The following is a 56853-nucleotide window of genomic DNA, read 5'->3' as shown; positions in this document are numbered from 1 at the left end:
CCACCCTTGCGCATACCAGCTCCTTGAGCCATGGATCATCCATTATCGCTCCCACTTGGCCCGTCTTCCGCAAGCCAATAGTTTGGATACACAATTTTAAATTCAAGGCAAGTTGACGGCTCATTTGTTCAGGCAAGCCAAGAGATGTCCACGATGCCACTGGTTGTAATTAATGGAGAAATTGATTTGCCAATGTTTTATTCGAACATTCGCGTCAGCCACAACCTAGACTGGCAACCCGGCGCAGCGCCCCGCACCGCCACCGACCTGGCGGTCACGGTGGCTGAATGGCCGGCCACGATCGACAAATGCACACGGAAAGATTCTCGACTGGCAGAACGATCGATTTGGCAATCAGAGGAGCAAAGCGATGAGCAGAGTGTTCATTTCATACCGCCGCTCGGACAGTGCTCAAGCTGCCACCCGATTGTGCAGGCATATTGGAATGCGCTTTGGTCATGACCTCGTGTTCCAGGATGTGGAAGATATCAAGCCGGGATGCAACTGGCTGGAGAGCATCCGCCAGGAACTTGCATCCTGCGAAGTATTTTTGGTTGTCATTGGCCCGCATTGGCTGGTTGATGCTGATGGCCGGCATCGCCTGGCCGACAAGGAGGATGTGCTTCGCTGGGAGGTCTGCGAAGCGTTGCATCGACATGCCACCGTCTTGCCGGTGTTGGTGGACGACGCCCATATGCCGTCGTCCCAGTGCTTGCCTGATGAATTGAAAAGTTTCGCTCTCCAGCAGGCCATGATTCTTCCGCCCAAGCGATGGGCTGCCGGTATTCAACGGTTGATGGAACGCGTGTGCGACCTCATTGTGCCGCGGGCAACTGATATGTCTCTGGAGCAAGCCCAGCAAATGCTGTACGACCTGCAAATGAAGTCCATTGACTCTCTGGAGCATGGCCGTGCCGCTGATGCCCTGGCTTTGGCGCAAAAATCTCAATCCGAGCTCGATCGTGCGCTGCCTCTATATCCGGAAGATGCCATATTGAAAGTGACTCGCGGCTACCTGTACAAAAATGAGGCCATGGCCTTGATGCGGCTCGAACGCCAAGGCGAGGCTGAGACGGCATTAAATCAGGCGGAAAACGTTTTTCGCACCATGCTCGACGAGCGCCCCAAGGATGCAAGCGCGTGGAATGGTCTTGGCAGCGTCGAAGCCGTCCGCGGACATCTTGAGAAAGCTCATGAATATATTGACGAAGCTCTCAAGATCGCGCCGGACTATCCCGCGGCGCTTCAGGATCACGAAATGATCTTGCAGCATTTGGGCCGGGCAAGCTGTCATGCTCCCCATGCAGCGTCGAAGTCTCATCATTGACGCTGCGGTCCGTGCACAGGGCTGTTCATCCTTTCAATCTGGTCTGTCTGGTGATGGTGACGGACCGATATTGACGCCGGCGGACCTGATTGAAATGGATCGATAGCGGCAAATGCCGGAAACGCCAAAGATTCGATGAGAGGCGTCAACCGGCCATAAGCTTGACCTGCCGCAGCAACGCGGCAAGTTCTGGGGCCCTGCCCAAGAATGCCGCGCGCTGCCCATGTCATCATGCCGTGGCATTCTTGCGAGGGAGAAAATGACCCATTCATTCAACGACAACGACGACCACATTTACGACATCCGAAATGCCACCGCCGCGGAGCACGCCGCCGTCAATGCCCTGGCACTGGAGGCCTGGCAGATTTTAAAACCGGGCTACGCTCCTCGAGCGTGGGACGGCATGCTGGCGGCTATCGCCAAAATGTCCGGCCTGGCGGAAAAAGGAGAATTGATCGTCGCCGCCGGACCTGAGCGTATTTTCGGCGCGGTGGCCTATATGCCACCGGGGGCCTCCAATCCCGTCATATTTCCCGAGGGCTGGCCGTCGGTGCGCATGCTGGTGACCCGCCCGGCCTGCCGCCATCGGGGCATCGGCCGGCGCCTGACCGAGGAATGCATCGCCCGCGCCAGGCGGGACGGCGCCGAGTGCATCGGCCTGCACACCAGCCCGGCCATGACGGTGGCGCTGCCGCTGTACCTGCGCATGGGTTTCACCAAGGACCAGGACCTCGACGCGATCGCCGGAGCGCCCTACGCGCGCTACGTGATGCGGCTCTGAAGACACGCGCGGCGCCCGGGCCGGCCGCTCAGGCGCCGCAGCGTGCGCCCGGCCGCCGATGGGCCAGCTTCGCCGCCGCGATGCCCAGCGCGGCCACCAGCAATACCGCCGCGACGCCGAAGGTGGCGCGCAGGCCGGCCGTGAGGGCCTGCGGCGGCGCCGCGCCAAGGTCCAGCGCGCCGGACCCGAACGCGAACACGCTGCCCATCACCGACGCCCCGGTGACCAGCCCCAGGTTGCGCGACAGGTTCAGCAGCCCGGAGATCACGCCGCGCTGCTCCGCGGGCACGTCGTTCATGACCGCGGTGTTGTTGGCCGCCTGGAACAGCGCGTAGCCGGGCGTGAGCATGGCGATGGCGAGCACGTAGCCGGCCACGCCCCAGGCCGCCGGCACCAGGCACAGCGCCACGCAACCGGCCGCCATGCCGAGCAGCCCGGCCATGCTCATGCGCCGGGCCCCCAGGCGGTCCACCAGGCGCCCGGACGGCACGCCGGCCAGGGCGGACAGCACCGGGCCGGCCGACATCACCAGGCCCACGGCGGCGCTCGCCAGGCCGAGCGCGCCGGCCAGGTAGAAGGGCCCGACCACCAGCGTGGCCATCACCACCGCCGACACCAGCACGCTCAGCGCCAGACCCGCGCCCAAGACCGGGTCGCGCAGCCGCGCCAGCCGGACCAGCGGCGACGCCGAACGGGCTTGCACCCACAGGAACAGCGCCAGGCCCAGCGCGGCGCCCAGCAGCAGCGCCGCGTTGAGCAGGCCGAAACGGCCGCGCCCCAGCGTCATCGCCAGCGCGTAGGCGGCCAGCGTCGCGGCCAGCAGCAGCGTGCCGGGAAGGTCGAAGCCGGGACGGTCCTTGTCAGACGCCGGTCGGCTGGCCGGCAGGTACCGCCAGGCGAGCCACAGCGCCGGCAGCCCCAGCGCCGCGCTGAGCAGGAACAAGGCTGGCCAGCCGAAAGCGGCGATCAGCAGTCCGCCCAGCGAGGGGCCGAGCGCCGTGCCGATGGCGGAGGTGGTGCCGAGCAGGCCCATGGCGCGGCCGGCCTGCTTCTTGGGCACCGTCTCGCCCACCAAGGCCATGCCCAGCGCCATCAGCAGCGCCGCGCCCACACCCTGGACGGCGCGGGCCGCAATCAGCAGCGCCAGCGTCGGCGCCGCAGCGCACAGCAGCGACGCCACCGTGAACAGGACCAGGCCGATCAGCAGCAGCCGGCGCCGGCCGAGCAGGTCGCCCAGGCGGCCGGCACCGACGATCAGGGTGGTGTTGGCCAGCAGGTAAGCCAGCACCACCCACTGCACGGCGCCGAAGGAAGCCCCGAAGGCCTGGGTGAAGGTGGGCAGCGCCACGTTGGCGATGCTGGTGCCCAGCGCGGGCAGCAGCATGCACAGCGACAGGCTGGCCAGGGCCCGGCGCACGGAGGGCGCGCCGCACGCGGCGGCAAGGGCCGCCTCGCTCGTTCCTGAAATCCTCGACATGGCTCTTTTCCTTGCGGCAACTCCGGACGCGGAGTCCTCGCAGCAACGGTAGGCGGCGGGCAGCCATGGCGGAAGGCGCAGCATCTGCACTTCATTCGTGCACCAGACGCCATGCCATGGCGGCTACGCTCACCCGACCGATGCCATGTCCAAGCCCGACCTGAACCTGCTCTTCACCCTCGATGTCCTGCTCAGCGAGGGCAGCGTGGCGCGCGCCGCGCGGCGCCTGCAGCTGAGCCCGTCGGCCATGAGCCGCACCCTGGCGCGGCTGCGCGAGACCACGGGCGATCCGCTGCTGGTGCGCGCCGGGCGCGGCCTGGTGCCCTCGCCGCGGGCGCTGGAGCTGCGCGAGCGGGTGCGGCAGATCGTGCAGGACGCCGAGGCGGCGCTGCGCCCGGCGCGCGATCTGGACCTGGGCCGGCTGGAGCGGACATTCACCTTGCGCACCAGCGACGGCTTCGTGGAGACCTTCGGGCCGGCGCTGATCGAGCGCGTGGGCGCGGAGGCGCCCGGCGTGACGCTGCGCTTCGTGCCCAAGCCGGACAAGGACAGCACGCCGCTGCGCGACGGCAGCGTCGATCTGGAAACCGGCGTGCTGGGCAAGGCGACAGGGCCGGAGCTGCGCGCGCAGGCGCTGCTGCGCGACCGCTTCGTCGGCGTGGTGCGCCCGGGCCACCCGCTGGGCGAAGGCGAGGTCAGCCCCGAGCGCTATGCCGCCGGGCGGCACGTCGGCATCGTCCGTCCGGCACCCGGCCTGGGACCGATCGACACGGCCCTGGCGGCCTTGGCGCTACGGCGCAGGATCGCCACCCTGGTCGGCGGCTTCTCGCCCGCGCTGGCGCTGGCCCGCGCCACCGATCTCATCGCCACCGTGCCGGAGCGCCACACGGCCGGGCTGCGTGCCGGGCTGCTGCACTTCCCGCTGCCGCTGGCCTTGCCGGAGATCACGGTGTCGCTGCTGTGGCATCCGCGGCTGGAAGCGGATGCGGCGCACCGCTGGCTGCGCGGGTGCGTGCGGGCGGTGTGCGCGCAAGAAGTGGGCGGGGCGCCACCGCCACCTCAGGGCCGCGCTCGATCCCCCTTGCCGTAGTCGCAGACGCCCTGCGGGAACATGCGCTTGAGCCGCGCCACCGCGGCGGCGTCGGGCTGCCAGGGGGCATAGGTGCCGTCGGCCAGGGCCTGGTCCACGCTCTTGAGCGCGCAGCGGAAGACGCTGCCGTCGAAGGGGGCGCCGGCCACCGTGCGCGAGGTGCCGAACATCGGGAAGGCGCGCGTGCAGGCGCCCGCGGGCTTGTCGTCGAGGATGCCGTTCCAGACCTCGGGGCCCGCGTGCAGGAGCCGGCCCTGGGCGTCGAAGCAGCTGTCCACGGCGCGCGCGGGGCGGTTCTGCGCCACGCTCTTGTCCGGGTTGGCGCGGATGTTGGCCAGCCATTCCTCCATCACCGCCAGCGCCCGCAGGCTCTGGTCCGGCCTGGCCACGCCGGGGCGCGAGTCGGTGAACCAGATCACCAGGTGCTCGGCGCTGCCCAGCGCCTGCCGCACGCGCTGGCGCACCACGAAGCTCTGGCGCACGTTGTGCATGTCCAGCTCGCGCTCCAGGTAGAAGCGGTGGTCGATGGCCGGCAGCGGCATGTGGCCGGTGAACACCGTGCCCGAGGTGTAGGCGGCGCGCATGGCGTTGAGGTTGCCCACGGTGCGCGGCGCCGGCCGGTAGTTGGTCCAGCCCAGGTTCATGTTGCGCCGGCTCCACGGGTCGAACAGCGCCGGGTTCTCCACCGCCATCGCGCCCGTGATGCCGGGCAGCAGCGGATAGCCCTCCTGCACCATCTCCTTGGGCTGCTTCCAGCCGCCGACCTTCCAGTTCAAGTCCAGGAACTCCTGCGGCGTGATCGCGCCCCGCTTCAGGCTCTCCAGCCCGTACTGCACGCCCACGTTGTCCCAGGTGGTGCGCGGCTGGCCCTCCTTGTCCACGCCGTAGATGTTGCGCAGGTTGTCGTAGTGGGTCCACTGCACCGTGTCCATGAGGCCCGGCGGCTCCATGAGCTCGTCGTTGGTGGCGCCGCCGTAGCGCGGGTTCATGAACCAAGCCTGCCGGCCGCGCCAGGAGCGCGAGCATTCGGTGAAGCCGGTGCTCATGCTGGCGCCGGCCAGGCCGATGCGCGGCTTGATGGCGCTCATCCGGTCGGTCGGCCCCGGCTCGCCATTGAGGCCGATCAGCAGCGAGCGCGCCTTGGCCTGCGACCAGCGCGGGTTGTCGCGGTCGGTCACGTCCATGTAGTGCTCCAGCAGCTCGCAGTCGCCGACGTAGAGCATCTGCGTGACGATGTCGGGGTAGCTCTGCGACGGCAGCACCGCGTCCAGGATGCCGGGGTGGTTCTGCGCCAGGAAATACTGCTGCACGGCGCCGCCCGACCCGCCGTAGCCCACGGTGTACAGCGGCAGGCCGTAGCGTTCGATGAAGCGCTCGCGGGTCATGATCGCGGTCTCGGCGGCGACCTGCAGGTTGTACTGGGTGCGGGTGTTGTTGCCGCTGCTGACCACGATGGCATGGCCCTGGCTCAACAACTCCGGCGCCATCGCGCCGTTGGGCATCGAGCCCTGCGTGTGGCCCACCCCCACGCCGCCCTGGAAGTAGTACACGAGGCGCCCGTTCCACAGCCGGGTGTCGGGCCGCGCCGGGTTCTCGCCGAGCGGCGCCAGCATCGCGAAGCTGTAGAGGAAGCGGTTGATGGTGCCGCGCTCCTGGCGCACCACGAAGTCCACCTGGCGGCCGTCGGCCAGGGTGATGGTGCTGATGTCGGCCGGCCGGGAGCCGTTGAGCGGCAGCCGCCGCCAGAGCTCGCCGGTGGAGCGGTACCAGTAGGTGGTGAAGGTCTCGATCGAGCAGTCCTTGCTGTAGCCGATCTTGTCGCCCTTCGCATTGAGCACCGGGAAGCCCGGCGGGCTGGCGGCGTCCACCAGCGGCTGGCGGCCGACCTGGTGGGTGGTGCAGACGAAGGGCTGCTGCTGCGGACCGGAGAACATCGGCCCGGTGATCGGGTAATTGGTGAGCGTGAGCGAGGCCAGCACGACGCGGCGGCCAGCCTGCTTCAGCACCAGCCGGTTGTTGCCCTTGGCCAAGCCGGTGACCACGCCCTCCAGGCGGTCACCGTCGCTGTCGAGCTGCAGCCGCGCCTTGGCGCCGTTGACCCACAGCTCCAGCTGCTCATGCAGGGCGCGCGGCGCGCGCAGCTCGATGCGGGCATCGCCGCCCGACACGTACTGCGCCGGGCTGGACAGCACGCGCAGCGCGAAGCCCTCCTCGGCGAGGCCGGCGCCCGCCTGCTGCCCCGACTCGCGGCTTCCCGCCGCCGGCTCACCCGGCGAGCCCCCACCGCAGGCGGCGACGATCAGGGGCAAGGCAGCCAGGGCGGTGCGCGGTCTCAGGCGGGTCATGCAGCTCCTCCGTCCGTGGTCCCGGAACGCCGCAGCTCCTTGCGCGACACGCCGGCCGGCGCAGGCAAGGTGCCGTCGGAGCGGAGTGTGAGAAGCCGCTCCGGCCCGGGATCGATGCCCACGGATCGTGCCGCCCCCGGCCGCGGGCCGTTTGTGACCTCGTGCGCGCTGTGTATCAAGGCATGCGGAGCGGTCCGGAAAGGCCCCCGGCTGGTGGCCTCCCGCGCCGCAATGGCATGCCGGATGCTGGGCGCGCCTTTTCAGCGCATGCCCGAGGCCGGGGCCCGGGCCGAACCCGGGAGTGCCGGGCGAGCCGCCCGGTTGTGGCGTGGCCGGGCCGCTGGCACCTTCGCCGCCATGAAGTTTTTGCTCTTTAGCCTCGCCACGGGCATCAGGCAGCGGCTCGTGGTGTGGCGCCGGCGTTGGCACCAACGCTCGCAACCTCCTTCCTTCGCACCGGAATGCCGCCGGGTGCGCAAGGCGCGGTACCGCAGCGCCAGGAGTGCAATCACCACGGCCGCGCCGCAGCGGCTCACACCATCGGCGGCACGGGGCGGACACGGCAGCGCCTGAGGCTTCCGTCCAGCCACCCCGGCGCTCCCGGGCGGAAACGGATCACCCGGCGCGCGATGCCAGGAACGCCCGCCAGCCGCCGAACCGCGTGATCTCCTGTGCCCCCGCCACGCCGAGGGGCTCGCAGATGAAACCGGGGACGCGGCTGCCGTCGGCCAGCAGCGTGGTCCCGATGCCCAGCGGCGCCGGGATGCCGGCCACGAAACTGCCGAAATGGCGCGCGGGCAGCTCCCACACCTCCACCTCGATCGCGGCGCCCTCCTCGCCTTCCGACACGCGCACCAGCCCCGGCCGCAGCGGCGGGCCGCCAGCCAGGGCGTAGAAGCGGTATTCGGGCGCGGTGCGGGTGCGCGCCACCAGCCGCGCGCCGCGCTGCGTGAGCTGCCCATTCAGCGGCTGCCCCTCCAGGTGCGCACCGCACACCGCCACCCGCACCTGCCCCGAGGGCACGGCCGGCGCGACCGCCTCGGCCGGCGGCAGCGGCGCGCCGGTGGCGCCCAGCGTCGCGGCCCGGCCCGTGAGCAAGCGCTGCCAGCGCGCCGCCGCGTGCAGCAGCGGCACGTCCTGGTGCGCCGGGGCGAACAGCGTCACGCCGAAAGGCAGCCCGGCCGCGGTGAAACCGGCCGGCACCGCCACGGCGGCGTAGTCCAGCAGGTTCATGAAGTTGGTGTAGAGGCCCAGCTCGGTGTTGCGCTGGATCGGCTCGGCCAGCATCGCGTCGATCGTCGGATGCGTGGGCGCGCTGGGCGTGATCACGGCATCGACCCGCGCCCACACCGCGTCGCACACCCGTTTCAGCTCGCGCAGCCGGTATTGCGCCGCGAAGGCATCGGCCGCCAGCGGTGCCTTGCCGCCCAGGGTGATCTCGCGCGTCACCGGAAACAGCGCTTCCGGCTTGGCCTCGATGAAGGAACGGATGGCCTGGTAGCGCTCCGCCACCCAGGGCCCGCCATAGAGCAGCCGCGCGGTTTCCAGGAAGGGTCCGAAATCGATCTCGACCAGCTCGGCGCCCAGTGACTGCGCATGCGCCAGCGCAGCCTCGAAGGCGTCGGCATAGGCCCGGTCGCCGAAGAACTCGCGCTGATCGGGCCGCGGCACGCCCAACCTGAAGCTGGGAGCGCGGCCAAAGTCGAAGCCATGCGGCTCGGCCGGGCGGGCGTAGGCATCCGCCGGATCGAAAGCCTGGGCCACGGCGAAGATGCGGTGCGCGTCCTCGGCGGTCAAGGCGAACACCGAGATCGTGTCCAGCGTGCGGCAAGCCGGCACCACGCCGCGCGCCGACAGCAGCCCGAGGCTGGGTTTCAGGCCGACGAGGTGGTTGAAGGCGGCCGGCACGCGGCCGGAGCCGGCCGTGTCCGTGCCCAGGCTGAAGGACACCTGCCCCAGCGCCACGCTGACGGCCGAGCCCGAGCTGGAGCCGCCGGAGACGCGCTCCGGGTCGAAGGCGTTGCGGCAAGCGCCATAGGGCGAGCGCGTGCCGTTCAGGCCGGTGGCGAACTGGTCCAGGTTGGTTTTTCCCACCGGGATCGCGCCGGCGTCGACCAGGCGCTGCACCACGAAAGCGGAGTCTCTGGGCACATAGGCGAAGTCCGGGCAGGCCGCCGTGGTCTGTATTCCGGCGAGGTCGATGTTGTCCTTCACCGCGAAGGGAATGCCGTACAGCGGCAGCGTGGCCGGGTCGCGGTCCGCCAGCGCGGCCACGCGCGCCTGCAGCGCCTCGGCTGGCTCGACATGAATCCAGGCGTGATGCGCATCGGAGCCGATGCGGCGCAGCACCTCCGCCATCACCCGGGCCGGCGTCACGGCGCCCGACAGGTAGGCCGCGCGCAGCGTGGCCAGGTCAAAGGAAAGCTCTTGCAGCTTCATGCGGTCACCTCTTGCGTTGCCTCGGCGGCTTCCAGCACCACCACGTCCTGCCCGGCGCTCACCGCGCCGCCCTCGCGGCAATGGAGCCGCCACACGCGCCCGCCGCAGGGCGCCAGCACCTGGAATTCCATCTTCATGGACTCCACCACCAGCAGCGGCTGGCCCTCCTCCACCTCGTCGCCTTCCGCAACGAGCAGTTTCCACACGCTGCCCGGCACGGCGCTGGCAACGGCGCGCGCGCCCGGCGGCAGGTCGCCATCAGGCGTTGCGGCTGCAACTTCAGCTTCGCCCACGTACTCCGCTTGGCCCGCGGCGCGCCAGCGCTCGCGCTCGGCCTCGAAGGCCGCCTGCTGGCGCTGCTTGAAGTCCGCGATGGACGCGGCCTCGCGCTCCAGGAAAGCCCGGTATTCGCCCAGGCTGAAATGCCCCTCCTCGATGCGCAGGCGGTAGCGGCCGGCGGGGAAGTCGCGGCGAATCTTCAGCAGCTCCTCCTGGCTGACCGGAAAGAAGCGCACCTGGTCGAAGAAGCGCAGCAGCCAAGGCTTGCCGGCCTCGAACTCGACGGCGCCCTGGCGCTCGTCGCGCCAGCGGTTCCACATCTGCAGCGTGCGGCCCACGAACTGGTAGCCGCCGGGCCCTTCCATGCCGTAGACGCACATGTAGGCGCCGCCGATGCCCACCGCGTTCTCCGGCGTCCAGGTGCGCGCCGGGTTGTACTTGGTGGTGACGAGGCGGTGCCGCGGGTCCAGCGGCGTGGCCACCGGCGCACCCAGGTAGACGTCGCCCAGCCCCATCACCAGGTAGCTGGCCTCGAAGACGGTGCGGTACACGTCCTCGATGCTTTCCAGCCCGTTGATGCGCCGGATGAACTCGATGTTGCTCGGGCACCAGGGCGCGTCCGGCCGCACCGACTGCATGTACTTCTCGATCGCCAGCTTCGTGGCCGGGTCGTCCCAGGACAACGGCAGCCAGACGGTGCGTGTAGGCACTTCAATTTGGTCCACCGCCGGCAGCGCGTGCTCGGCGGCAATGAGCGCCTTCAACAGCACCGCGCGCGGCAGCCGCTTCGGGTCGAAATGCAGCTGCAGCGAGCGGATGCCGGGCGTCATGTCCACGATGCCGGGCAGCCGGCCCGCGTCGCGCTCGGCCTGCAGCGCCTGCTGCAGGGCGTGCACGCGGAAGCGCAGCTCGATGTCCAGCACCAGCGGGCCGTATTCCAGCAGCAGGTAGCGGTCGCCGGCCTGGCGGATCGCCATCGCCGGCAGCTCGCCCTCGGCCGGCTCGCTGTAGATCACCGGGCTCAGCGCCGCCGCAATCTCCGCCGGCGCCGTGCCCGCCGGCAGCTCCGCCAGCGGTTCAGCGAGGGAATGCACCAGCGCGTCCTGCGCATCCTGCAGCGCCTGGGCCTCCTCCAGGCTGACGCAGCGGAAGCGCAGCTTGTCGCCAGGGCGCAATTGCCCCAGCTTCCAGCGCTCGGCGCCGACCACCACGCCCGGGCAGACGAAGCCGCCCAGGCTGGGGCCGTCCGGGCCGAGGATCACCGGCATGTCGCCGGTGAAATCGATGGCGCCGATGGCATAGGCGTTGTCGTGGATGTTGGAGGGGTGCAAGCCCGCCTCGCCGCCGTCGGGCCGTGCCCACTGTGGCTTGGGGCCGATCAGGCGCACGCCGGTGCGGCTGGAGTTGTAGTGCACCTCCCAGTCGGTGCCGAACACGGCCTCGATGTCCGCGGGCGTGAAGAAGTCCGGCGCGCCATGCGGGCCGTACAGCACGGCGATGTCCCAGTGGCGCGTGAGTGGCGGGCGCAGCGCGGCGGGCAGTGCCGGTGCCGGCGAGCCGGCCACGTCATCTCCCATGTGCAGCATGTCGCCCGCGCGCAGCGTGCGCCCGGCATGGCCGCCGAACTGGCCCAGCGTGAAGGTGGAGCGGCTGCCCAGGTACAGCGGCAGGTCCAGCCCGCCCTGCACCGCCAGGTAGCTGCGCGCGCCGGCGCCCTCGACGGCCCCGAGCTTGAGCACGCTCCCGGCCGGCACGGTGCGCGGCTCGTACAGCGGGAAAGGCTGCCCGTCCAGCGTGGCCGCCATGGGCGCGCCGGTGACGGCCACCAGCGCGTCGGCATGGAAACGCAGCGTCGGGCCGGTGAGCGTGCATTCCAGCGTCGCGGCCTCAGGGGCGTTGCCTACCAGCCGGTTCGCCAGGCGGTGCGCCAGCTCGTCCATGGGGCCGGAGGGCGGCACGCCGATGTCCCAGTAGCCGCTGCGGCCGGGCCAGTCCTGCACGGTGGTCTGCACGCCGGGCTCCAGCACCTCGAAGGCCTGTGGCTTCCAGGCGATGCCGCCCAGCGTGCGCGTCAGCACCCGGCCCTGGACGAAAGTGTCGTCGGCAGCCAGCGCGCGCAGGTAGCGCAGGTTGGTCTCGATGCCGCCCAGCCGCGTCTGCTCCAGCGCGCGCTGCAGCTTCTCGACGGCCTCCTCGCGCGTGCCGCCGGTGACGATCAGCTTGGCGATCATCGGGTCGTAGTGCGGCGGCACCTCGCTGCCGGTCTCGACCCAGGTTTCCACCCGCGCGTCCTCCGGGAAGACGACCTCGGTCAGCAGCCCGGCACAGGGCTGGAAGTTGCGCGCGGGATCTTCCGCGTACAGCCGCACCTGGATGGACGCGCCTTGCGGCTCGGGCGCCATCAGCTCGAAGCGCTCGCCACGCGCGAGCTGCACCATCCAGGCCACCAGGTCCGTGCCCGTGACCTGCTCCGTCACGCCGTGCTCGACCTGCAGCCGCGTGTTCACTTCCAGGAAGTAGAAGGCGCCGGACTGCGCGTCCAGCACGAACTCCACCGTGCCGGCGGAGCGGTAATTGACGGCCTTGCCGAGTCGCACCGCCGCGTCCAGCAGCGCCGGGCGGGTGGCGGGAGCGAGGTGCGGCGCGGGCGTTTCCTCGATCACCTTCTGGTTGCGGCGCTGCGCCGAGCAGTCGCGCTCGCCCAGGGCGACCACGTGGCCTTCGCCGTCGCCGAAAAGCTGCACCTCGATGTGGCGCGCCTGCTCGACGAACTTCTCCAGGAACAGGCCGGCGTCCTTGAAGTTGGCGCGCGCCAGGCGCTCCACCGCCTCCCAGGCCGTATCCAGCTCGGCCTCGCTGCGCACCAGCCGCATGCCGATGCCGCCGCCGCCAGCGGTGCTCTTGAGCATCACGGGGTAGCCGATGCGCGCGGCCTCGCGCCGGGCTTCGGCCGCGTCACTCAGCAGCGCGCTGCCGGGCAGCAGCGGCACGCCGTGGGTTTCGGCCAATTCGCGAGCCGTGTGCTTGAGGCCGAAAGCGCGCATCTGCGCGGCGGTGGGGCCGATGAAGGCGATGCCGGCGTCCTCGCAGGCCTGGGCGAAGCCGGGGTTCTCGGACAGAAAGCCGTAGCCGGGGTGGATGGCGCCGGCGCCGGTTTCGCGCGCAACCGCCAGGATGCGCTCGGCGTCGAGGTAGCTCTGCGCCGCGGGCGCGGGGCCGATGCACACGGCCTGGTCGGCCAGGGCGACATGGCGCGAATCGGCGTCGGCCTCGGAATACACGGCCACGGACTTCAGACCCAGGACACGCAGCGTGCGGATGATGCGGCAGGCGATGGCACCGCGGTTGGCGATCAGGACGGTGTCGAACATGGAAACGGCCTCGTCGGCGCTGGCGGGTCGTCCCGCCGGGGATTCATGTGCGCAGCCGGGTCGTCCCGGCTGGCCGGCACGCTGCGGGTGCCGGGTACGAGGTCTAGCGGGTTAGGCGTTCCAGAGCAGGAAGCGCGCGGGCGTCGGGTTGTAGGCGTTGCACGGGTTGTTGAGCTGCGGGCAGTTGGACACCAGCATCCACAGGTTCATCTCGGCGCGCAGTTCCACGTACTTGCCCGGCGCCGAGACGCCGTCCGCGAACTGCAGGCCGCCTTCGGGCGTGACCGGCACGTTCATGAAGAAGTTGAGGTTGGGCACCAGGTCGCGCTTGCCCAGGCCGATGTCGGCCTGCTGCAAGGCCAGCAGGTAGTTGTCCCTGCAGCTGTGCATGAACTTCTTCTGCAGCGCGTAGCGCACGGTATTGCTCTCCGACGCGCAGGCGCCGCCCAGCGTGTCGTGGCGTCCGCAGGTGTCGGCCACGATGGTCAGCATGGCGCGGCCCTCATTGGAGACCAGCACCGAGTCCGTCGTCAGGTAAATGCCGCCCTGGCGCAGCATGGTGTCGGTGGCGCTGTAGTGCTCGGCCGGGTCGTCGCGGTTGTAGAAGATCACGTCCACGGCCTGGTTGCCTTCCAGGTCCACGATGCGCAGCGTCTGCCCCTTCTCGATCGCAAGCAGGTAGGGCTCGCCCGCGGGCAGCGTGTGGTCGTGCACGGCGTGGGCCGGGTCCAGGGGGCTCTCGCGCAGGCGGATGGCGGTGGCGGAAGTCATGGCTCTTTGCTCCCTCACAGGTACATCAGATCAGCGTTGTGCATCGCACGCGCGCACTCCGGGCGGAAGCGGCGGCAATGGTCATCCGCGGGCGCCGGGCCGGAGCGCCAGGCTGCCAGCCCCACCTTCTTCGGCGCATACGCGGGCGACGGGTCCAGCGGATGCGGCGCGGTGCTGAAGGCGATCAGCGTGTCCATGTCGAAGCGCACTTCCACTTCCGCCCCGGCCGGCGCGTGGTCGGGCACATAGTGAAAGCGGCCCTCCTCGTCCACGCGGACCTTGGAAAAGAAGTTCACCGGCGCGATCAGGTCGCGCTTGGAGAGACCATGCTTGCCGATCTCGATCAGCAGCCCGTCCTTGCCGCTGCGGTACATGGCGTTGCGGTGGATCTGGAACGGTTGCGTGCCGTACTTGCCTGCCAGCCGCCCGGCGTCCAGCAGCGCGCCCAGCGGGTCGTGCCAGCCCAGGCTGTCGCGGGTGATGGAGGCCAGCGCGCGGCCCATGTCGCTCATCAGCACGTGGCCGCGCGTGTAGTGCGCGGTGTGCTGGGCCTTGAGCGAGTCGGGCATGTTGTAGCGCTCCAGCTTCTCGCGCGCCGAGTACAGGACGAGGCTGAAGTTGGCGCCGGCTTCGAGCGCGACCATGCGCAGCCGGCTGCCGCGCGGCATCACGGCCGACCAGTGGCCGCCGCCGGGCACGATCTCGCTCCACATCACGCGCGCGGGGTCGAGGTCCGCGGCGAAGCGGCGCCAGTGCGGGATGGCATCCACCGGCTCGGCCAGCGGGGGGTTGTCCAGGGTGTCGTTCCAGGCTTCCATGGATGAGGCTCCTTGAGTCGTCACAGGCCGGCGCCGTCGGGCGACGCGCTGAGCTTCTGCAGCAGTTCGAGATCGGTGCGCATGCCGGAGGTGTCGCGGATGCGGTCGAGGATGGTTCGCTTGAGGCCCAGGAACGCGGGCGAGAGCTTCATGTCCTGGCTGCGGCGCGCGGGCAGCGGCACCTCGTGGATGCTGTCGATGCGCCCGGGCCGGGGCGCCATCAGCACCACGCGGTGGCCCAGGTAGATCGCCTCCCCCACGTCGTGCGTGACGAAGACGACGGTGCTCTTCTCCTGGCGGTGCACATGGGCGATGAGGTCGTGCATCACCTCGCGCGTCTGCGCGTCCAGCGCGCCGAAGGGTTCGTCCATCAGCACGATGGGCGGGCGGCTCATCAGCGCGCGGGCAATCGCCACGCGCTGCTGCATGCCGCCGCTGAGCTGGTTCGGGTACGCCTTGGCGACGCTGGTCAGGCCCATCAGCTGCAGCAGCGCATCGGCGCGGCCGGAAGCCGCCTCCACGTCGGCGCTGGTGCGGTCCTTCGTATGCGCCTTGAGCTGGCGCGTGAAGCGGATGTTCTCCAGCACCGTCAGCCACGGGTACAGGCTGTAGTGCTGGAACACCATGGCACGGTCCGGGCCGGGTCCGGTGACCGGCGTGCCGTCGACGCTGAGCGTGCCGCGGCTGTGCGTCTCCAGGCCGGCGAGCGTGCGCAGCAGCGTGGACTTGCCGCAGCCCGAGGCGCCGACCAGGGTGACGAACTCGTTCTCGCGCACCTGCAGGTTCACGTCCTGCAGCGCGGGCGTTTCAACCCCGGGATAGAACTTCCACAGTCCGGCGCACTCGATCAGCGGCGCCGCTTTGTCGGATGCGGCCGCATCGGCCTTGAAGAAGGGAATGCTCATGTCCATCTCAATGCCGTCCTTTGAGCCACGGGAAAGCGCGGCGGTGTACGAGCCGGAAGACTTGATCGATGGCCAGGCCGATGAGGCCGATCAGCAGGATGCCGGCGAAGATCTTGTCGGTCTGCAGGAAGCGCTGCGCCTTCAGGATGGCGAAGCCCAGGCCCGAGTTGGCGGCCACCAGCTCGGCGACCACGAGGTAGGTCCAGGCCCAGCCCATGGTCACGCGCAGCGTGTCCAGCAGCGCGGGCTTGGCGCTGGGGATGATCACCTTCTCGACGATCTCGGTGCGCGTGGCGCCCATGGTCTGCGCGGCCTCGATCTGCGCCATGGGCACGCGGCGCACGTCCTCGGCCACCATCAGCACCATCTGGAAGAAGGTGCCGATGAAGATGATGGCGACCTTGGCGCCCTCGTCGATGCCCACCCACAGCATCACCAGCGGGATGAAGGCCACGGCCGGCATGTAGCGGATGAAGTCGGTCAGCGGCTCCAGCAGCGCCTGCACCGCCCGCCAGGTGCCGATGAACAAGCCCAGCGGCAGCGCGATCAGCGCCGACAGCGCCCAGCCCGCCACCACGCGCATCACGCTGATGCCGGTGTCGGCCAGCAGGTTGTCGTCCAGGGCCCAGCTGCGGATGCGCTCCAGCACCTGGCCCGGGCCGGGCAGGAACACCGGATCGACCCGGCCCAGCGCGGCCAGCAGCGCCCAGGTGAGCAGCGGCAGCAGCAGCCCGGCCACGGCGAGCGCGCCGTAGACGCCGCGCGGAATGGCTTGGCGGATGGCCAGCATGGCGGCCCCTTACGGCTTGACGTTGAGGGCTTCGGCCAGCAGCGAGCCGTCCAGGCCGCGCGCCACCTCGGGCTGGCCCTCGACCAGCTTGTGCTGCGTCAGGAAGCCGTTGATGGTGGGCGCCACCGCCGTCAGCGACAGCGGGTTGTTGGCGTCGAAGGCGGCCTTGTTGGCGGCGGCGTCGAAGAACCTGGTGCCGGGCAGGAACACCTTGTAGTCGGCCGGCGGCAGGCTCACCACCTTGGCCATGATCTTCACCGCCTCGTCGGGCTGCTTGGCGATGTAGTCCACGGTGTCGAACCAGGCGCGGATCATGCCGACCAGGTCCTTGCGCTTGGCCTGGATCGCCTTGTCCTGCGCCACCAGCAGGTCCGGGATCAGGCCCGGCATGTCCCTGGAGGTGAACAGCGGCCGGCCCTTGCCGCTCTTCTCGATCTGGCTGACCCAGGGGTTCCACACCACGGCGGCCTCGACGCGGCCGGTCATGAACGCCGCGGCGGCATCGCCGGCGGAGAGGTTGACGATCTTCACGTCATTGGGCTTGAGCCCGTTGCGCGCCAGCGCGTTGGCCAGCACGAAGTGCGAGATGCTGTACTGCTCCAGCGCAACCGACTTGCCCTTGAGGTCCGCGAAGGACTTCACCTTCGGGCTGACCATCAGCGCATCGTTGCCCGAGGAGTTATCGTTGACCAGGATGGCCTTGAGCGGCAGGCTCTTGGCCAGCGGACCCATGGTGTCGGACCAGGTCTGCGAGTTGGCATCGAGCTGGCCGGTGGACAGCGCGGCGATGGAGTCGCTGTAGTTGGCGAACCAGACCAGCTTGACGTCGGCGCCATGCTTCTTGAAGAAGCCCTTTTCCTGCGCGACGTACCAGGCGACCCAGCCCGTCCAGTCCGACACGCCCACCTTGACCTCGGCGGCGGCCGGTAGGGGCAGTGCGGCGGCACCGGCGATGCTCAACGCGGTGCCGATCACGGCGGCGCGGCGCGACAGGGGCCGCAGGATGGATGGCAGGACTCGACGCATGGCAGGCTCCAGAGGGCGGAATGGACATGGCGAGAGGGCACCTCTTGCGAAGTGGACCTCCCGGGCTTTTGTCCCGCCGTGGAGCCTGCGTCGATGAACGGTCGCCACAGGCCGATGGCTCTCGGACCAGTCAGGGTGCGCACGCAGCGAACCCCCGGAACCCTAGCCATCATCTGAAGGCACGGCGCACGCGCCGTCCCTCTCTTGAAGCCTGATTCGCAAGACCGGTGCCAGCGTCACCGAGGAGCGCGGCAGGGCGCGCACTCCGGAGAAATGCGCCGTCAGGGCGCCGCAGCGCACCAGCCTTGTGCGACCGGCGGCCCGGCGCACACCGCGCTGGTGCGTGCGGCTGGCCGGTGGGCCACGGCGCCAGCGGCTCCGGTGCTCATTTCCAAGCTGCCGTGTCGGCCCGGGTTCCGTCGATGAAGGGCAGCGCCCCTGTCCGGTCGATGCCCGTGCGCGCTTAGGCCTTGCCCGCGGCCCAATAGGTGCGGACGTTGCAGAACTCGCGCACGCCGGCGGCGGCCAGCTCGCGGCCGTAGCCCGACTTCTTGGTGCCGCCAAAGGGCACGCGCGCATCCGAGGCGGTGATGGCGTTGATGAAGGCCGTGGCGCCCACCGAGGGCCCCACCAACCCGAGCCCCACAGCAGCCGATCGGGCCGGGCCCGGATGAGCGCCTGGGCCAGCGGCGCCAGGTCGGCGTGGTGCGGCGCGTCGTTCGACGCCCGGTAGAAGGCCGAGAGCTTCAGCCCAACGCGGCCCGTGGCCAGCAACGCCAGCAGCGTGCGCAAGGGCGGCTGCCCCGCGTCGCCATCGCTCGCGCGCAGCCCGCCGAAGTGGTCCAGCACCAGCGGCACGCGAAAGGCTTGCAGCGCCTGGGCCACGGTCGGCAGCAGCGACGCCGCGCAGTGCACCTGCGCGCACCAGCCCGGCAGGTCCACGACGGCGGTGATGGTCGTACGAAGATAAGCCTGCCCTGGACAGCGAGGGGCCGCCGGCTGACGCTGGCCAGCTCGACGGGCCGTTTGCGGCGCGGCCGGATGGCCCGGCCGCGCGATGTCTTGATGGGCGAGCCGTCCCGGTGGGCGGCTCTGCTCGTCACCCGGCGTTGCCGGCAGGCGCCACCGAGGCGCCCTGGATGCCGTGGCGCGCCAGCGCCCGGGCCACGAAGCCGCTGGCCTTCATCTCCTCGACGAAGGCGGCCAGCGCCTGCGCCGCGGCTGTACCGCGGCTCTTGGGCACGCCCATGGCCTGCCGGATGACCATGAAGCGACCGCCCAGCAGCCGCAGCCCACCGATGCGCGCCGCATCCGCTTCGAGCTGCTGCTTCACGCCTGCGGCCACGTCGGCCGCCTCGCCCAGCGCCATGAAGGTATCCACCACCGTCGGCGAAGTCGGCGAGCGCTCGATGCGTGCCTGCTTGAGCTCGCGAGTGAGGAACAGGTCGTAGGCGCTGCCCTTGCCGACCACCACCACGTGCCCCGCCTGGTCCACCTCCTCGTTGGCACGGATGGGCGAGCCCTCGCGCACCAGGTAGCAGCCCTCGATGAGCACATAAGGGCCGGTGAAGGCGATGTCCGCGCCGCGCATCGGGTCGATGGCGAAGAAGCCGATGTCGGCACGCTCCTGCGCCACCACCTCCACCGACTTGCCCGCGGCATCCACCACGACGAGCTCCAGCTCGACGCCCAGACGCCGGGCCAGCTCGGTGGCCAGGTCCACGGAAGCGCCCTTGGCGGCACCGGTGGCCGCGTCCTGGCCGGCCAGGATGGGGTTGCCCAGGTTGATGGAAGCGCGCAGCCGGCCGGTGGGTGCGAAGGCAGCGACGAGGTCCTTGTCGAGGTTCATGGTGCGACTCTCTGGTGGTGGCTCAGGCGTGGGCGGGCTGGGCGGCACCGCCCCGTTCGGCGATGGTCTTCTTGAGGATGGAGGGAATCACCCCGCCGTCGCGCAGCAGCGCCACCTCCAGCTGCGTCTCCACCGCGGCGGTGGCCATGAGCGTTTCCACGCGGCCGTCGCGGCGCAACACGCGCACCGGCACCGCGCAGCGTGGCGACAGCGCTTCGGGCTGCGCGTCGATCTCGATACGGTCGCCCGGCTGCAGCTGCAGCGACTTCGGATCGGCCCCTTGAGGCAGCCGCAGCGGCAGGATGCCCATGCCGATGAGGTTCGAGCGGTGGATGCGTTCGAAGCTCATGGCCAGCACGGCACGGATGCCCAGCAGGCGCTGGCCCTTGGCGGCCCAGTCGCGCGAGGAGCCGGTGCCGTAGCGCTCCCCCGCCACCAGCACCACGGACTCGCCCGCCTCGCGGTAGCGCTGCGCGACTTCCCAGATCGGCCGCACCTCGCCGCTGGGCACGTGCAGCGTGTGCGCCACCGGCATGCCCGGCTGGAGCAGGTTCACCAGCGACTTGCTGTGGAAGGCCGCGCGCAGCATCACCTCCCAGTTGCCGCGCCGCGATGCGAAGACGTTGAGGTCGTGGCGGTCGTTGCCGCGCTCCACCAGGAAGTCCGCCACCAGGCTGTCCGGCGGGATGGCGCTGGCCGGGGAGATGTGATCGGTGGTCACGTCGTCGCCCACCACCAGCAGCGGCTGGGCGCGGTAGTGGCCGAGCTGGCTGCCCTCCTCCACCGAGGCAAAGGGCGGGCGGCGCAGCGCCGTGGACTTCGGGTCCCAGGGGAAACGGTCTCCCGCGGGCGCCTGCAGCGCCTGCCACATCGGGTTGGCGCTGGCGATCGCGAACTCGCGCTTGAAGTCCTCGCGGTCCAGCGCCTGCGCCATGTGCAGCGCGACTTCCTCGCGCGTGGGCCACAGCATGGCCAGCGACACCGGCTCGCCATCGGGCGCGACCTGCACCGGCTCCCGGCTCAGGTCGATCTCGGCATTGCCCGCCAGCGCGAAGGCGATCACCAGCGGCGGCGACATCAGGAAGCCCAGGTCCAGGTCCGGGTGCACGCGGCCGGGGAAGTTGCGGTTGCCCGAGATCGCGGCCACCGGGTGGATCGTGCCCCTGGCGCGCTCCTCGCGGATCACGTCCGGCAGCGGACCCGGATTGCCGATGCAGGTGGCGCAGCCATAGCCGACGATGTCGAAGCCCACCGCCGACAAATCCTCGATCAGGCCCGCGCGCTCCAGGTACGCCGCCGCGGCCGGGGAGCCGGGCGACAGCGAGGTCTTCACCCAGGCCGGCACTTTCAATTCGCGCTGGCGCGCCTTGCGCGCGAGCAGCCCGGCGGCGATCAGCAGCACGGGGTCGGAGGTGTTGGTGCAGCTGGTGATGGCCGCCACCGCCACCGGGTGACGCGGCATCTGCGCGTGCGGGGCGGTAGGCGTGAAGCCGCGCGCGGCCAGCACGCGGCCGGCATCCGAGTACGCCAGCAGGTCCTGCGGACGCTGCGGGCCGGCGATGTGCAGGCCCACCGCGCCCAGGTCGATCTCGATGCCGCGCGTGAAGCGCAAACGGGCCTCGGGATCGAACCACAGGCCCGCACGCTGCGTGTAGGCCTCCACCAGCGCGACATGGTCCGAGGAGCGCCCCGTGGTGCGCAGGTAGTCCAGCGTCTGCGCGTCCACGGCAAAGAAGCCCGTGGTGGCACCGTACTCGGGCGCCATGTTGGCCACCACCGCGCGCTCGCCCGCCGTGAGCGTGGACACACCGGGCCCGTGGAACTCGACGAACTCGCCCGACACGCCGATGGCGCGCAGCCGCTGCGTCACCGTCAGTGCCAGGTCGGTGGCCAGCACGCCCGGGCGCAGGGCACCGGTCAGGCGTACGCCGATCACGTCCGGGATGCGCAGCATGGTGGGCATGCCGAACATCACCGTCTGCGCTTCCAGCCCGCCCACGCCCCAGCCCAGCACGCCAATGCCGTTGACCATGGGCGTGTGGCTGTCGGTGCCCAGCATCACGTCGGGCACGGCCCAGGTTTCACCGGCGCGCTGCTCGGTGGTCACCACCGTGGCAAGCTGCTCCAGGTTGATGGTGTGCATGATCCCGGTGCCCGGCGGGTTGATGCGCACGCCGCGCAGCGCCTTGGAGGCCCAGCGCAGGAAGCAGTAGCGCTCACTGTTGCGCCGCAGCTCGTGCTGCAGGTTCAGCTGCGGGGCGTCGCGGCGGCCGTAGACCTCGACGGCCAGCGAGTGGTCCACCGACACGTCCACCGGCAGCCGCGGGTTGAGCACCGCCGGGTCGATGCCGGCCTCGGCCAGCGCGTCGCGCATGGCGGCGACGTCCACCAGCGCCGGGGTGCTGGTGGTGTCGTGCATCAGCACGCGCCCGGGCTGGAAGGCGATCTCGGCCTCGCTCGTGCCGCGCTCCAGCCAGCCCAGGATCGCCGCCACCGCGGCCTCGCGCTCGCTGCCCTGCAGGTGGCGCAGCACATTTTCCAGCAGCAGCCTCAGCACGGTGGGCAGCTGGAACAGCCGCTCGCCGAAGAGCGCGGGCAGGTCGATGAAGCGGGCGTCGGCACCGTTGACGGTGAGCCGGCCGGCGAGCTGGGCGGGATCGATGGACATGGGACTGCGAATGGAAAAAGTTCAAGCCGCCGAGAACACCATGCACACCGGGCTGCCGGTGGACACGGCCTGGCCGGTGGGCGAAAGCCGGCCGGTCTCGGCATCGACGGCGAAGGCGACGATGCTGTCGCTGTCCTCGTTGAGCGCGTACAGCAGGCGGCCGTCGGGCGACAGCGTGAAGGCGCGCGGCGTGCGGCCCTGCGTCGGCGTGGCCTCGATGAAGCTCAGCTGCCCCGTGGCCGCGTCGATGCGGAACACGGCAATGCTGTCGTGGCCACGGTTGGAGGCGTACAGGTGCCGCCCCGTGGCGTCGATGGCGATGGCCGCGGCGCGGCTGTTGCCCGTGTAGTCGAAGGGCAGCATGGGCAGCCACTGGAAGGGCGTGAGCGCCCCCGTCGCCGCGTCGAAGCCGTAGGCCGTGACGGTGGAGTCCAGCTCGTTGACCACGTAGGCCCAGGGCCGCTGCGGGTGGAAGGCCAGGTGCCGCGGCCCGGCGCCTTCGCGCGCCTCGACGAAGGGCGGATCACAAGGAACCAGGCGCCCGTTCTCGAAGCGCAAGCTCCAGGTCCGGTCGCAGCCCTTGTCCGGCACCAGCACGAAGCGCCCCGACGGGTCGAAGGCGTTGTAGTGCGGCTTGGGCTGTTTTTGCTCGACGCGGTGCGGGCCGGTGGGGCCGTCCACCTTGACGAGCTGGCTCAGCGGCTGCAGCGAGCCGTCCTCGGCCAGCGGCAGCACGGCGAGGCTGGCGCTGATGTGGTTCGTCACCACCAGGAAGCGGCCGCTGTCGTCCAGCGCCAGGTGCACCGGGTTCTTGCCCTCGGTGCTCTGGCGGTTGATGAAGCCCAGCCGGCCCGTGGCACGGTCCACGGCGAAGGCGCTGACTTCCGTCTCGTCGCCATGCACGGTGTAGAGCCGGGTGCCGTCGCGGCTGAGCGCAAGGTACGAGGGGTTGACCAGGTCGCGCACCAGCTGCACCAGCGTCAGGGCGCCGTCGGCCGCGACCTCGAACACGCTCAGGCCGTCGCCCCGGGCGTTGCGCTCGCGGGTGGTGCGGCAGCCGACATAGGCGTAAGTCGTCATCAGCTCACTCCATCCGGATGCCCTTGGCCTTGATCAGCGCGCCCCAGCGCCTGGATTCGGCCTCGATGAAGGCGCGGAATTCCTCGGGGCTGCCGCCGCCGACCACGTTGCCGGGTCCGCTGATCTTCTCGCGCAGCGCCGGGTCGGACAGGGCCTGGTTGAAGGCCTGGTTGAGCTTTTGCACCACCGGCTGCGGCGTGCCCTTGGGCGCGATGATGCCCAGCCAGTTCGACACCGTGACCTGCGGGTAGCCCAGCTCGGCCATGGTGGGGACGTCGGGCAGGCTGGGCAGGCGCTTGTCGCTGGTGACGGCCAGCGCGCGCGTCTTGCCGGCCTGGATGGAAGGCAGCGCGGCGTAGGTCTGCTCGAACATCATGTCGATCTCGCCGGAGAGCAGCGCGTTGGCCGCCGGGCCGCCGCCCTTGTAAGGCACGGCCAGCATGTTCAGGCCGGCGGCGTCCTCCATCAGCTCGGCCGAGAGGTGGTGCGCGCCGCCGGTCCCGGCATTGCCGATGGAGATGGCTCCGGGCTTGGCCTTGGCCGCGGCCACCACGTCCTTGAAGCTCTTGAAGGGCTTGTCAGCACGCGTCACCAACACCAGCGGCGCCTTCTCGATCAGCACCACCGGCACGAAGTCCTTCGGGTTGAAGTTGATCTTCGGGAACAGCGACGGGTTCACCGCCAGCGGTCCCATGGCGCCGATGCCCAGGGTGTGGCCATCCGGCGCGGCGCGCGAGACGAACTCGTGGCCGATGTTGCCGCTGGCGCCGGGCTTGTTGTCCACGACGATGGTCTGCTTGAGGATCTGGCCCACCGGGACGCCGAGCTGCCGGGCGCGCAGGTCGTTGTTGCCACCGGCCGAGAAGGACACGATCAGCGTGACAGGCTTGCTGGGGTACTCCTGGGCCTGGACAGCCACCGCACCGGCGCCCAGCAGGGCGAAGGAGACGGCACGGGCAAGAAGGTGGCGGCGTTGCATGGTCATCTTTCTTGGCAAACAGGGAAGGCGGCTCAGTTGTCCGGGGTGATGTTGGCGTCCTGCACGATCTTGGCGAAGCGCCTGGACTCGTCCCGGATGAAGGTCTTGAACAGCGCCGGGGCCATGGGCGACACCTCGCCGCCCAGCTCGTTGAGGCGCTTGGCCAGCTCCGGGTCCTTCAGCGCCTGCGCCACCGCGTCATTGAGCTTCCCGACCACCGCCGCCGGCGTGGCCGCGGGTGCGAACAGGCCGAACCAGTTCTCCAGCGCGTAGTCTTCCAGGCCCTTGGTCTCGGACAGCGCCGGGATGTCGGGCGCCAGCGCGGAGCGCTTGGGCGAGGTCATGGCAATGGCGCGCACGCGGCCGTCCTTCATGAAAGGCCGGGCGCCGCCCAGGCTCACGAAGCTCATGTCCACGCTGCCGCCCGCCGTATCGGTGAGCTGGTTGGAGGCACCGCGGTAGGGCACGTGGGTGAGCGGCACGCCGGCCATCTTCTCCAGCAGCTCGCCGGCGAGATGCTGCGGGTTGCCGATGCCGCTGGTGCCGTAGCTGAGCTTGCCCGGATGCGCCTTGGCATAGGCCAGCAGCTCGGCCGTGCTCTTGATGGGCAGTGCCGGGTTGACCACCAGCACGTTGGGCACTTTCACCACCAGGCTCACGGGCGCCAAGTCCTTCTGTGGCGCGTACTGCATCTTAGCCTTGTACACGTGCGGATTGATGGCGGTCTCGCCCGCGGTGGCCATGAGCAGCGTGTAGCCGTCGGCCGGGGCACGCACGGCCGCCACGGCGCCGATCATCCCGCTGCCGCCGGCCTTGTTCTCCACGTTGACCACCTGGCCCAGCAGCGGGCGCAGCTTCTCGGCCAGCAGCCGCGTCATCACGTCCACGCCGCCTCCCGGAGAGAACGGCACGATGATGGTGACGGGCTTGGCGGGGTAAGCCGCTTGGGCCAGCGCGGTGGCCGGGGCCATGGCGGCCAGCACGGCAGCGCCCAGCACTCGGGCGGTGAAACGACGCCTCGGCAGCATTCAATGTCTCCTCTTGTAGCCCGGCTGTCCCGCCGGAAAGTCAGACGAATGCTAGGCAGCCAGCCTGGTCGTGAAAATTGATCTTTTGCCACAGCATCGTTGCCGTTTGGCGAACGCTGCCATGCGCACGCCATCGCCACAGCGCAACCCACGAGCTCCTTTGCATCAGCTTGGCCCCTGGTCCATTGACCGATCAGATCACCTGCAAGGGCAAACCCCAAGATTTGTACTAAAAAGTGTCTCCGTACAATCATTCCAGGCAGGTAGCCCAACAGCGGGCATACCTGGGCACACCACGGAGACAGCCCATGCATCACTTCACTTCGCCTGCCGCACCTGGTGTGCTGCACCGCGGCCTGCTTGCGTTTGGAGCCTCGGTGCTGGCTGGCGCCGAGCCCGCGGTAGGACCGCGCGAACAGTTCGACGAATTCATCAAGGCCGAAGTGGGCCGCTGGACACGGGTGATCCGCGAGGCGCGCATCCAGCCCGAGTGAAGTTTTCCCTGGAGTCCGCTGTCACCGGGCTCTCACGCGCCAATGCGCAACTTCCCGCCATGCCCTGAAGGAGAGGGCTTCCCATGAAAAAACGATTCACGCACGGCGTGCTGTGCGCGGCGGCTTTCGTGCCTGCGCTTTGCGCCGCCCAGTCCAACGTCACGGTCTACGGTATCGTGGACGCCACGGTGCGCCACCAGCGCAACGCCGACGCCGCCGGCGATTCGCTCACGAGCCTGGGCGACGGCGCCTACACCGGCAGCCGCTGGGGTCTGCGCGGCAGCGAAGACCTCGGTGGCGGGCTCAAGGCCGTCTTCACGCTGGAGAGCGGCTTCGACCCCTCCAGCGGCACGCTGCAGCAGGCCAGCGGCAGCGCCAACAACGGCTCGGCCGCGGCGCCGGGCGGGCGCCTCTTCGGCCGCGAGGCCTCGGTGGGGCTGGACTCGCCGCTGGGCCTGGTGACGCTGGGGCGCCAGTACACGCTGGCGCATCCGCTCTCGGGCCGCTTCCAACCGCAGCCCAACCCGAACCTGGACGCCATCTCCATGTTCAGCACGCACCACGTCTCGCGCCAGGACAACATGGCGCGCTACTACAAGCAGTTCGGCCCCGTGGGCGTGTACGCCAGCTACACCTTCAACGAGGGCAACGGCCGCGGCCGGGGCTTGGGCGTGAGCTACGCCACCGGGCCGCTGGACCTGGTGGCCTACTACCAGGAGGTCAACAACGCGGCCAACACCGCCACGCGCGGCATCTCGGGTACGGGCGGCAGCTACGCCGTGACGAAGGACCTCAAGGCCTTCCTGGGCTACATGAAGCGCAACGATCGCGGCACCAGCGCGCAGGAAAACGACGTGTGGAGCGTGGGCGTGAACTACAAGCTCACGGCCCCGCTGGTGCTCACGCTGAGCTACGCACAGGACCGCCAGAGCAAGGTCAACGCGGGCAAGCGCAAGATGGGCTACGTCGGGCTGGACTACCTGTTCTCCAAGCACACCGACCTCTACGCCGAGGTGGACAGCAACCGCCTCACGGGCGCCTACCCGCAGCCCGGCTTAATGGGCACGCGCAACGCCACCGGCGTGACACTGGGCTTGCGTCACCGCTTCTGAACCGGTCCCCACCGGACCGGCTTGTGCTTCGGGCCGGCGACCTTGCCGGCCCAACCCATTCCACACCCAGGAGACTCCATGCCTGTCTCTCACCCGCGCACGCCAGCTGGGCGAGAAGCTGGCCACCATCCTGGGCAAGCCCGTGGTGGTGGACAACAAGCACGGCGGCAACGGCAGCATCGCCACGGATGCCATCGCACGCGCCACGCCGGACGGCAGGCATCTGGCCTCGCTGCCCGAGGTGCCGACATTCGCCGAACCGGGGATCGAGGACATGGTGATCTCCAACTGGTTCGGCGTCGTGGCGCCCAAGGGCACACCGCCTGCGGTCGTTGCCAAGCTCAACCAGGCAATCAACCAGGCGCTGCAGGCACCGGACCTGGCCCGGCGCATCACCGATCCCGGCAACGTGATTGGCGCAGGCACGCCGGAAGACTTCGCCGCCCTCATCGCGTCCGAATCCCAGCGCTGGGGCCAGCTGATCAAGGCGCGCGGTATCCGGCCGGATTGAAGTACCGGGCCTGGCTCCCGGCAGGCGCCGGCGGTGGTGCGCCAGGGCGGCATCCGGGCGGAGCACACGCTCTGCCCGCGCCGTCAGCCTGCAGCGCGCAGCCGTGTCTGCAGGGTTTGGATGGCGGCACTCGGCGCAGTCAATACGGGGCAAGTAAGCACGGCCTGCACCGCTTCCAGGGCGCGCGAGTTGGAGAAATGCGCCAGCATCACCGCGTCGCAATGCGCCAGCCGCGGGGCGGACTCGACGTGCAGGCGGTCGTGGGTCGCCATGTCGCCGGCCTTGGCCGCGGCCAGCGCTTCGGGAAGGCACACCACCTCCAGCGACGCGTCGATGCCGCGCTCGCGCGCCAAGGCGCGAAACTCCTCTTCCATCGCCGGCACGGCCGCGCCAAAAGTCGCGAGCATCCCGATGCGCCGCCCTGCCCGCAGCGCAGCCTCGAACATCGCCTCGTTGGGCTTGAGCACCGGCACCGGCAGCTCGGCTGCGGCCGCGGCGATGGCTTCGCCGAAGGCCGAGCAGGTGAAGAGCACGGCGTAGGCACCATCCGTGATGGCGTGCTGGGCCAGGCGCCGGATGCGCGCACGCATGGCGTCAGTAAGCCGGCCATCGCGCTCCAGGTCTGCCGGCAGCGCGTCGTCCACCAGGTTGACGCGCCTGGCTTGCGGCCAGCGCTCCTGGAACGCGGCCTCTACCGGCGCCATCGCGACGTACACGGCATGGATGAGCGCGATGCGCGGGGTACTGTGGTCCATGGTCATATGAAGGCGTGGCTTCACCAGGGGGCGCCGAAGGCCTGGCGCAGCTCCTCGATTGCTGCTTCATCCAGCGTCGCGGGTCTTGGGTTCGACAGCAGCCACAGGCGGGCGGTTTCTTCCAGCTCTTCCAGCACGGCCATCGCCGCTGCCGGCGTGGCAGCCCAGACATTGGGGCCCAGGCGGTCCAGCATGACGGCCGACAGCCGGGTGCCGCGTCCGCTGGCCCGCGCAATGGCGTCAGCCACCAGCGCCGCGGCGGCCGGGTCGCCCGGCCGGTGGTACGGGATGAGCGGCACGCGCCCCACCTTCATCACGAAGTACGGCGTGATGGGCGGCAGGATGGCGTCCTTACTCCACACGCCCGACAGCGTGAGCGCGACCAGATGCGTGGAGTGGGTGTGGATGACGCAGCGCGCCTGGGGGTCGGCCGCGTAGATGCGCCGGTGCAGCGCCAGGGTCTTGCTGGCACGGTCACCGCCAAGCTGCTCGCCGCTGGCCGACACCTTGGCCAGGCGCTGCGGCTCCAGGAAGCCCAGGCAGGCGTCCGTGGGCGTGATGAGGAAGCCGCCGTCCGTGCGCACGCTGATGTTGCCGGCCGTGGCATGCACATAGCCACGCTCGAACAGGCTGCGGCCGACCCGGCAGATCTCCTGGCGCAGCTGCGCTTCGATGCTCATGGTCATGCCAGCAGGCCGAAGGCCTTGGTGAAGAAGTCCACCGTGCCGAAGTTGCCGGACTTCAGCGCCAGCAGCAGCCCCTGCGCGCCGGCCGCAGGCGATGGCGCGTGGCACCACGGCACGCCGGGGTCGATCTGCGGCCCGACGCGCATGCGCGCCACCTGCAGCGCCTGCACGCAGGCACCGGAGGTCTCGCCGCCGGCGACGACGAGCTGGCGCACCCCGCGCTCGACCAGGCCGCGGGCGATGGCAGAGAGCGTGCCTTCGACCAGCGTGCCGGCCGCCTCCACACCCAGCCGGGCCTGCACGCTCCTGACCGCCTCGGGCTCGGCCGTCGCGTAGAAGAGCAGCGGTTGCGCCGACAACCGGCCCTCGGCCCAGGCCAGTACCGCGCCAGCCACGTCTTCGCCCGCGGCGATGCGCAGCGGGTCCACCGCGAAGGCCTGGCCGCCACGCTGGATGAAGTCCACCACCTGGGCGTTGGAAGCCGCCGAACAACTGCCCGAGACGATGGCCCGCGCGCCCGGCACCCGGGGCAGCTCGGTGGCCGCGGTGCTGGGCACCAGGCCGTGGTTTTGCGGCAGCCCGATGGCCACGCCCGAGCCCGCCACCAGCAGCGGCAGCCTGGCGAAGGCCCGGCCCATGGTCATGAGGTCGTCGTTGGCGACGGCGTCCACCACGCCGAAACGCACGCCCTCGTCCCGCAGTGCCTGCATGCGCGCGCGCACGGCCTCGGCGCCCCGGCGCACGACGGCGTGGTCCACCAGGCCCACCCGGCCGCGGCACTGGCGCTGCAGCACGCGCACGAGGCTGGCGTCCGTCATGGGCGTGAGCGGGTGGTGGCGCATGCTGCTGTCGCTCAGCAGCAGGTCGCCGACGAAGAGATGGCCCTGGAATACCGTGCGCTGGTTCTCGGGAAAGGCCGGGCACACGGGCACGATATCGGCGCCCAGTGCGTCGGCCAGCGCCTCGGCCACCGGGCCGATGTTGCCCCGCTCGGTGGAGTCGAAGGTGGAGCAGACCTTGAAGTAGATCTGTCCGGCGCCGCGCGCGCGCAGCCAGCGCAGCGCGGCCAGCGACTGCGCCACCGCCGCATCGGGTTCGACGGTGCGCGACTTGAGTGCGACGACCACCGCGTCCGCATCGACGGCGGTGTCCTGCCCAGGCAGGCCGATGGTCTGGACCACGCGCATGCCGGCGCGCGCCAGGTTGTTGGCCAGATCGGTGGCCCCCGTGAAATCGTCGGCAATGCAGCCCAACAGCATCGACATGCTCCAAGACAAACGATGAGAAGGCGGGCCCTCGATCGGGCCCGCCCGTTGCACGGCGCGCTGGGCTCAGACCGCGCGCGCGACCGCTTCGCCGAAGGCCTTGCAGCCCAGCGTGCCGCCGAGGTCGGCGGTGCGCGTGGCCGGGTTCTCCAGCACGCGGTCCACCGCGGCGTGGATGGCCGCGCCCGCCTCGAACAGCGCCGGCGCCTCGTGGTGCTCGCCCACCCACTGCGCCAGCATCGCCACCGACAGGATCATCGACACGGGGTTGGCCTTGTCCTGGCCCGCGATGTCGGGCGCGGAGCCGTGCTGGGCCTGGGCGCAGCAGTGCGTGTCGCTGGCCATCATCGACCCGGCCAGGCCCAGGCTGCCGGAGAGCTCGCTGGCGAGGTCCGAGATGATGTCGCCATAGAAATTGGTGGCGACTATCACGTCGAAGCGCTCGGGGCTGCGTACCAGGTGCGCGGTGGAGGCGTCGATGAGCAGGTCGTCGAGCTGCACCTCGGGGAAGTCCTTGGCGACGTGGCGCACGCACTCCAGGAACAGGCCGTCGGTCATGTGGAAGCTGTTGGCCTTGTGCACGGCCGTGACCTTCCTGCGCCGCGTCATCGCCAGCTCGAAGGCGCGGCGCGCGATGCGCTCGCTGCAGTGGCGCGTGATCTTGCGGGTGGACAGCGCCATGTCGGGGCTGGGCATGACCTCGCCCCAGCCGCGCGTCATGTTGCGGTCCGGGTAGAAGCCCTCGGTGGCCTCGCGCATGATCACCAGGTCCATGCTCTTGCCGGGCTTCATGTTGGACTCCAGGAAGGGCCGCGTGCGCGCCGGGCGCACGTTGGCGTAGAGATCCAGCCCGATGCGAAAGCCCGCCGAGACGTTGCGCCCGCCCTTCTCCGGCGCCGGGTAGTCGGCGTGCGACTGCGTGCCCAGGATGATGCCGTCGTAGCCACGCGCCTTCTGCAGCACCTCCTCGCGCAGCGTGGTGCCGTGCTTCTCCAGGCTGACGAAGCCCACATCGTCATAGTCGAACTCCAGGCCCAGTTGGTACTTCGCGCTGGCCGCGCGCAGCACGCCCACCGAGGCATCGACGATTTCAGGACCGATGCCGTCACCCGGCAACACGAGGATCTTCATGCTTGTCTCCAGACCGAAAGGGGCATGGCATCACCAGTGCCATGCCCGGCAGTTTAGGGGCTGGATTGCATCAGATCAATATTTAGTACAAACAATCAGGTCCGCAAAACCACGTATCCGGCCCGGCGCGCGGGCCCTACAGGTGGATCTCCACGGCAAGGTCCTTGCCGCGGGTGCGCTTCTGCGGCGTGGCCGGTGCCTTGTCCTCGGTCTTGATGGCGCGCACGACGTCGAGGTGCTGGCGCAGCCGGTGCGAGGCCTCCATGCGCTCACCAGCCTCCAGGAGGTCCAGCAGCGCAAGGTGCTCTTCGCACTGGCGCCGCATGCGCTCGCGGTCCGCGGCCGAGTTGGTCTGGCAGTGGTACTCGATGATGCGCCGCTGCTGGTTCACGTTGCGCAGCGCGTCGAGCAGGAAGCGGTTGTTGGCACAGGCCACGATCGCCTCGTGGAACTCCGCCCCGGCGCGAAAGCGCTCGGCCGCCGTCCAGCGCTCGATGCCGCCGTCGAGCAGCATCTGCTGCTGGTGGCGCACCTTGTCGAACAGCGCGCGATCCACCCGGAAGGTCGGCTCCAGGATGGCGGCGGGCTCGATGATCATTCGGAAACGGTAGCTTTCGCGGTGCGAGTCCACCGTGTTGAGCACGGCCCGGAACAGCCAGCCCCGGCCGGGCTTGCGCTCGGCCAGGCCCTCGCGCGCCATGCGGTTGAGCACCCGCTGCACCTGCAGCCGCGTCAGGCCGTGCCGCTCCATCAGCTCGGCCTCCGACACCTCCTCGTCGATGGCCTCCGTGAGCCGGTCTTCCACGATGCGCATGTAGATCGCCTCATCCGACTCCTCGTCGGTGATCTGGATCTTGCGCAGCCGCTTTGCGTCCTGCGCGACCTGGAAGCCCCGGTTGGGGCTGGAGCTCAACGCCCCCAGCGCCTCCAGGTATTGCAGCGCCTTGCGCACCGGTGAGCGGGAAACGCCCAGCGCGTCAGCCAAGGACTGCTCGGTGATGCGGTCGCCTACCGCGTAGCCGCCAGTGGTAAGCAGTTCCAGCACGCGTCCGGCGACGACCGGAACGATGCCGCCGGGAGGCGTGGGAGGGGAAGGGTTTTTCATGGCCAGTCAGGGATTGCACGCCTGCGACGGCAGGCCGGTCGCCCGATACAAAGCGCACTTTATAGGCTGTTGGTGCAATCCGCTACGCAGGCACGGCCGAGCCTGCGGAACGGGCTCGTCTCGTCATCGTGCAAAGGCCGCCACGCGCTGCCGGTACGGCAGGGCGAGCGTCCCGATGGCCTGCTTGCGTTGTGCCAGCGCGGCGCGCACCCGGTTGGCCCGGGCCACGACGAAGTCGGGCAGCCGCGGTACGCAGATCGCCAGCTTGAGGCCCGGGCTGGCCTGCAGCCCGGCGCTCAGCACGTCCACCAGGTCGATCTCGTGCGCCGCCGGCGCGATGCGATCGCGGGAACGGGAGAACGCCGGGCCGTCAGGCAGGAAGTTGCGGCTGCATCAAGCCATGCGAGCGGCCCTCCGGCACGGCGTCAATGCGCCGGACCACCAGCGCGTCGCCGCTGGCATCGAGCACGACGGTGACCGGCTGTTCGAGCGGGCGAAGCGCGGCGGCATCGAGGCCCGGATCGAAAAGCAGGCCGGGGTCGTACCGGAGCGAAAGCACGCGCTGACGTCCTTGCTCAGGAGCGGCGGCGGTGTCCAGGTGTTGCGCCTGGGCATCGTAGGACGCGAGCTCGAAACGGATCGCGTCCTCGTACGGCCCGTGCGGCACCTGGCCGCTTTCGATACGGTCGAGCAGCCAGGTGCCGAAACGCCAGGCTTCCCACCGGTACTGCAGCGTCGCGTCCTGCGACGCCGCCCAGAACGCATCCAGCTCGGCGGTCAGCAGCGGGCCCAGCAGCCGGCAGGTGAAGGGCAGCACCGAGTAGATCGGTGTCAGCCGGTTGACGCGGAACAAGGTGCAGTTGATCGACATCCCCTTGTCCCGGACCATTGCCGCAAGACGCGCACGCTCCCGTTCGGTCAGCGCGTATTCGGCCAGCGCCTGCGCCGGAGCGTGCCGCGCCAGCAGGCACTTGCGGGGATCGGCGATCAGGTCGGCAAGGGCGCACTGGAAGCCCTGGAGCGACATGTCTGTTCTCCTTCCTTGCCGGTCATGGCGTTGCGCGCCCGGGTGAGCTGGGCGAGCACGCCAGCCACCTCCAGCCGCGGGTAGTACGACTCGTGGAACTCGAAGGTCACACCGCGCAGGTTCGGACAGCGCGGCGCCGTGTACGACAGCAGCGGCCAGACCGCATCGGCGCAAGGCCCGGCGTGCGAATCGAGATACGCACCGTAGAGCCAGTTGCCGCCCGCGATGTGGATTTCGTGCACCGCGCCAAGGTCGAGCGCGTCGATGAAGGCGAACGCCGACAAATCAAGGTTGACGCTGTTCACGTACAGGTTGTGCAGGTCCAGCAGGAGCGCGCAGCCGGTCCGGCGCGTGAGCGCGCGCAGGAACTCCGCCTCGCTCATGTCCGTGTCAGGCACCGGCGTGTACACGACACCGTTTTCGAGCAGCAGTTGGCAGCCGAGGATGTCCTGTACCTGCGAGACGCGCTCGCACAGCATCTGCAGCATGTCGTCGTCCCAGGGGATAGGCAACGCCAGCCCGGCGTGGTGGTCGGGCGTGATCCGCGTGTGCACGCGAACCGCGCTCAGGTGCTCGCTGATCCAGCGAAAGCGGTAGCGGCGATGCCACTGCGCCAGTTGACGCACATGGGCGAGATCGAAAGCCGATGCGCTCGCAATCGACAACCCTATGCCATGCGCAACAAGGGGATACCGCGCCGCCAGGCGGTCGAGCAGTCCGACCTCGTCGGGCAGGGGCACGAAGCGCGTCGCGGCACGGCGCCCCAGGTCGTTCCAGAACCTTTCCGGAATGACCGACAGGAAGTCAGGCGCGTCGGGATGCCGGTCCAGGAAGTCCGAGAGGACGCCGTTGAACATGACCCCGACGCCCGCGTCCGAAGCGTGGGCGTTCATGTGGCGGACGTTCAGATCGGCTGCATGCGGTCCAGGTCGACACGCACGATGTTCTCGATCTCCTCGCGCTCCTGAATCCAGATGGGCATGCCCGAAGTGCATGCCGGGCAGCCTTTGAGCTTGCCGAGAATGTCCGAGATGATCGGCTGCAGCTTGACCGTCTCGGCGAGCGCCGTGCCGCGCGGAACCGTGACTCGCAGAGTCGGTTGCGCGGCGTCCTTGATCAGCGAGATGTCAACGACTCGATCGGGCTTCATGGGCTCCTCCTTTCCTGCGCATGGGCATGCGCGAATCACGGCGGCCCCTGCGGCAACTGCGAGGTTGCAGCACCGGTGGCGCCACCCGGGGTTGCCGGGGCCTCGCGGCCTGCGGGTCAGGTCATCCTGATCCGGCACCGGCATCAACACTGAGAAGCACTGTGCGCTGCCGGCACGGCGGCGTCACATGACTTTCCTCACTGCGCCACGACGATCATGGGCTGAAGGGCAGCGGTCCTGAGCCGTCCTCAGCAACCGGTTCACAACACCCTTCTGCCCCCGGCGCATCGCGCCGTAAGAGACAAGCGGATCGTTGCCGTCGTCAACGTTTCGCTGCCCGAGAACGGCCCACCTTGCCCAAGCTCCGGAGGACGCGGCCCACGTTCGAGGCTCGGGCAGCGCCGGCACTCCAGGAAGACAGCCAGACGCGGCTTGAGCAGCTGCCACGCAATCCCGCGCGCCATGACATCCTGCTGAAGGCAAATGCTAAAGGTGATACAATTGCGATCACACCAGCGATCTGTAGCTTCGGTTGCCTCCAATGCGCATTCGCGAGGTTGCAGCCGGTACAGGCTGCACGTCGCGTCGGCTTCGGGCCGGCATTCGCCGGAATGTCCGACCGAGCTGGAGCTTTTCAGGTGTCGGCGTGAGCCGGTATCGGTGTAGGGGAGTCGCCAAGTTGGTTAAGGCATCGGATTTTGATTCCGACATGCGAGGGTTCGAGTCCTTCCTCCCCTGCCAGATTTTCTGGTTCGTCATTTGCGGCGCGGCGTCCTGCCTGTGAGCCGCCCTGCTCTCCGCTCCTAAAGGCACGCCTGAGGCCTCGGCCGCGCGCTGCGGGTGCGGCAGCCGCTGAAGCGCCCAGGCACGCCGTTCGCTTCGGCGCACGGGTCACCTGGCTGCTGGAGACCGCGATGCCCACGAGCCTTTGTCGCTTCACCGATCACACCGTCATCGTCACCGGCGCCGGTTCGGGCATCGGCCGCGGCATCGCCGAGCGCTTCGCCGAGGAAGGCGCCAATGTCGTGCTGGCCGGACGGACCGAGGAAAAGCTCCAGGCGGTCGCGGGCGCCATGGACACCGCGCGCACGCTGGTGCAGCCGTGCGACGTGCGCGATTTCGCCCAGGTCGAGCGCCTCGTGGCGGCGACGCTTGCGCGCTTCGGCGGGATCGACGTGCTCGTCAACAACGCCGGCATCGCACCCGAGGGCAGCGTCACCGACACCAGCCTTGAAGACTGGCACGACACGCTGCAGACCGATCTCAGCGGCGTCTTCCACGGCTGCAAGGCGGCACTGCCGCACCTGATGGCGCGCCGTGGTTGCATCATCAACGTCGCGTCGGTTTCTGGCCTCGGCGCGGATTGGGCGCTGGCGGCCTACAACGCGGCCAAGGGCGGCGTGGTCAACCTGACGCGCTCGCTCGCCATGGACTTCGGCGGCCGTGGCGTGCGGGTCAACGCGGTGTGCCCGTCACTCACGCGCAGCGCCATGACCGAGGACATGCTCAAGGACGAGGCCCTGATGCGCCGCTTCATGGAGCGGCTGCCGCTGGGACGTCCGGCCGAGCCCGAGGACATCGCCGGCGTGGTGGCATTCCTCGCCAGCGACGACGCCCGGTTCGTCAACGGCGTGAACCTGCCGGTGGACGGTGGCGTCACGGCCTCGAACGGGCAACCGCCGATGTGACGGTCGCCGCGGGCGCGTCAGCACCTGCTGACACGCCCAGTCACAGGATCTGGCTGCGTCGGCAACCAACCGGGCACCCAGGCTCATCGGCATAAAACCCTTCTTCAGGGTAACCGGCTGCAAGGGTGGTACATTGGCGACCTGGTGCTTGCAGCCCAAGGCCTTTGAAAGGCTGATGTCAGCGAGCAGGCGCCCGGATCACGAGTTGATCTCTCTCCTTTTCCAGGGCTGTTGATGGCTTCGGCGATCTCGATGTTCTGGTTGCCCCTGGCTTGCAGCGAATACCCCTGCCAGCCTGCGCCCGGACCGAGTTCATCCGCCGCTAGCGTGCATTGCGCACGCTCCTTCCTTCAGCCCCGGCCGGCCTTGACAAAGGCCCGTGCCGCCGAAAGTACCCCATCGCTTCACCCCTCCAGGTAGTCAAGTACCTCGTCTTTCCCCGGCCCCGCCTTCTCGGGTCCGGTCGCCACGCCGTCTCCGCCTCCATCGGCGGCAGGCTCGGCAGCGCCCCACACGACCGCGTCAGGCCTTTCGCCCCGGAGCCCGCCTCCGCGGTGGGCGTAGCCGTTGACGCCAGCACGCAAGGACTGGACTGGACCGGCAGCGCCGCTGCCGGCCTGGCACAGCCCTGCCCCGTTTTCCATCCTTCACAGACACAGGAGTGACCTCATGGCCAAGGAAGAACTGATCGAGATGCACGGCGTGGTTGGCGAGGTCCTCCCGGACTCGCGCTTTCGCGTGAAGCTGGAAAACGGCCACGAGCTGGTGGCCTACGCCGCCGGCCGCATGAAGAAGCACCATATCCGCATCCTGGCCGGCGACAATGTTTCCCTGGAGCTTTCGCCCTACGACCTCAGCAAGGGCCGGATCACGTTCCGGCACCTGGAGCGCCGGGGCCCGCCGCCCTCGGCGCAGCAGCGCCGGCGTTGATGCACCAGCGCGCCGCCATACCCCATGACGACGGCTTCCTTGGCGGGAAGCTGCTCGACTGCACCAGCCACAGCTGGGGCCTTTTCAATTTCTCCACCACCGTCACAAGGAACGACGACATGACTACCGAAACCGGCACCGTGAAATGGTTCAACGAAACCAAGGGCTTTGGCTTCATCACGCCCGACAACGGCGGCAAGGACCTGTTTGCCCATTTCAAGGAAATCAAGGGCACGGGCTTCAAGACCCTCAACGAGAACCAGCGCGTCGAGTTCGAGGTCACGCAGGGCCAGAAGGGTCCCCAGGCCTCCAACATCCGGACGCTGTAATCGCGTCACCGGCCTGCGCGTCCCCCAGGGGCACGGCAGGCTGCACTCACGCGCTGCCCGGGCATCCGCCTTGGCGGCGCACCAGTCGCCTGTGAAGGCTGACTGCCGAAGCTCACCTCACCGCCCGGCCACCGCGCCGGATGCCGCTGACACCGGGCTCCGCGCCGGAGCTTCGCTCTCCAACGAGCGGAATCTCCAGGCCCCTACGGCAAGCACCCCGCTTGCCCTGTACGGCCCTGTCACAGGCAGAAGCCGCTGCGCAAGCCGTCATTGCCGCGTACGCCATGCGCTGGAAGGTCCACCGTTCTCAACGCCTCAAGGAGTGCGCACCGTGAACCTCAGCCCATCGCATCCGACCGAGCCCATCCTGCTGTCCGCAGCGCGCATCTCGACTTTCGACGGCCAGCGTCCGCTGACAGGCGCCAGTGGCTTTTTCTTCGAACGCGATGGCGCGCTGTACCTGGTGACGAGCCGGCACGTGCTGCTCGACGAACCGAGCCAGCACTTTCCCGATCGCATCGAGGTCGAGCTGCATACCGACCCTGACAACCTCACCCGCTCCACCGGCCTGTCCATGCTGCTGTACCGCGAGGGCAAGAGCATGTGGCGCGACGGCAAGGACGGCGGCGGCGAGATCGACGTCGCGGTCCTTGAGGTCGACCGCACCGTGCTGCCCCAGGGTTGCGTGCTGCAAGCCTTCACGCCGGCACACCTGCCGGTGGCGGGCGACGCCATCGAAGTCGGCGCCGCGCTGCTGGTGGTCGGCTTCCCGCTGGGTTTCCATGACCTGCTGCACCATCTCCCGGTGGTGCGCCAGGCCGTCATCGCGTCCTCCTACGGCATGCGCTTCCAGGGCAAGGGCTACTTCCTGACGGACGCCCGCACCCACCGCGGCACCAGCGGCGCACCGGTGCTGATGCGCGATCCTGGGGCCACCGCGGCCGGCCAGCCCTTGCCGTGGAAGCTGCTGGGGGTGCATTCGTCGCGCATGGACATTGCCGGGCGCGATCAGACGCAGGACGAGGCCCTGGGCCTGAACTGCGCCTGGTACGCCGACATCCTGATGACGCTCACCGGGCCCCGGACGAGCCGCACCTGACGCCGGCGACACGCTGTCTTCAACGCACGCCGCTGCGCGGCATTCCGGCGGCGCAGCTCAATGAGGCGCCGCCGCCTGGTCCAGCACCTCGTTGAGCTCCCAGGACGTCACCGCGCCCTCCGGCGGCGCGTCGGTCACCGCGACGCCGATCCTGGCCACCCGCGTCATCAGCTTGAGCTCGCCCAGTCCCAGCCCCAGCACCAGCTGCGAGGCCAGGGAGCCCGGGATGCCGTGGTCCATGTCGGTCACGGCCGTGGAGGGAACGAAGCAGGCGATGTCGTAGGCGCCGGGCTCGGACGCGCTGGGCTTGGCCAGGTAGCGCAACGCGCTGATGGGCACCTGCTTGTCAGCGATCTCCATGGCACCGAAGCTCTCGGCCACCTCCCGGGGCACCGGCGGCTTGAAGGCGCAGGTGCTGAGCCCGGCCGGCAGCGCCGGCGCGGCTTCCACCAGCGCCAGCACCGCATCGATGCCTTCGGGATCGCAGCCGCAACTGATGGCCAGCAGGATGGCGCTGCCCTCTCCTTGCGGAACCTGGTTGATCTCCACCGACAGCCGCTGGTCGACCTCCTTGGCCGCATCGTCGAGCACGGTCACCAGGTCGGTCGCCTGCTCAACCGCCCGTTCCCACTCGGGCGTCTCAGGCTCCAGATGCACCGGCGCGCTCAGGACGTCGGCGTGGCGCAGGACGGTTTCCCAGAACTTCTCCGTCTTCTCGTGGCTCATGACTTCTCCAGTGCCGACGCGGAGCGCGCCGAGGTTCGGCCCAGCATACGCCTCGCAGCCGAAGGCCTCGGGACGGCAGGAGAAACAAATTCCGTGAGCGCCGCCGGCTCCCGCGCCGACGCTCAGGCGGACGCGTCCAGCAGCGAGCGCACGGCCCGCAGCAGGGTCTCGATGTCGAAGGGCTTGCGCAGGAAGGCGTCGTAGTCGCCGGCATGGGCCTTCAGCATCGAGGCCGAGGCACCGCTCATCAGCAGCACGGGCAGCTGGCCGTGCCGGGGCAGCTGCCGCAAGGCCCGCGCCAGCTCCACGCCGTTCATGCCGGGCATCATGTAGTCCGTCAGCAGCAGGTCGGGCGCGGCGTCCTCGACGCGCTCCAGGGCCTGGCGGCCGTCGCCCGCCACCGCGACCTCGTAGCCTTCTTCCCGCAGGATGAGCGCGAGCACTTCCGCATTGGAGAGCTCATCGTCCACGACGAGAATGCGCGCCCGGCTCACTCGGCGGCCCCGTCCCGTTCATCCGTGGCGCTCCCGCCGGCGCCGATGTCCACGGCTTCAAGTCCCCTGGCCGTGAGCACCATGTCGCGCACCCGCAGGTCACAGCGGCTGTTCCTGACCTTGCCGATCCACGCGCTGCGCCGCACGCTGCGCCCCACCTGCACGCCGAGCTTGATGATGTTGTCGCAGAGCGCCGACATCGTCGGCGTGCTGACGGGCAGGGTCGCGCGCTGCGGGTCGGTCTCTTCCACCGTGATCAGCGACGTCGCGCCCGAGCGCCGCAGCTCGTTGGCCAGGCTGGCCAGGAAGCTGCCGTCGCGGGCGTCGTAGGCCGTGGCCGCGGCAAAGCCGCCCAGCCCGTCGATGACCACCCGCCTGGCGCCGGTGCGCCGGATCGCCTCCAGCAGGGAAGCGGCAAGCTCGTCGAGCAGGTTCTCGCCAAAGGGCTGCCACGCGAAGTGCAGCACCCCGGCGTCCACCAGGGGCTGCAGATCGATGCCCTGCATCCGCGAGATCTGCAGCAGGAACTCCGGCGACTCGTAGAAGCCGAAATACAGCCCCGGCTCCTGGGCGCTGGCCCGGGCCAGGAAGTGCAGCCCGACGCTGGTCTTGCCGCTGCCCGAGTAGCCCGATACCGCCGTGACGCTGCCTTGCGGGTAGCCGCCGATGTCGAACATGCGGTCCAGCCCGGCTATGCCGGTGGACAGGCCGCGCGGCTGGATGGCGCCGGCCGGCGACTCGCGCCGCGCGGACTCCAGGCGCGGGTACACCGCGATGCCGCCGGCCCCGATGCGAAAGGCATGCGTGCCGCGCAGGGTGTTGCTGCCGCGGAACTTGACGACGTCGAGGGTGCGCTCGCGCCGCGGGCCGGCAGAGCGCTCCCGCAGCAGCACGATGCCGTCCACCATGGTCTGCTCGGGCGACACGGGCCGGTCGGCATCGTCGCTGACCAGCAGCAGCGTCGTGCAGCCCGTCAGCGTGGAGTGGGCCTGGATGTCGCTGATGAACAGCTTCAGGGATTCCTCGGAAACCGCGGCATGGGCGGCGATGACCAGGCCGTCGAGCACCAGCAGCCGGGCCTGGTGCGTGCGCATCTCGCCGCGCAGCAGGTTCACCACGGCCGGCAGGCCACCGTCGCGCAGGGCATTGAAGGCGCTGACGTAGTAGACCGGCTCCGGCACCAGGCTCTCGTCGAAGAACGAGAACGCGCTCATGTGCTGCATCAGCCGGGCGTGCGATTCGGCCAGCATGGTCACGTAGACCACCCGCTCGCCCGCTGCCGCATGGCTGAAGCAGATCTGGTTGGCCAGGATCGTCTTGCCCGCGCCCGGGGCGCCTTGGACGATGTAGACGCCGGACTGGAGGAAGCCGCCGCCGGTCACCTCATCCAGGCCGGCAATGCCGGTCGGCACGCGGGGCAGGCCGGCGGCGCTGGGGAATTCATTGGAGCTCACGGTGCGGGGGCCTGCAAGGAAGGGGTGGAGGTTGCGAAGGCCGGTAGTGTGACGCGCAAGCTCGTTCCTCCCTCGGGGCCGACCTCGACCTCGACCGTCCCGCCGTGCGCCCGGGCGATGCGGCCCACCAGCCACAGGCCGACGCCGAAGCCGCTGGACTTGCCCGGTACCCCGACCACCCGCTCGAAGCGCTCGAAGATTCGGCAGCGGTGCACCTCCTCGATGCCCGGCCCGCCGTCGCTGACGGTCAGGCGGATGCGCTCCGCGCCATCCCTCGCGGCCGTGACCCGGATCGGCGTGCCGGCGCCGTACTTGAAGGCGTTGGTGACCAGGTTGCACAGCACCGCCTCGATGCCGTGCCGATCCCAGTGCGCCGCGAGGCCGGGCTCGACCGCGGCGTGCAGGCTGCTCCCCCGGGCGGCGGCTTCCTCGGCATACGCGTCCAGCACCTCATCGACCAGCGCCGGCACGCTGACCGCCTCGACGTCGAGTTCGAGCCGGTCGGCGTTGAGCCGGCTGACGTCGAGCAGCACGACGGCCCGCTGCACGAAGCGCTGCAGCAGCCGCCGGGCCCGGTGCAGCTCCTGCGCCGCCCGGGCGCCATGGCCCTGTGCCAGCAGGCGCTCGATGGCCTGCAGCTGCAGCGACAGGGCGTTCATCGGGCTGCGCAGCTCATGGCCCGCGATGGCCAGGAAGTCGTCCCGGGCCCGAACCGCGGCCTCGGCCCCGGCCAGCCGGCCCAGCAGGGTCTGGGCCAGGGAGTGGGCATCGGCGCGGCTGCCGCCTCCGGCGGCCATGGAGGGTCCGGCCAGGGGCGCCTGCGGCACGGCGGCGGCCTCGTCCCGCCCCGCGGCGACCTCGGCGCCACGAGCGCGCGACCTCAGCGGCACGCGCCACAGGACGGTGGTGCCGGCGCCCGGGCTCGATTCGACGGAGAAGCTGCCCCCCAGGGCCTCGACGCGCTCCTGCATGCCCAGCAGTCCCCAGTGAGTGCGGCTGGCCGTCGGCGTCGTGGCATCGGCCGCCTCGAAGCCGACGCCGTCGTCCTCGATGCTGCCCACGAGCTGGCGGCGCTGCCGCACCAGGCTCACGCTCACCTGCGAAGCCTGCGCGTACTTGGCCACGTTGGTCAGCGCCTCCTGCACGACACGAAAGACCGCGGCTTCCACCTGCGTGGGCAGCCGGTCGTGGTCCAGGCCGAGCAGTTCCAGGTCCACGGTCACGCCGGTGAGCTCGGACCAGGTCCGCACGTAGGCCGCCACGCCCTCGCCCAGGCCACAGTCCTCCAGCGCCGTGGGCCGCAGCACGAAGATGATGCGGTCGAGCTCCCGATCCAGGCGCAGGACCTGCTCATGCAGCTGCTCCAGCTTCTCCCGCGTCGCCGGGTCGGTGCAGGTGTTGCGCAGCCCGCTGCAGGACAGGCCCAGGGAGGACAGGAACTGCCCCAGGCTGTCGTGCAGCTCGCGCGCAATGCGCCGGCGCTCGTCGTCCTGCAGCGTTTCGACGTGCAGCAGCAGCTCGCGCAGCGCCTGCGCGCGTTCGGCCACCCGCTGCTCCAGCAGCTCGCGCGCGCCGCGCTGCTCATGGATGTCGGTGGCCGAGCCGTACCACAGCGTCATGCCGCCGGCCCGGTCGCGCAGCGGCGCGGCACGCGTGAGGAACCAGCGGTACTCGCCATCGTGGCGGCGCAGCCGGTGCTCGCGCACATAGGGCTGACCGGTGAGCGAGGCCTCGCGCCACTGTCGCAGCGTTTCGGGCACGTCCTCGGGATGGAGGACGTCGGCCCAGCCCTGGCCGCGCGCCGCCTGCGGCGACTGGCCCGTGTACTCGAACCAGCGCTCGCTGTACCACTGCACCTCGCCCTGCGCGTTGCTGCGCCACAGCAGGTCGGGCACGAGGTTGGCGATGGCGCGCATCTGCGCCTCGCTGTCGCGTTGCGCCGCTTCGGCGCGCTTGCGTTCCGTGATGTCGCGGGCCGCGCCGATCCACTCGCGGATCTCGCCCTGCGCATCGAGCAGCGGCACCGCCCGCGACAGCGTCCAGCCGATGGAGCCGTCGGCCCGGCGCACCCGGTGCTCCAGCTCGAACACCGCCTTGTGCCGGATCGCCTGCTCGATGGCCTGGCGCACGGTGTCGCGGTCCTGCGGCTCGATGTACTGCGGCAGCCAGTCGCTGGTGGGCGCGTAGAGGTCGGCCAGGAAGCCCCGCCCCTGCAGCGCGCGCATCTCGGTCCAGTCCGGGCCCATGCGGTAGATCACGTCGGCGGTGGCGGCGCTCAGCGCACGCCAGCGCTCCTCGCTCCGGCGCAGCGCGCCCTCGGCCCGGGCATGCTCGACCGCGGCCCAGGTGCGCTGTGCCGTCTCCTCGATCAGCGCCAGCTCCGCGGGTGTCCAGGCGTGCGGGACCGCATGGTGCACGTTCAGGTTCGCCACGAAGCGCCCGCCCTTGATGAGCGGCACGCCGACCAGCGCGGCGATGCCCAGCGCCGCATAAGCCTCACGCTCTCCGGCGGAGAGTGCCGGGGCCGCCGCGACGTCGGCCACGGCGATGCTGCGCCCCTGCTGCAGCGCCGCCACCAGCGACGGCCCGAAATCGGCCATCCGGAAGCGTCCGCTCAGGACCGCCGCTCCCGACGCCACGAAATTGCGCTCGACGACGAGCTCGGTGCCGTCCGCCGACACCTCGCCGTACAGCACCCGGACCGCCCCCAGGTGCTCGCCCAGCACGCGGGCCGCCTCGGCCTGGACGGCCACCGGGTCGGCCAGGGGCCGCAGCGCGTCGCTGAGCCGCAGCAGGAAGGCCTGCCGCGCCTGGCTCTCGCGCAGTGCGGCCTCCGCGCGCAGCCGCCGCGTCGCCTCGACGACAGTGAGCCACACCCCGGCCACGCGGCCGGCCTCGTTGCGGACCGGGCTGTAGCTCAGCGAAAACCAGGCCTCTTCAACCCGGCCCGGGCGCGTGACCGGGAACAGGATGTCCTGCACGACCACCGACTCGCCTTGCCAGACCCGCTCGCAGATCGGGGCGTGGCGGGGCCAGAGCTCGGGCCAGCACGCCTGCAGGGGTTGTCCCAGGCCGGCCGGCGGCTCCAGGCCCATGAGGGCGCGGTAGGCGTCGTTGCAGATCGGGATCAGCTGCGGCCCCCACAGCAGCAGGGTCGGCCAGGGGTGGGCGAGCACGGTCTGCACGCTCGTGCGCAGGCTCGCCGGCCATTGCCCGAGCGGGCCCAGCGGCGTGGCGGCCCAGTCATGCCCGCGCACGCGCTGCGCCATGTCGCCCTCGGCAAAGGGCCATCCGCGGTCAATGCTGTCGGATCGGTCGGTGTCCACGCGGCAGGGTAGCCCAGACCAGGGCCGGGCATCGCCACGGCCTGGGCAGCAGCCAAGTTGCCGCCCCAGGGGCATTCCGCATGCCGCCAGCGCCGGCGCGGAAGAACGGGCTCAGTCCTGGTTCAGGAGAATCCAGACCTTGGGCGCGATCGGGCCCCGGTCGCCGACGGTGTACTCGAAGGACACCCGCATGCCGTCGCGCAGCCGCTGCGGGTCGCCCAGGGGCAAGGCGCTGAAGGGGAAGAAGACGTTGGGCCCGCCGGCATCGGGCAGGATGAAGCCGTAGGTTTCCTTGAGGTTGGCGATGCGGCCCTGCTGGATGGAGCCGACCTCGGGCGGCGCGGCCGTCGGCGCTGCAACGGCCACCGGCGCGGGGCTCGGGGCCTGGGCAGCGCGGGCATCCGGCCGGTACAACAGGCCGGCCACGGCGGGATCGTGCTGCAGTTGCGGGTTGTCGATGATGTCGGCCATCGCGAGCGGATAGGTCACCTCGCCCATGAGCGCCTGGGATGTCCGCGTCTCGCGCAAATTGCCGTTCTGGTCGGTGTAGGAAAAATCCCAGGACAGCAGCATCACGCGGGTGCCCAGGGTATTGAGCTTGCGGGCCAGCGGAACGAAATCCCCGTCGGCCGCCACCAGGGCCAGGACGTCGAAGCGCTTGTAGACCGCCATTTCAAAAGCTTCGAGCGCCAGCCAGACGTCAACGCCCTTTTCCCCGTCCCGGCCCATGGGCAGGTAATGCGTCGTGATGCCCTCGTACATGAGCACGTCCTCGAAGGAGCGCTCGGAGAAGAGAATGTCGCGCTCCTCCGCCTCGCGGGCCTTCACGCGGCCCCGGAAATAGTGGGCATCGACAATCTGGGTGAATTTGACGTCGGTGCCTTCCTCAGCCGCCACGCGGGCACGTATGAAATTGTGCAGCCCGCCGACATTGATTTTTGCTCTCTTGGGATGGACATAGGAATAATAATTTCCGATATGCCGAAAATAGTTTCCGTCGTAAAAAATGCCAATTCGAGAAAGCCTTTGGCTGTTGGTGGGAGACATGGGGCGATTGAAACCTTCTGAAAGGAAATTGACGGGATGAAGTGAATTTATGGCGTTGTCGGCTGGAATCCTGGCCGCTGCAACGGCGCCATGTTACTGCCCTTGCGGCCAGGGGCTCGGCGCCGCCACCGGGCCCGGCCTTTGCCAGCCACCCGCGGGGTGTCCGCATCCGGGACAACGCCGCGGGTTCCCCGGCATGTCCCGGGCGGCGTCGCGGGTCCGGCACCGGGCGGGCCGCGTGTCTCAGCAGGCACCCCAAGCACCGTGCCGACGCCTGACAGGAGCTCTCATGAAATTCAAGCTGACCACCTGGATTCTCATTGGCATGCTCGCCGGCATCGTGGTGGGCCAGTTCTGTCATGCGCGTTACGTGGATGCGCAGGAGGCCAAGGCCGTCGCCGGCTACTTCTCGGTGGTCACGGACCTGTTCCTGCGCCTGATCAAGATGATCGTGGCGCCGCTGGTGCTGTCCACGCTGGTCGTGGGCGTGGCCAAGATGGGCGACCTGGGGGCCATCGGCCGCATCGGCGCCAAGACGCTGGGCTGGTTCTTCGGCGCCTCCTTCATCTCGCTGGCGCTGGGCGCGCTGCTGGCGAACTGGTGGCAGCCGGGCTTGGGGCTGAACCTGCCGCTGCCCGACGCGTCGGCCTCCTCGGGCCTGAAGACGAGCTCGCTGACGCTCAAGGAGTTCGTCACGCACCTGGTCCCGCGCAGCCTCTTCGAGGCGCTGGCCACCAACGAGATCCTGCAGATCGTGGTGTTCGCCGGCTTCTTCAGCGTTGCCATCGCCTCCATCGGCAAGCCCGCCGACGGCGTGGTGCACCTCCTGGACCAGGTCGCGCACATCATGCTCCGGGTCACCGGCTACGTGATGAAGCTGGCGCCGCTGGCCGTCTTCGCCGCCATGGCCAGCATCGTGACCACGCAGGGCCTGGGCGTGCTCAAGACCTACGGCACCTTCATGGGCGAGTTCTACCTGGGGCTGCTGACGCTGTGGGCGGTGCTCACAGCCGCCGGCCTGCTGGTGCTGGGGCCGCGCGTGTTCAACCTGCTGAAGCTGCTGCGCGCGCCCATGCTGCTGGCCTTCAGCACCGCCAGCAGCGAGGCGGCCTATCCCAAGACGCTGGAGCAGCTGGAGCGCTTCGGCGTGCCCAACAAGATTGGCAGCTTCGTGCTGCCCATGGGCTACTCGTTCAACCTGGACGGCTCGATGATGTACTGCACCTTCGCCGCGCTGTTCATCGCGCAGGCCTACGGCGTGGAGCTGTCCATCGGGCAGCAGCTGACGATGCTGGCGATCCTCATGCTCACCAGCAAGGGCATGGCCGGCGTGCCGCGCGCCTCGCTGGTGGTGATCGCCGCCACGCTGGCGCAGTTCAACATCCCGGAGGCGGGGCTGCTGCTGATCATGGGCGTGGACCAGTTCCTCGACATGGGCCGCAGCGTGACCAACGTGCTGGGCAACGGCATCGCCACCTCGGTGCTGGCGAAATGGGAAGGCGAGCTCGGAGCGGAGCGCTCCGAGGACCTGCCCGCCGAAGCCCTGCTCGACGCCGAGGCCGCCGCCGGTGACGACGGCGTGCGGCGGGTGGCGTGATGAGGCCCCGCAGCCGCCGCGCCGCGGCCGCCCTGGGCTGCGTCCTGGCGGCGGCCGCCGCCTGGGCCCAGGACGGCGAGCCGCTGGGCGGGACGCTGAAGAAGGTGCGCGACAGCGGCGTGGTCACCCTGGGCGTGCGCGAGGCGGCCTTTCCCTTCTCGTACGCACTGCCCTCGGGGCGCATGGTGGGCTACAGCATCGACCTGTGCCTGGCCATCGTGGAGGAGATCAAGTCCGCCATCGACCGGCCCGGCGTCGCGGTGCGCCTGCAGCCGCTGTCCTCCGGGCAGCGGCTGCCCGCGGTGAAGGACGGCCGCGTGGACCTGGAATGCGGTTCGACCACCAACACGCGCCAGCGCCAGCAGGAGGTGGCCTTCTCGCCGGTGATCTTCGTCACCGGCACCAAGCTGATGGTGCGACGCGGCAGCGGCATCCGCTCCCTGGAGCAGCTGCGCGGCCGCGCCGTGGCGGTGAGTGCCGGTACGACCAACGAGGCCGCCCTGCGCACGCTGTCGCAGCAGCGCAGCCTTGGGCTGAAGCTGCTCACCCACCCCGACCTGCGCCAGGCCTATGACGCCTTCGAGGCGGGACAGGCGGACGCGCTGGCCAGCGACGAGGTGCTGCTGCTGGGCCTCAAGGCCCGCGCCAGAGCGCCGCGCACGCTGGCCGTGGTGGGGGACCTCCTGAGCTACGAGCCCTACGCCATCGCCTACCGCCGCGACGATCCGCAGCTGGCGCAGGTGGTGGAGCACAGCTTCCGCCGTCTGGCCGAGAGCCGCGAGCTGGCGTGGATCTACGACCAGTGGTTCGTGCGCCGCCTGCCCGGCGGGGAGCAGCTCAACCTGCGCATGAGCCCGCAGCTGGAGGCGATCTTCGAGGGACTGGGCCTGCCGCCCTGAACCGGCGCTGTCCCAGCGGCGCCGGACGCTGGCCTCGGGCTACCGCGCCTGCATCGGCTGCGATGCGGACGCGCTCCTGGAGCCCGTCCACGGGGCGGCTGCCTCAGCGTGGGCCTCGATCGCGTCCAGCCCGCAGCGCCAGGCCCAGCCCGGCCGCGCCGGCCAGCAGGCCCACCCAGCCGCGCCGGCGCAGCCCGTACAGCGCCAGCGCGGCACCCCCGGCCAGCGCCAGCGGGCGCGGCCCCGACACCCGGGGGGCCGGCATCGCCTCGCCCTGCGGTGCGTGCGGCAGCGAGGGCAGCGCTTCGCCCGGCCCTTGCAGCTGCAGGCGGATATCGATGCGGCGCACGCCGCGCACGGCCTGCACCGCTTCCAGCAGCCGCGCCTGCTCGCTGGCGAGCACCGGGCCGCCCAGGGTGACGCAGCCCGCCGCCACGCTGACCTCGATGGCCTGCGGCTGCGACACCGTGCGCTCCAGCACGGCACGCACCCGCGCCGCCAGCGTGGCGTCGTCCGGCGCAGCGCCGCCCAGCAGGCGGCCCAGCTGCGCGGCCAGTGCCTCGGCGCGCGGGCCCAGGCCGGCCGAGGCGGCGTAGCGCACGGCCCGGTCGCGTGCCCACGCCAGGCGTTGCCGGCCCTGCTGGGGGTCGAGCATGTACACCGCCGCCGCACCGACCGCGAGGCCGCCGACGACCCCCGTCAGCGCGCCGCCCCGCCCGGAATGCTCGGGCTCCGGCGGCTGGCCATGCCGCAGCGCCCTCCGTCCGTGGCTTTCGCGGGCCAACGCCTCGGCGCGATGCAGGGCGCGCCGGCCCGCCTTCCGGCCTTCGTGGGCCAGGTCCTGCAGCCGGTCCGCCGCCTGCCGGCCGGCACGCTCCAGCGCGTCACCCGCCTCGTGCACGGCGTCGCCAGCCTCGCGGCGCCAGCGCGCCCGGCGTTGCCGGCCCGGATCGGGGTCGCGCAGGTACTTCACGGCCGCGGCCACGGCAAGTGGGGCCAGGACGGTCAACAGGCGGGGCATGGACATCTCCTTGGAAAGGCAACTGCCGGCACAACGGCCTGAACCCCGTGCAACGCCCGTTCCCGCCCCGCGGCGCTGGTCAGTCCCGGGGGCCTGCGGACAAGGGAGCGCCCGGCACCGCGACGCACGCGGCCCATGCAAGCGACGGGCACGCCCGCGCCCACCCGCGGAGACGGCAGGCCGCCCGGGGACGCCTCAATGCGCCATCAGCACGGGCAGCGTCATGGAGCGCAGCACGGTGCGCGTGACACCGCCCAGCAGCAGCTCGCGCGCGCGGGCATGGCCGTAGCAGCCCATGACCAGCAGGTCCGCGTCGAGGTCGGCCGCCCGCGACAGCAGGTACTCGCCCACGCGGTCGCCGTCGGTCGCTTCCTGCGAGTAATCCGCCTGGATGCCATGGCGCAGCAGCAGCGGCCGCACTTCGGCCGGGTCGCAGCCCCAGGCGACCACGTGCACCGAGGCGTCGGGCTGCAGCAGCGGCAGTGCCGAGGACAGCGCGCGGGCGGCTTCGCGGGTGGGCTTCCAGGCGACGAGCACCCGGTGGCCCACGTCAGCGAAATGGCCGCTCGACGGCACCACCAGCACCGGCTTGCCGCTGCCCACGACCACCGACTCCACGAAGTCCGTGGGCACGCCCGCCGCGGCGGGGTCGCCGTCGTTGCGCTGCCCCAGCACCACCAGGTCGTGCACCCAGGCCTCGCGCACCACCTGCCGCAGCAGGCCCTGGCCCTGGGGCACCTCGGCCCAGTGCAGCCGCGGTCCGTCCTGGGCCGCATCGACCAGGCTGCGCGCCTGTGCCCGGCAGCGGGCATCGAAGGCGCTGAGGTCCGGCATAAGCCAGCTGCCTTCGACGAAGAACTCGGAGGGCGAATTCGCCGGCTGGGGCACGCTGGCGTACAGCGCCGTCACCATAGCGTCCAGGCGCCGGGCCAGTGCCCGGGCCACCTCCAGGCGCATGCGGCAGCGCGCCGAGGCGTCGATGTGCAGCAGGATCGAAGCCACCTGGTTCATAGACACCTCCTGAAACATGGAAGCCATGCGAAAAGCCCAATCTAGGCCGCCGCCCCGGCCGCCGCTTGCGCCATGTCAAGTCCACGGCCGCCGGCCGGGACCGGCGGCACCTCAGCGGCGCAGCAGCCCCGGCGCCACCTTGCTGGCCAGCACCAGCAGCCCCACGGTCAGCAGCATCAGCAGCGTGGACACCGCGTTGACCTCCGGCGTCACGGCGATGCGCACCATCGAATAGATCTGCAGCGGCAGCGTGGTGGTGCCGGCGCCGGCGGTGAAGAAGGTGATGACGAAATCGTCGAGCGAGAGCGTGAACGCCATCAGCGCGCCCGCCACCACGCCGGGCAGCATCAACGGCAGGGTCACGCAGCGGAACGCCTGCCACGGCGTGGCGCCCAGGTCGCGCGCGGCCTCGACCAGCGACTCGTCCAGCCCCTGCAGCCGCGCGCGCACCACCACCGCCACGAAGCCGATGCAGAACGCCACATGGGCCAGCGTCACCGACACCAGGCCCAGCGTGAGGTTCACCAGTGCGAAGAACAGCAGCAGGCTCACGCCCTGCAGCACCTCCGGAATGGCGATGGGCGCCAGCACCAGCGCCGCCAGCAGCCGCATGCGGCCCAGGCGGTAGAGCGCGTAACCGGCCATCGTGCCCAGCACCGTGGCCGCCAGGCTGGCACAGGCGCCCACGACGAGCGAGTTGCGCGCCGCCAGCTGCATCTGCGTGTCGTGCAGCAGCAGCCGGTACCAGTCCAGCGTGAAGCCCACCCACTCGGCGTTCAGGCGCGAGTCGTTGAACGAGTAGGCCACCACCACCAGCAGCGGCAGGTACAGGAAGCCGTACGCCGCCAGGGCCACGGTCCACAGCGCGGCGCCGGGCCTACGCATGCCGGCCTCCCCGGCGCGCCGCCAGGACCACCAGCGCCGTGACCCCCAGCACCGCCAGCGTCAGCAGCAGCGACAGCATCGAGCCGAAGGGCCAGTCGCGGCTGTCCAGGAACTGCTGCTTGATGACGTTGCCGATCATCAGGCTGGAGGTGCCGCCCACCAGGTCGGGCACGGCGAACACGCCCAGCGCCGGCACGAACACCAGCGCCGTGCCGGCCCACACCCCGGGCAGCGACAGCGGCCAGCTCACGTGCCGGAAGCGCTGCCACGCGCCGGCGCCCAGGTCCTGCGCGGCGTCGAGCAGCGCCGGATCGTGCTTTTCGAGGTTGGCGTACAGCGGCAGCACCATGAACGGCAGGTGCACGTACACCAGCACCACCACCACCGCGAAGGGCGTGAACAGCAGCGGCACCGGGTCGGCGCCAAAGGACGCCGCCACGGCGTTGACCACGCGCGCCAGGTAGCCCTGCGCGCCCAGCAGGATCATCCAGGCGTAGACGCGCACCAAGAAGTTGGACCAGAAGGGCAGGATCACCAGCAGCAGCAGCCCCTCGCGCCGCGCGCCGGGCGCGCGCGCGATGGCCCAGGCCAGCGGATAGCCCAGCAGCAGGCACAGCAGCGTGGTGAGCGTGGCGTAGGCGAAGGAGCGGCCCAGCACCGCCAGGTACACGCCGCTGTCGAAGAGGCGGCGCAGCTGCTCCAGCGTGAAGGCCTCGCGCCAGGCGCCGCCGCGCCACTCGATGGGCTGCAGGCCGCCGTAGTCGCCGGGCTGGCGGAAGGCGGCCGCCACCATGATCAGCGTCGGCGCGACGAAGAGCACCAGCAGCACCAGCACCGGCGCCAAGGCGACGGGCCAGGCCCCGCGGCCGCGTGCGCGCGCCATGCGTCTCACTCCGGCAGGAAGTGGCCGGCCCGCTCGCTCCAGCCCAGGGCCACCGTCGCGCCCGGGGCCAGCGCAGGCATGCCTTGCGGATCGGCGTTGGGCTGCATGCTGCGCAGCGCCGTGCCGCCCTCCAGCACCACGGTGTAGACGCTGACGTCGCCCCCGTAGAGGCGGTCGCGCACCCGGCCGCGCCGCGCGGCCGCCGCGCCCGCGGCCGGCGCCAGCAACACCGCCTCGGGCCGCAGCGCGAAGGTGCCGCGCTGGCCCGGGTGCACCGGCTGCGCGCAGGAGGCCGCGGTCCGGCCGATGCCCTCGACCTCCAGCCACAGCTGCCCGCCCTGGACGCCGGACACCGTCGCCGCCAGCAGGTTGCACTGCCCGATGAAATCGGCCACGAAGCGGTTGGCCGGCTGGCGGTAGATGCTTTCGGGCGTGCCCACCTGCTCGATGCGGCCGCGGTTCATCACGGCGATGCGCTGCGACAGCGCCAGCGCCTCGCCCTGGTCGTGCGTGACGTACACGAAGGTGATGTCCACCTCCTTCTGCAGCGTGATGAGCTCCAGCTTCATCTGCGCGCGCAGCTTGGCGTCGAGCGCGCCCAGCGGCTCGTCCAGCAGCAGCAGTCGCGGCCGGTCGATGAGCGCGCGGGCGATGGCCACGCGCTGGCGCTGCCCGCCGGAGAGCTCGTGCGGCCGGCGCTGCTCCAGACCGGCCAGCCCCACCTCCTCCAGCGCCCGCCCCACGCGTCGCCCGCTCTCCGCAGGCGACGCCCGGGCCATGCGCAGGGCGAAGCCGACGTTCTGGGCCACCGTCATGTGCGGGAACAGGGCGTAGCTCTGGAACACGGTGTGCACCGGCCGCCGCTCGGGCGGCACCGTGGCGAGATCGCGCCCGTCGAGCAGCAGCACGCCCGCATCGGGCTCCTCGAAGCCCGCCACCAGCCGCAGCAGCGTGGTCTTGCCGCAGCCCGAGGGGCCCAGCAGGGTGAAGAACTCGCGGTGCCCCACCGTCAGGCTCACCCCGTCCACCGCGGCCACGTCGCCGAAGCGCCGGGCCACCTGGTGCAGCTCCAGCATGGCCTGGGGCGTCGTGCTCACTGTCCGGCCTTGAGCTCGGTCCACAGCCGGTTCCAGGCGCGCCGGGTGGGAGCGTCCAGATCGTCGAGCTGCTCCAGCCGCGCCGTGTCCTGCGCGCCGGGGTTGATGGCCGGCACCTGCAGCAGCTCGGGGCGGATGTGCTCGCGGGCGGCGCGGTTGGGGTTGCCCGCGCCGATCAGGTTGGTGATCTCCGCGGCGTTGGGGCCTTCCAGCATGAAGTCGATGAAGCGGTGCGCCAGGTCCGGGCGCGGCGCCCGCTTGTGGATGACGAAGCTGTCCAGCGTCATGCCGTTACCCTCGCGCTGCAGCCCGTAGCCGACGCGGAAGGGCCGCCGCGCGGCCTGCGCGTCCATGCGGGCCTGGTAGAAGTCGTTGGAGTAGCCCAGAGCCAGCCAGATGTTGCCCACCGTGAGCTCCTTGATGTAGCTCTGGCTGTTGAAGGCCGCCCAGTAGGGCCGCGCCGCGCGCAGCGTGGCCGCCACCTGCGCCAGCGCCTGCGGGTCGCGGCTGTTGGCCGAGTGGCCGTGGTAGCGCAGCGCCGCGGCGATGACCTCGCGCGGGTCGTCCAGCACCGTGACGTGCCCCTTCAGGCGCTGCAGCAGCGCCGGGTCGAACACCGCGCGCCAGCTGCCCGGGTCGATGCCCAGCGCCTTGAGCCTGTCCTCGTTGTAGCCCAGCAGCGTCACCGTGAAGTCGTAGGGCACCGAGTAGCGGTTGCCCGGGTCCGCCGGCGTGTCGGCATAGCGCGGGTCGAGGTTGCCCAGGTGCGGCAGCCTGGCCTTGTCCAGCGGCTGCAGCAGGTCCAGCTTCACCAGCGGCACGATGCCGTAGTTGGACGGGCCGATCACGTCGAAGCCGGTGGCGCCGGCGGTGAGCTTGGCCAGCGCCTCTTCCATCGAGCCGTAATAGCTGGGCACGACCTTGCAGCCGCAGCGCGCCTCGAAGCGCTGCAGCGTTTCGGCCGACAGCGAGTTGTTCCAGTTGAACAGGTGCAGCTCGTCCGGCGCGGCGGCAGCGCAGCCCGGCAGCAGGATGAGCAAGAGCAGCGTTCGCAGCCAGCGCATGGTCGCACCCTCCCGGCAGGGGACTGTCCGCACGATGCGGCAGGATGCCCCGGCCCGGCTTGCGTTTCGTCAAGCGGTCGGCGCGGACCGCCGGGCGGCGTCCTCGTCGCGCAGGGCGCGGCGCAGCACCTTGCCGATGGGCGTCTTGGGCAGCGTCGCGGTACGGAGCTCCACCTGGCGCGGCACCTTGTACGCGGTGAGGTGCTGGCGGCAGTGCTCCAGCAGCGCCGCCTCGGTCAGCGCCGGGTCCTTGGGCACGACGAACAGCTTCACCACCTCGCCCGAGTGCGCATCGGGCACGCCGATGGCCCCGGCTTCCAGCACGCCCGGGTGCATTGCGGCCACCTCCTCGACCTCGTTCGGATAGACCTTGAAGCCCGAAACGATGATGAGGTCCTTCTTGCGGTCGATGATCTGCACGCAGCCGCGCGCGTTCACCAGCGCCATGTCGCCCGTGTGCAGCCAGCCGTCCGGGGTCAGCGCGCGTGCCGTTTCCGCGGGCTGGTTCCAGTAGCCCTTCATCACCTGCGGTCCGCGCACGCAGAGCTCGCCGACTTCGTTGAGGCCCAGCTCCTCGCCGCTCTCGCTGCGGATGCTGATGTCGGTGGACGGCAGCGGCAGGCCCACCGTGCCGGAGAACTCCTTGGCGTCGAGCGGATTGGCGCAGACGATGGGCGAGGCCTCGGTCAGGCCGTAGCCCTCGATGATCGGCACGCCCATGGTTTCCTGCCAGCGCTGCGCCACCGAGCGATGCACCGCCATGCCGCCGGCCACGGTCAGCTTGAGCGCGCCGGCATCGACCTCGCCGATCGACGGGGCGTTGAGCAGCGCGTTGTAGAGCGTGTTCACCCCGGTGATCGCGGTGAAGCGCAGGTGCTTGATCTCCTTGATGAAGCCCTCGGTGTCGCGCGGATTGGTGATGAGGTGGTTGTTGGCGCCCCATTTCAGGAAGAACAGGGCGTTGGCGGTGAGCGAGAACACGTGATAGAGCGGCAGCGGCGTCACCGCGATCTCGACGCCCTCGCGCAGCACGCCGCCGATCCACGCCGAGGTCTGCAGCAGGTTGGCCACCATGTTGCCGTGGCTGAGCATCGCGCCCTTGGCCACGCCGGTGGTGCCGCCCGTGTACTGCAGGAAGGCGAGGTCGTCGCGCTGCAGGGGCACGGCGTCGAGCCGCTGCTGCGCGCCCTGTTCCATCACCTGCTTCCAATCGAAGGCGCCCTCGATGTGCCAGTGCGGCACCATGTGCTTCACGTGCCTGGCCACGAAGTTGACCAGCAGCGCCTTGGGCAGGCCCAGCATGTCGCCCAGGCCGGTGGTGATCACGGTCTGCACCGCCGTGTCGGGCAGCACCTCCTGCAGCGTGTGCGCGAAGTTTTCCAGCACCACGATGGCCTGCGCGCCCGAGTCGTGCAGCTGGTGGCGCAGCTCGCGCGCGGTGTAGAGCGGGTTGACGTTGACCACCGTCAGGCCGGCGCGCAGCGTGCCGAACAGGGCCACCGGGTACTGCAGCAGGTTGGGCAGCATGATGGCCACGCGCGCGCCCGGGCCCAGGCCCGCGCGCTTTTGCAGGAAGGCGCCGAACTGCGCACTGAGGCGCTCCAGCTCGCCGTAAGTGAGGCTCGTGCCCATGTTGGTGAACGCCGGCAGGTCGTGGAAGCGCCTGCAGCTGTCCTCGAAGAGGTCCTTGAGCGTCTGGAAGGCGCCCAGGTCCACCTGCGCCGGGATGCCCGGCGGGTAATGCTCTAGCCAGATCCTGTCCATGCCGCGGCCTCCTGCAACCGGCCGATCTCCCCGGCAAAGTAGGCCGCGATGCGCTCCGGGTCGCGCACCGTGCCCGCGTCGGCCATCAGGCCGAACTGCACCTGGCCGGCGTACGAAAGGATGCTCGCGCCCAGGGCGATGTCGCCCGCCTGCGGCACCCAGAACATCGGCTGCTCGATCTCGACCCCGGCCAGGCGCAGGCGCCGCCGCGGTCCGGGGACGTTGGTCATCACCGCCGTGGCATGCGAGCCCAGCAGCTGCACCAGCTGCTCCTGCAGCAGCCGCGGCGACTGGCCGGCGACGTCGAGCAGGCCCAGCGTGAACAGCGGCTGCGACGAGTGGCGCAGCGCCTGCATGTGCGCGTGCACCGCGCGCACGCGCTGCACCGGGTCGGCCACACCCACCGGCAGCGTGAGGAACACCAGGCCGAACTCGTTGCCCAGGGGCTCCGCAGCCTGGGCCGCGCGCAGGTTGACCGGCACCACCACGCGGATCTCCAGCCCCTGCACGCGGTCGTGGTGCGCGACGAGGTAGGCCCGCAGCGCGCCCGCGGCCGCGGCCAGCAGCACGTCGTTGAGCGTGCACTCCAGCGCCCGGCCCACGGCCTTCACGGCGTCCAGCGGCAGCGGCTCGCACCAGGCCACGCGCTTGGACAGCCCGAGCTTGCCGCGCAGCCGCGTGCGCGGCTCCGGCGCCATGGCCAGCAGCCGCACGCTCTCCTCCATGGCGGCCGCGCCGGCCTGCGCGTAACCGATGAGCTTGCCCGGATGCTGCAGCAGCTCGAAGAACAGCCCGGTGCTGGCGCGGGTGAGCTCGCCCAGCCACGGCAGCCAGCCCGGCGGCTCGGCGCTTGCCTGGCCGCGCGTCGGCGCCTTCGGGCCGGCCGCGGCGAGCGCCAGCAGCACCTGCATGAGCGCCGCGCCGTCGGCATAGCAGTGGTGCACGCGCAGCACCAGCGCGCTGCGGGTGCGCCGGTAGCCCTCCACGAGATGGAGCTGCCACATCGGCCGGCCGGCGTCGAGCGGCGTGCTGGCCAGGTCGCTCACCAGGTCCTGCAGCTCCGGCTTGCCGCCGGGCCGCGGCAGCGCCACGCGGTGCACGTGGCGCTCCAGGTCGAAATCCGGGTCGTCCTCCCACCAGTAGTCGCCCGCATCCCCGACGGGGCGCTGGCGGAAGCGCTCGAAGGCCAGCAGCCGCACGCGCAGCAGCCGCTTCAGGCGCGCCGGGTCCAGGCGTGCTTTGAGCACCAGCACCCCCGTGATCATCATCGGGTTGGTGGG

General features: G+C 70.3%; 50 protein-coding genes, 1 tRNA gene, 1 pseudogene and 1 riboswitch (2 of these 53 cut by a window edge). Of the genes and pseudogenes, 13 read left to right on the top strand and 39 right to left on the bottom strand.

Annotated features, from left to right (window positions below; genetic code table 11):
* Positions 1–32: the start of a phospholipase effector Tle1 domain-containing protein gene (locus tag HHL10_RS19545; RefSeq protein WP_169162073.1), read on the bottom strand. Its footprint begins 1729 nt before the window's first position; only the first 32 of its 1761 coding nucleotides appear in the window; the start codon lies at positions 30–32; its stop codon lies off the left edge, out of view.
* 338 nt (positions 33–370) lie between these two features.
* Here HHL10_RS19545 and HHL10_RS19540 point away from each other — a divergent pair, with 338 nt between their 5' ends.
* Positions 371–1327 carry a toll/interleukin-1 receptor domain-containing protein gene (locus HHL10_RS19540; RefSeq protein ID WP_169162072.1) on the top strand — a complete coding sequence of 319 codons (957 nt, stop codon included), beginning with the start codon at positions 371–373 and terminating at the stop codon, positions 1325–1327.
* 259 nt (positions 1328–1586) lie between these two features.
* On the top strand, positions 1587–2108 hold the full coding sequence (locus HHL10_RS19535; protein ID WP_205833128.1) for a GNAT family N-acetyltransferase: 522 nt from the start codon (positions 1587–1589) through the stop codon (positions 2106–2108).
* 28 nt (positions 2109–2136) lie between these two features.
* Here the strand turns inward: HHL10_RS19535 and HHL10_RS19530 are convergent, their stop codons facing one another.
* Positions 2137–3585, bottom strand: a complete 1449-nt coding sequence (locus tag HHL10_RS19530) for an MFS transporter (protein ID WP_205833127.1) — start codon at positions 3583–3585, stop codon at positions 2137–2139.
* 145 nt (positions 3586–3730) lie between these two features.
* Between HHL10_RS19530 and HHL10_RS19525 the strand changes: the two genes are divergently transcribed.
* Positions 3731–4675: a LysR family transcriptional regulator gene (locus tag HHL10_RS19525; RefSeq protein ID WP_169162069.1), complete on the top strand. Its 945-nt coding sequence runs from the start codon at positions 3731–3733 to the stop codon at positions 4673–4675.
* On the opposite strand, the gene HHL10_RS19520 is transcribed toward HHL10_RS19525, so the two are convergent.
* From HHL10_RS19520 to HHL10_RS19450, 15 genes and pseudogenes are all read right to left on the bottom strand, one after another.
* Complete coding sequence (locus HHL10_RS19520) at positions 4645–7020, bottom strand: DUF6351 family protein (protein WP_169162068.1); 2376 nt, start codon at positions 7018–7020, stop codon at positions 4645–4647. The genes HHL10_RS19525 and HHL10_RS19520 overlap by 31 nt on opposite strands.
* 615 nt (positions 7021–7635) lie before the next feature.
* Positions 7636–9459: an allophanate hydrolase gene (atzF, locus tag HHL10_RS19515; protein WP_169162067.1), complete on the bottom strand. Its 1824-nt coding sequence runs from the start codon at positions 9457–9459 to the stop codon at positions 7636–7638.
* The gene (uca, locus tag HHL10_RS19510; protein ID WP_169162066.1) at positions 9456–13109 is read right to left on the bottom strand and encodes an urea carboxylase; all 3654 of its coding nucleotides are present in this window, start codon (positions 13107–13109) and stop codon (positions 9456–9458) included. Before uca ends, atzF begins: the two co-directional genes overlap by 4 nt.
* 111 nt (positions 13110–13220) lie before the next feature.
* Positions 13221–13862 carry an urea amidolyase associated protein UAAP2 gene (locus tag HHL10_RS19505; RefSeq protein ID WP_310734637.1) on the bottom strand — a complete coding sequence of 214 codons (642 nt, stop codon included), beginning with the start codon at positions 13860–13862 and terminating at the stop codon, positions 13221–13223.
* A 32-nt stretch (positions 13863–13894) separates the two neighbouring features.
* Positions 13895–14593, bottom strand: a complete 699-nt coding sequence (locus HHL10_RS19500) for an urea amidolyase associated protein UAAP1 (protein ID WP_235971667.1) — start codon at positions 14591–14593, stop codon at positions 13895–13897.
* 125 nt (positions 14594–14718) lie between these two features.
* Entirely contained in the window at positions 14719–15603 is an 885-nt protein-coding gene (locus HHL10_RS19495; protein ID WP_169162063.1) for an ABC transporter ATP-binding protein, read from the bottom strand.
* A gap of 7 nt (positions 15604–15610) precedes the next feature.
* The gene (locus HHL10_RS19490; protein ID WP_169162062.1) at positions 15611–16393 is read right to left on the bottom strand and encodes an ABC transporter permease; all 783 of its coding nucleotides are present in this window, start codon (positions 16391–16393) and stop codon (positions 15611–15613) included.
* A 9-nt stretch (positions 16394–16402) separates the two neighbouring features.
* Positions 16403–17419 carry an ABC transporter substrate-binding protein gene (locus tag HHL10_RS19485; RefSeq protein ID WP_169162061.1) on the bottom strand — a complete coding sequence of 339 codons (1017 nt, stop codon included), beginning with the start codon at positions 17417–17419 and terminating at the stop codon, positions 16403–16405.
* 55 nt (positions 17420–17474) lie between these two features.
* A riboswitch (guanidine-I (ykkC/yxkD leader) is annotated at positions 17475–17596 on the bottom strand.
* Positions 17597–17882: 286 nt separating this feature from the next.
* Complete coding sequence (locus HHL10_RS19480; protein WP_310734635.1) at positions 17883–18065, bottom strand: aldehyde dehydrogenase family protein; 183 nt, start codon at positions 18063–18065, stop codon at positions 17883–17885.
* A gap of 35 nt (positions 18066–18100) precedes the next feature.
* Positions 18101–18361: pseudogene (locus HHL10_RS30645) on the bottom strand (amidohydrolase family protein); the annotation flags it as partial.
* Between the two features lie 157 nt (positions 18362–18518).
* A complete protein-coding gene (locus HHL10_RS19470; RefSeq protein WP_169162060.1) occupies positions 18519–19268 on the bottom strand; it encodes a transporter substrate-binding domain-containing protein in 750 nt (249 codons plus the stop codon).
* 22 nt (positions 19269–19290) lie between these two features.
* Positions 19291–21936, bottom strand: a complete 2646-nt coding sequence (gene acnA / locus HHL10_RS19465) for an aconitate hydratase AcnA (protein ID WP_169162059.1) — start codon at positions 21934–21936, stop codon at positions 19291–19293.
* A 21-nt stretch (positions 21937–21957) separates the two neighbouring features.
* Positions 21958–23016 (bottom strand): lactonase family protein, encoded by a 1059-nt coding sequence (locus tag HHL10_RS19460; protein WP_169162058.1) that lies wholly within the window; start codon positions 23014–23016, stop codon positions 21958–21960.
* Between the two features lie 4 nt (positions 23017–23020).
* The gene (locus HHL10_RS19455; RefSeq protein WP_169162057.1) at positions 23021–23995 is read right to left on the bottom strand and encodes a Bug family tripartite tricarboxylate transporter substrate binding protein; all 975 of its coding nucleotides are present in this window, start codon (positions 23993–23995) and stop codon (positions 23021–23023) included.
* Positions 23996–24027: 32 nt separating this feature from the next.
* Positions 24028–25023 carry a Bug family tripartite tricarboxylate transporter substrate binding protein gene (locus tag HHL10_RS19450; protein ID WP_235971650.1) on the bottom strand — a complete coding sequence of 332 codons (996 nt, stop codon included), beginning with the start codon at positions 25021–25023 and terminating at the stop codon, positions 24028–24030.
* A gap of 308 nt (positions 25024–25331) precedes the next feature.
* On the opposite strand from HHL10_RS19450, the gene HHL10_RS19445 reads away from it, so the two are divergent.
* The 3 genes from HHL10_RS19445 to HHL10_RS31045 all read left to right on the top strand — a co-directional run bounded on the left by HHL10_RS19445 (position 25332) and on the right by HHL10_RS31045 (position 27140).
* Positions 25332–25517 carry a hypothetical protein gene (locus HHL10_RS19445; protein WP_169162056.1) on the top strand — a complete coding sequence of 62 codons (186 nt, stop codon included), beginning with the start codon at positions 25332–25334 and terminating at the stop codon, positions 25515–25517.
* Between the two features lie 83 nt (positions 25518–25600).
* Positions 25601–26629, top strand: a complete 1029-nt coding sequence (locus HHL10_RS19440) for a porin (RefSeq protein ID WP_169162055.1) — start codon at positions 25601–25603, stop codon at positions 26627–26629.
* Positions 26630–26711: 82 nt separating this feature from the next.
* Positions 26712–27140: a Bug family tripartite tricarboxylate transporter substrate binding protein gene (locus HHL10_RS31045; RefSeq protein WP_310734636.1), complete on the top strand. Its 429-nt coding sequence runs from the start codon at positions 26712–26714 to the stop codon at positions 27138–27140.
* A gap of 83 nt (positions 27141–27223) precedes the next feature.
* On the opposite strand, the gene HHL10_RS19430 is transcribed toward HHL10_RS31045, so the two are convergent.
* The 9 genes from HHL10_RS19430 to HHL10_RS19390 form a co-directional block, all read right to left on the bottom strand.
* Positions 27224–27895, bottom strand: coding sequence for an aspartate/glutamate racemase family protein (locus HHL10_RS19430; RefSeq protein WP_235971649.1), 672 nt, complete (start codon positions 27893–27895; stop codon positions 27224–27226).
* Positions 27896–27915: 20 nt separating this feature from the next.
* Complete coding sequence (locus HHL10_RS19425; protein ID WP_375138964.1) at positions 27916–28575, bottom strand: class II aldolase/adducin family protein; 660 nt, start codon at positions 28573–28575, stop codon at positions 27916–27918.
* Positions 28576–28577: 2 nt separating this feature from the next.
* Positions 28578–29846, bottom strand: a complete 1269-nt coding sequence (gene otnK / locus HHL10_RS19420; RefSeq protein WP_169162052.1) for a 3-oxo-tetronate kinase — start codon at positions 29844–29846, stop codon at positions 28578–28580.
* Positions 29847–29912: 66 nt separating this feature from the next.
* A complete protein-coding gene (locus HHL10_RS19415; RefSeq protein WP_169162051.1) occupies positions 29913–30977 on the bottom strand; it encodes an isocitrate/isopropylmalate dehydrogenase family protein in 1065 nt (354 codons plus the stop codon).
* A 136-nt stretch (positions 30978–31113) separates the two neighbouring features.
* Complete coding sequence (locus tag HHL10_RS19410) at positions 31114–32082, bottom strand: GntR family transcriptional regulator (RefSeq protein ID WP_169162050.1); 969 nt, start codon at positions 32080–32082, stop codon at positions 31114–31116.
* Between the two features lie 123 nt (positions 32083–32205).
* Positions 32206–32391, bottom strand: a complete 186-nt coding sequence (locus HHL10_RS19405; protein ID WP_169162049.1) for a phospholipase D-like domain-containing protein — start codon at positions 32389–32391, stop codon at positions 32206–32208.
* Positions 32392–32452: 61 nt separating this feature from the next.
* Positions 32453–33109, bottom strand: coding sequence for a hypothetical protein (locus tag HHL10_RS19400; protein ID WP_169162048.1), 657 nt, complete (start codon positions 33107–33109; stop codon positions 32453–32455).
* Complete coding sequence (locus HHL10_RS19395; RefSeq protein ID WP_169162047.1) at positions 33070–34002, bottom strand: MbnB/TglH/ChrH family RiPP precursor modification enzyme; 933 nt, start codon at positions 34000–34002, stop codon at positions 33070–33072. The genes HHL10_RS19400 and HHL10_RS19395 overlap by 40 nt, the downstream gene beginning before the upstream one ends.
* An 11-nt stretch (positions 34003–34013) precedes the next feature.
* Positions 34014–34259, bottom strand: coding sequence for a hypothetical protein (locus HHL10_RS19390; RefSeq protein ID WP_169162046.1), 246 nt, complete (start codon positions 34257–34259; stop codon positions 34014–34016).
* Positions 34260–34923: 664 nt separating this feature from the next.
* Between HHL10_RS19390 and HHL10_RS19385 the strand changes: the two genes are divergently transcribed.
* The 5 genes from HHL10_RS19385 to HHL10_RS19365 all read left to right on the top strand — a co-directional run bounded on the left by HHL10_RS19385 (position 34924) and on the right by HHL10_RS19365 (position 38305).
* A tRNA-Gln gene (locus tag HHL10_RS19385) sits at positions 34924–35000 on the top strand.
* A gap of 173 nt (positions 35001–35173) precedes the next feature.
* Positions 35174–35947 (top strand): meso-2,3-butanediol dehydrogenase, encoded by a 774-nt coding sequence (budC, locus tag HHL10_RS19380; RefSeq protein WP_169162045.1) that lies wholly within the window; start codon positions 35174–35176, stop codon positions 35945–35947.
* Positions 35948–36616: 669 nt separating this feature from the next.
* A complete protein-coding gene (infA, locus tag HHL10_RS19375; protein ID WP_169162044.1) occupies positions 36617–36877 on the top strand; it encodes a translation initiation factor IF-1 in 261 nt (86 codons plus the stop codon).
* Positions 36878–36996: 119 nt separating this feature from the next.
* Positions 36997–37206 carry a transcription antiterminator/RNA stability regulator CspE gene (cspE, locus tag HHL10_RS19370; RefSeq protein ID WP_169162043.1) on the top strand — a complete coding sequence of 70 codons (210 nt, stop codon included), beginning with the start codon at positions 36997–36999 and terminating at the stop codon, positions 37204–37206.
* Between the two features lie 331 nt (positions 37207–37537).
* Positions 37538–38305, top strand: a complete 768-nt coding sequence (locus tag HHL10_RS19365) for a S1 family peptidase (protein ID WP_169162042.1) — start codon at positions 37538–37540, stop codon at positions 38303–38305.
* 57 nt (positions 38306–38362) lie between these two features.
* On the opposite strand, the gene HHL10_RS19360 is transcribed toward HHL10_RS19365, so the two are convergent.
* The 5 genes from HHL10_RS19360 to HHL10_RS19340 form a co-directional block, all read right to left on the bottom strand.
* Positions 38363–39031: a hypothetical protein gene (locus tag HHL10_RS19360; protein WP_169162041.1), complete on the bottom strand. Its 669-nt coding sequence runs from the start codon at positions 39029–39031 to the stop codon at positions 38363–38365.
* 122 nt (positions 39032–39153) lie between these two features.
* Positions 39154–39501: a response regulator gene (locus HHL10_RS19355; protein WP_310734634.1), complete on the bottom strand. Its 348-nt coding sequence runs from the start codon at positions 39499–39501 to the stop codon at positions 39154–39156.
* Between the two features lie 20 nt (positions 39502–39521).
* Positions 39522–40979, bottom strand: coding sequence for an ATPase domain-containing protein (locus HHL10_RS19350; protein WP_169162039.1), 1458 nt, complete (start codon positions 40977–40979; stop codon positions 39522–39524).
* On the bottom strand, positions 40976–44305 hold the full coding sequence (locus HHL10_RS19345) for an ATP-binding protein (RefSeq protein ID WP_169162038.1): 3330 nt from the start codon (positions 44303–44305) through the stop codon (positions 40976–40978). Before HHL10_RS19345 ends, HHL10_RS19350 begins: the two co-directional genes overlap by 4 nt.
* A 111-nt stretch (positions 44306–44416) precedes the next feature.
* Complete coding sequence (locus HHL10_RS19340; RefSeq protein WP_169162037.1) at positions 44417–45352, bottom strand: NYN domain-containing protein; 936 nt, start codon at positions 45350–45352, stop codon at positions 44417–44419.
* A gap of 289 nt (positions 45353–45641) precedes the next feature.
* Here HHL10_RS19340 and HHL10_RS19335 point away from each other — a divergent pair, with 289 nt between their 5' ends.
* Both HHL10_RS19335 and HHL10_RS19330 read left to right on the top strand, forming a co-directional pair.
* A complete protein-coding gene (locus HHL10_RS19335) occupies positions 45642–46949 on the top strand; it encodes a dicarboxylate/amino acid:cation symporter (RefSeq protein ID WP_169162036.1) in 1308 nt (435 codons plus the stop codon).
* The gene (locus HHL10_RS19330; RefSeq protein WP_169162035.1) at positions 46949–47848 is read left to right on the top strand and encodes an amino acid ABC transporter substrate-binding protein; all 900 of its coding nucleotides are present in this window, start codon (positions 46949–46951) and stop codon (positions 47846–47848) included. Before HHL10_RS19335 ends, HHL10_RS19330 begins: the two co-directional genes overlap by 1 nt.
* 103 nt (positions 47849–47951) lie before the next feature.
* Here the strand turns inward: HHL10_RS19330 and HHL10_RS19325 are convergent, their stop codons facing one another.
* From HHL10_RS19325 to HHL10_RS19290, 8 genes are all read right to left on the bottom strand, one after another.
* Entirely contained in the window at positions 47952–48869 is a 918-nt protein-coding gene (locus HHL10_RS19325) for a BON domain-containing protein (RefSeq protein WP_169162034.1), read from the bottom strand.
* Between the two features lie 195 nt (positions 48870–49064).
* The gene (locus HHL10_RS19320; RefSeq protein ID WP_169162033.1) at positions 49065–49880 is read right to left on the bottom strand and encodes a universal stress protein; all 816 of its coding nucleotides are present in this window, start codon (positions 49878–49880) and stop codon (positions 49065–49067) included.
* Between the two features lie 111 nt (positions 49881–49991).
* On the bottom strand, positions 49992–50765 hold the full coding sequence (locus HHL10_RS19315) for an ABC transporter permease (RefSeq protein WP_169162032.1): 774 nt from the start codon (positions 50763–50765) through the stop codon (positions 49992–49994).
* A complete protein-coding gene (locus HHL10_RS19310; RefSeq protein WP_169162031.1) occupies positions 50758–51648 on the bottom strand; it encodes an ABC transporter permease in 891 nt (296 codons plus the stop codon). Before HHL10_RS19310 ends, HHL10_RS19315 begins: the two co-directional genes overlap by 8 nt.
* Before the next feature lie 5 nt (positions 51649–51653).
* On the bottom strand, positions 51654–52745 hold the full coding sequence (locus HHL10_RS19305; protein ID WP_205833126.1) for an ABC transporter ATP-binding protein: 1092 nt from the start codon (positions 52743–52745) through the stop codon (positions 51654–51656).
* Positions 52742–53809 (bottom strand): ABC transporter substrate-binding protein, encoded by a 1068-nt coding sequence (locus HHL10_RS19300; RefSeq protein ID WP_169162030.1) that lies wholly within the window; start codon positions 53807–53809, stop codon positions 52742–52744. Before HHL10_RS19300 ends, HHL10_RS19305 begins: the two co-directional genes overlap by 4 nt.
* A 69-nt stretch (positions 53810–53878) precedes the next feature.
* Positions 53879–55573, bottom strand: coding sequence for an AMP-binding protein (locus tag HHL10_RS19295; RefSeq protein ID WP_169162029.1), 1695 nt, complete (start codon positions 55571–55573; stop codon positions 53879–53881).
* Positions 55555–56853, bottom strand: the 3' portion of a protein-coding gene (locus HHL10_RS19290; protein WP_169162028.1) for a wax ester/triacylglycerol synthase family O-acyltransferase. The gene runs 66 nt beyond the window's last position; only the last 1299 of its 1365 coding nucleotides appear in the window; its start codon lies beyond the right edge, outside the window — the gene reads right to left on this strand; it ends in the stop codon at positions 55555–55557. Before HHL10_RS19290 ends, HHL10_RS19295 begins: the two co-directional genes overlap by 19 nt.

Source organism: Azohydromonas caseinilytica (assembly GCF_012927045.1).
Lineage (GTDB): Bacteria > Pseudomonadota > Gammaproteobacteria > Burkholderiales > Burkholderiaceae_C > Azohydromonas > Azohydromonas caseinilytica.
The sequence above is the reverse complement of the archived record's forward strand: the minus strand, read 5'-3'. Positions and strand labels throughout refer to the sequence as shown.

Excerpts from the sequence above, each read along its gene's own strand:
- HHL10_RS19540 (WP_169162072.1), top strand. The coding sequence starts at position 371 with ATGAGCAGAGTGTTCATTTCATACCGCCGCTCGGACAGTGCTCAAGCT.
- HHL10_RS19535 (WP_205833128.1), top strand. The coding sequence starts at position 1,587 with ATGACCCATTCATTCAACGACAACGACGACCACATTTACGACATCCGA.
- HHL10_RS19530 (WP_205833127.1), bottom strand. The coding sequence starts at position 3,585 with ATGTCGAGGATTTCAGGAACGAGCGAGGCGGCCCTTGCCGCCGCGTGC.
- HHL10_RS19525 (WP_169162069.1), top strand. The coding sequence starts at position 3,731 with ATGTCCAAGCCCGACCTGAACCTGCTCTTCACCCTCGATGTCCTGCTC.
- HHL10_RS19520 (WP_169162068.1), bottom strand. The coding sequence starts at position 7,020 with ATGACCCGCCTGAGACCGCGCACCGCCCTGGCTGCCTTGCCCCTGATC.
- atzF (WP_169162067.1), bottom strand. The coding sequence starts at position 9,459 with ATGAAGCTGCAAGAGCTTTCCTTTGACCTGGCCACGCTGCGCGCGGCC.
- uca (WP_169162066.1), bottom strand. The coding sequence starts at position 13,109 with ATGTTCGACACCGTCCTGATCGCCAACCGCGGTGCCATCGCCTGCCGC.
- HHL10_RS19500 (WP_235971667.1), bottom strand. The coding sequence starts at position 14,593 with ATGTGGAGCGAGATCGTGCCCGGCGGCGGCCACTGGTCGGCCGTGATG.
- HHL10_RS19495 (WP_169162063.1), bottom strand. The coding sequence starts at position 15,603 with ATGAGCATTCCCTTCTTCAAGGCCGATGCGGCCGCATCCGACAAAGCG.
- HHL10_RS19490 (WP_169162062.1), bottom strand. The coding sequence starts at position 16,393 with ATGCTGGCCATCCGCCAAGCCATTCCGCGCGGCGTCTACGGCGCGCTC.
- HHL10_RS19485 (WP_169162061.1), bottom strand. The coding sequence starts at position 17,419 with ATGCGTCGAGTCCTGCCATCCATCCTGCGGCCCCTGTCGCGCCGCGCC.
- HHL10_RS19470 (WP_169162060.1), bottom strand. The coding sequence starts at position 19,268 with ATGAACCTCGACAAGGACCTCGTCGCTGCCTTCGCACCCACCGGCCGG.
- acnA (WP_169162059.1), bottom strand. The coding sequence starts at position 21,936 with ATGTCCATCGATCCCGCCCAGCTCGCCGGCCGGCTCACCGTCAACGGT.
- HHL10_RS19460 (WP_169162058.1), bottom strand. The coding sequence starts at position 23,016 with ATGACGACTTACGCCTATGTCGGCTGCCGCACCACCCGCGAGCGCAAC.
- HHL10_RS19455 (WP_169162057.1), bottom strand. The coding sequence starts at position 23,995 with ATGCAACGCCGCCACCTTCTTGCCCGTGCCGTCTCCTTCGCCCTGCTG.
- HHL10_RS19450 (WP_235971650.1), bottom strand. The coding sequence starts at position 25,023 with ATGCTGCCGAGGCGTCGTTTCACCGCCCGAGTGCTGGGCGCTGCCGTG.
- HHL10_RS19445 (WP_169162056.1), top strand. The coding sequence starts at position 25,332 with ATGCATCACTTCACTTCGCCTGCCGCACCTGGTGTGCTGCACCGCGGC.
- HHL10_RS19440 (WP_169162055.1), top strand. The coding sequence starts at position 25,601 with ATGAAAAAACGATTCACGCACGGCGTGCTGTGCGCGGCGGCTTTCGTG.
- HHL10_RS19430 (WP_235971649.1), bottom strand. The coding sequence starts at position 27,895 with ATGGACCACAGTACCCCGCGCATCGCGCTCATCCATGCCGTGTACGTC.
- HHL10_RS19425 (WP_375138964.1), bottom strand. The coding sequence starts at position 28,575 with ATGAGCATCGAAGCGCAGCTGCGCCAGGAGATCTGCCGGGTCGGCCGC.
- otnK (WP_169162052.1), bottom strand. The coding sequence starts at position 29,846 with ATGTCGATGCTGTTGGGCTGCATTGCCGACGATTTCACGGGGGCCACC.
- HHL10_RS19415 (WP_169162051.1), bottom strand. The coding sequence starts at position 30,977 with ATGAAGATCCTCGTGTTGCCGGGTGACGGCATCGGTCCTGAAATCGTC.
- HHL10_RS19410 (WP_169162050.1), bottom strand. The coding sequence starts at position 32,082 with ATGAAAAACCCTTCCCCTCCCACGCCTCCCGGCGGCATCGTTCCGGTC.
- HHL10_RS19400 (WP_169162048.1), bottom strand. The coding sequence starts at position 33,109 with ATGTCGCTCCAGGGCTTCCAGTGCGCCCTTGCCGACCTGATCGCCGAT.
- HHL10_RS19395 (WP_169162047.1), bottom strand. The coding sequence starts at position 34,002 with ATGAACGCCCACGCTTCGGACGCGGGCGTCGGGGTCATGTTCAACGGC.
- HHL10_RS19390 (WP_169162046.1), bottom strand. The coding sequence starts at position 34,259 with ATGAAGCCCGATCGAGTCGTTGACATCTCGCTGATCAAGGACGCCGCG.
- budC (WP_169162045.1), top strand. The coding sequence starts at position 35,174 with ATGCCCACGAGCCTTTGTCGCTTCACCGATCACACCGTCATCGTCACC.
- infA (WP_169162044.1), top strand. The coding sequence starts at position 36,617 with ATGGCCAAGGAAGAACTGATCGAGATGCACGGCGTGGTTGGCGAGGTC.
- cspE (WP_169162043.1), top strand. The coding sequence starts at position 36,997 with ATGACTACCGAAACCGGCACCGTGAAATGGTTCAACGAAACCAAGGGC.
- HHL10_RS19360 (WP_169162041.1), bottom strand. The coding sequence starts at position 39,031 with ATGAGCCACGAGAAGACGGAGAAGTTCTGGGAAACCGTCCTGCGCCAC.
- HHL10_RS19340 (WP_169162037.1), bottom strand. The coding sequence starts at position 45,352 with ATGTCTCCCACCAACAGCCAAAGGCTTTCTCGAATTGGCATTTTTTAC.
- HHL10_RS19335 (WP_169162036.1), top strand. The coding sequence starts at position 45,642 with ATGAAATTCAAGCTGACCACCTGGATTCTCATTGGCATGCTCGCCGGC.
- HHL10_RS19330 (WP_169162035.1), top strand. The coding sequence starts at position 46,949 with ATGAGGCCCCGCAGCCGCCGCGCCGCGGCCGCCCTGGGCTGCGTCCTG.
- HHL10_RS19325 (WP_169162034.1), bottom strand. The coding sequence starts at position 48,869 with ATGCCCCGCCTGTTGACCGTCCTGGCCCCACTTGCCGTGGCCGCGGCC.
- HHL10_RS19320 (WP_169162033.1), bottom strand. The coding sequence starts at position 49,880 with ATGAACCAGGTGGCTTCGATCCTGCTGCACATCGACGCCTCGGCGCGC.
- HHL10_RS19315 (WP_169162032.1), bottom strand. The coding sequence starts at position 50,765 with ATGCGTAGGCCCGGCGCCGCGCTGTGGACCGTGGCCCTGGCGGCGTAC.
- HHL10_RS19310 (WP_169162031.1), bottom strand. The coding sequence starts at position 51,648 with ATGGCGCGCGCACGCGGCCGCGGGGCCTGGCCCGTCGCCTTGGCGCCG.
- HHL10_RS19300 (WP_169162030.1), bottom strand. The coding sequence starts at position 53,809 with ATGCGCTGGCTGCGAACGCTGCTCTTGCTCATCCTGCTGCCGGGCTGC.
- HHL10_RS19295 (WP_169162029.1), bottom strand. The coding sequence starts at position 55,573 with ATGGACAGGATCTGGCTAGAGCATTACCCGCCGGGCATCCCGGCGCAG.